We start from the raw sequence: 57,540 nt of genomic DNA on the forward strand, positions 1-57,540 counted from the left end.
GCCAAAAAGAATGTCTCCAAGAACATTATTTTCTTTAGGGTCGAGTTTTCAGAAAAACATTGGTTTAGATAGGCAAACTTTTACAATTTTATCTGATTATAAGTGGCAATACAACAGTAAAAAAACCATTCAGTTAGAGATTTTTAATACACAATACATTCAAAATTTAAATGTAAATCGCTTTTTCGATATTTATGGATCAGAATTTACAAACTTAAATAATGTAGCAGAAATTTACGATCAAGAAAACAATACGTCATTTTTTCCATTGGCTACAGATTTAGAAAATCAAGCATCAGAATCTTTAAGATTTATAAGAAGTGTTGCTTCTAATGCTGGTTTTAGAAATACGAATCCAAACGATTTTAATACCGTTTTAAACATTCAAAACAGGTATAATATAGTTACTTCAGATTTTTTAATTCCCACATTAGCATATTCATTTACGTATAATAGTCAATCAGATTTTAAAGACAATAATTTTTCATTTTTTAAATTAAGGGTTTCAAATTCGGGTAATATTTTAGGTTTATTTTCTAAGGATTATAATGCCAATGGAAAAAAAACATTTTTAAAGATTCCTTTAGCTCAATATTTTAAAACAGATTTAGAGTATAAGAAGTTTTGGGATGTTGGATTAAATTCTGTGTTTGGATTCAGAACTTTTTTAGGTGCCATTTTAACCTACGATAATTCTGATATTCCATTTACAAGAAGTTATTTTGCAGGTGGTTCTAATGATATTAGAGCGTGGCAAACCTATGAGTTAGGTCCTGGAAGTAGAAATAGTGGTTTAGAATTTAATGTTGGTAGTTTAAAGTTTTTATCGAGTGCAGAATATCGATTTAATTTAATTGGAAGTTTTAAAGGAGCCTTATTTGTAGATGCTGGTAATATTTGGGATATTTCTAATGCAGAGTTTATAGACGAAGACGCTAAATTTAATAGTTTATCTTCTTTAAAAGATATCGCAATAGGTTCTGGTATGGGAGTTAGATACGATTTAAATTTCTTTGTATTAAGATTTGATGTTGGTTTTAAAACGTACGAACCTTATTTAGAGGGTGATAAGTGGTTTAAGAATTACAATTTTGCAAGTGCAGTTTACAATATTGGTATTAATTATCCTTTTTAAAAAAATCACAAAAAGTCTATAACGTTTTCGTTATTTTATACTCTGATTAAACATAAAAGTGTCTATTTTTAGTATTTTTGAAGAAATAAAAGAATCAACAAATTAAAATATCATAACTATGAGTCACAACATAAAACCTGGAGTTGCTACAGGTAAAGAAGTTCAAGAAATTTTTAAACTTGCAAAAGAAAAAGGTTTTGCATTACCAGCTGTAAATGTTGTTGGTTCTAATACAATTAATGGTGTTTTAGAAACTGCAAGAGATTTAAATGCACCTGTTATTATTCAGTTTTCTAACGGAGGAGCACAATTTCAAGCAGGAAAAGGATTGTCTAATGAAGGGCAAAAAGCTGCAATTGCTGGTGGTATTGCAGGAGCAAAGCATGTACATGAATTAGCTGTTGCTTACGGTGTACCGGTTATTTTACATACAGATCACTGTGCAAAGAAATTATTACCTTGGATAGATGGATTATTAGATGCTTCTGAAAAACATTTCGAAGAAACTGGTAAACCTCTTTACAGTTCTCATATGATAGATTTATCTGAAGAGCCATTAGAAGAGAATATCGAAATTTGTAAAACTTATTTAGCTCGTATGAGTAAAATGGGTATGACTTTAGAGATAGAGTTAGGTATTACAGGAGGTGAAGAAGATGGTGTAGATAATTCTGATGTTGATGTTTCTAAATTATATACGCAACCAGAAGAAGTTGCTTATGCTTACGAAGAATTATTAAAAGTATCGCCACAATTTACAATTGCCGCTGCATTTGGAAATGTACATGGTGTTTATAAGCCTGGTAACGTAAAATTAACTCCAAAGATTTTAAAGAATTCTCAAGAATTTATTTCAGAAAAGTACAATGTAGGTCATAATCATATCGATTTTGTATTTCATGGTGGTTCTGGTTCTACTTTAGAAGAAATTAGAGAATCTATTGGTTATGGTGTTATCAAAATGAACATTGATACAGATCTACAATTTGCTTTTACAGAGGGTATTAGAGATTATATGCAAGGTAAAGCAGCGTACGTTGCAACACAAATTGGTAACCCAGAAGGAGATGATCAACCAAATAAAAAATATTACGACCCAAGAAAATGGTTACGTGAAGGAGAAATTACTTTTACAAACCGTTTAAAGCAGGCATTTCAAGATTTAAATAATGTAGATACTTTATAGTATTTATTACTAAATAAATTAAAAAGCATTTTGAATTATTTCAAAATGCTTTTTTTTATGAAAATTTCTAACTCAAATAGAATAATCACATAAAGAAGAAACTAGAATTAGAAAAAATCTTTTACATTTGTACTTCATATTTATTTTAAAATAGATATTTTATTTTAAGATATTAAATTAAAACAAACACATAACATGGCTTGGTTTAAAAGAACAGATAAAGGAATACAAACTTCTACAGAAGATAAAAAAGACACTCCGAAAGGTTTATGGTATAAAACACCTAGCGGAAAAATTATAGATACAGAAGAATTAAAAAGAAACCTATACGTTAGTCCAGAAGATGGTTATCATGTAAGAATAGGTAGTAAAGAATACTTCGAGTTGTTTTTTGATAACAATGAATTTAAAGAATTAAATGAAGGTTTAACTTCTAAAGATCCTTTAAAATTTGAAGACACAAAAAAATATCCAGAAAGATTAAAAGCTGCGCAAGCAAAAACAAAACTAAACGATGCTGTAAGAACAGCGGTAGGTAAGTCTTTGGGTAAAGATTTAGTTATTGCTGCCATGGATTTTGCTTTTATTGGAGGTTCTATGGGATCTGTTGTAGGAGAAAAAATTGCAAGAGCTATCGATTATTCAATTAAGAACAACATTCCGTTTTTAATGGTTTCTAAATCTGGTGGAGCAAGAATGATGGAAGCATCTTTGTCTTTAATGCAATTGGTTAAAACTTCATCTAAGTTAGCGCAATTGGCTAAAGCAAAAATACCTTATATATCTTTATGTACAGATCCAACTACAGGTGGTACAACAGCTTCTTATGCAATGTTAGGTGATATTAATATTGCAGAACCAAATGCTTTAATTGCTTTTGCAGGACCAAGAGTTGTAAGAGATACAACTGGTAAAGATTTACCAGAAGGTTTTCAAAAATCTGAATTTGTTTTAGAACACGGTTTCTTAGATGCTATTTACGAGCGTAAAGACCTTAAAAAAGAAGTGAATTTATATATAGATTTAATACAGAATTTGCCAATTAGAAAAGAGGCAGTTGTTTAAAAAGAAAAACTTATTATAAAATAAAAAAACCAGCATTTGCTGGTTTTTTTATTTTGTAATGGTTTGTTGTTTCTGTTAGAATCTCCACCCAACATTTACACCAAGCCTAGGTACAAGTATTGGCGAATCTGTGCCAAAAAGGTTTCTACCTAAACCACCATAAATATCTATAACCAAACCTCCTTCAGAAGAATATTTAGTTCCTATTGCTACACCTAAGGCTGCATCTGTATATTTTAAATCATAAACACCAGAATCTTTAACTGTTTCTGTTTTTCCGGAATTTATACCTACAAACCCTTCACCAAAAAAGTTCCATTGTGCATCTGCTGTAAAATAATGACGAAAATAAGGTGTAATCATTGTGTTTTCGTTATACCTAAAATCAATATCTTGTTTAGCTAAATTAAACAAAGCAGAAACCCCGAAAGAATTTTCTACACTAATGTAATTTTCATAAGAAAATTCTAAACTTCTTATAACTAAAGCATCGGCAACATCTAGCTTAATTTCTTGTTGAGAATATCCTAAGGAACTTACTAGAAGTCCCAGTATTAAAACTATTTTTTTCATGTTATTAATTTTTACAAATTTACTAAAAATATGATTGGTTAAAATCTGTAGCCTAAAGAAATACCACCTCTTGTAATTAAATCATTATTTAAACCTTCTTCGTTGTTACTATTATTAAATAAGTTTCTACCAACACCTAAATAAACCTCTGTAATAAAACCAGATTTGGTAACAAATTTCCCTCCTACAGAAATACCTAACGCAAAATCTGTCTCTACAATTGTATCATTATCATAAAAAAAAGAATAATCATCTTCATAAGTATTTAGCATACCAAAACCTTCTACAAAGAATCCTCTAGCGTATCTTGTTTCAGAAAAAAACCATCTATAATATGGTGTTAAAGAAAACTTCTTCGGAAAATACAAATCATCAGATACGTCGTTAAAATTGTAAAATAGATCGATACCAAAAGAAGAATCTTTGTTCAATAAATTTTCATAACTAAGGTTTAAAGAAGAGAATGCAATTAAACTAAAAGCATTCAGTTTAAATTCGTGTTTTTTATCATTGTCTTGCGGATACTTGAATTTCTCTTTTTCTTGAGCTGTTAATTGAATGCTTGTGCATACTAACAATACAAATAGAATGATTTTTTTCATATAATTTTTGGTTGATTTTTTTTCAAATGTATTAAAAAATTGCACGTAATTGCACACTTCCGGTATGTATGGTTTTAGAAGTTTCACTTTTTCGACCTAAATAGCTTAAATTTAAATTTAAAAAAGAATTTAATTTCCTATTTAAAAGTAGATTCCAAGTATAGTTCTTTCCTTCTTGTAAACCTTCTAACATTTGATAAGCTACAGGTGTATTTGCATCGCCTTTATAATCGTTTAAAAAGACGTTTAAACCTGCCGATATTTGATTTTTTTTAGAGCCTAAGTAAAAGTATTCAATTCCGAATTTATGTTGTTGTAAGGTTTCGAAATCTTCTAATGTGTTTTCTTTATTTTTATAATGATAAAAAGCAGACAGTCGATTGTTTTGATTTTGTAAAAAACTTATTTTGGGTTGAAACTCATATGCATCTATAATGTAGTTTCTATTATCAAAATTTTCTGTAAGTAAATTATTTGTAGATTTTTTTCCTAATAAATTAAAAACCCAAAATGTTGCAAATTTATGAGTAAAATCTACTTGATGCATCTTAATTATATTTTCTTGTGTTCCTATAAAATATAATTGCTTGTTTCTTTGATTACCATAAGTGTAACTTGTACTGTACTTTTGTAGATTTTTGTTGAAATGTAAGCTGTTTCTTATACTATAATTAAGACCTATTAAATTGTTTTCATCAAAATTAAAAGGATTAAAATTAAAAGAGTTTCCATTTCTAGCTTGTTCATTTTCGATGCTTAATAAACTTTCATTTTTGAAATTAGAAACTAATTTTTTAAATCCTTTTTGGATTTTCCATTGATTAAAATTTAGGTTGATAGCTTGTCTAAATTTTGCTTTTTGTGTAGCAATAAAACGAATATTTGGTTTTAAAATTCTTAAATAATTTGCTTGATCTTTAAATTCGGCAATTTCAAATTCATCAAAATCTTGTACGCCATCATTGTTGTAATCTATCCAAGTATAAAAACCAAAACCTGGCTCTGTCTTAATGTAAATATATTCTTGCCTTGCAACATTACCAGAAGAGGTTTCGTAAAGCGTGCTTAGATTTACAAAGTTTTTAAATAATTTTTGATTGAAAAGAACTCTTGAGTTTAAAGATTTTTCATCGTTAGTAAAAGCATTATTAGTAAGTCTGTAATTTGCATAAATAGCTAAATTTGTACTTTTATTTTTGATTAGTTTGCTGTTTATATAAAAAGATTTTCTATTGTTAATTTCTGTGAAAGCATTCGATTTAATACTATCATTGTTTCTGTAGTTAAAACCAATTTTAGCAAATACTTTTGTGGTATCTCCAAAGCCAAAATAGGTTTCAAACTCTTTAAACCTGTGACTTGTATTTGTGTAGACATTAGTCTCGGTAAGTTTTCTGTTGTTGGTTTCGATATTTGTAAAAGCACCTAACCAGCTTTTTTTAAACGAATGCTCTACAATAGCTTTAGCTCTTAAAAAGGTGTTATTTTCTATTGTCGATGTGTTGTTAAGTAAACTAGCGTTTACAAAAAAAGAAGTTTTTTTATGGTTTATTTTTGATGCAAGAACATGCTTATTACCATTATAAGTGTTTAAGTAATTTAGGTTTTTAAAACTGTATAAAATATAATCGTTGTTTTTATTTTGAAGATTAATTTCGGATTGAAAATAGTTTTTAGTGGCGTTGTTTGTTAGTAAATTCCAATCTCTATTAAATTCTATAGATTCCCAACGTTGTAACGTTTTAAAGTTTTGGTGTGCATATTCGTGATTAAATTTACTTGTTAATTGCCAATTACGATCTATTAAAACTTGTTCCCAACCAATTTTTGCAGCCAAACCTGTATTCTCGCCATTATCTAAATTAGAAAATAAATTAGCGTCATTATTACTAACAGCAATTTCTGAAGTTATTTTGGTTTTATTAGAAGAATCATAATCCGATTTTAAGACAAATATTTGCGATTTTGTTGGCGGAATTAATCTTGTTATCGGTGCATAATCACCTTGATTTACACCTACATAATTATATATTGTACCAATTGCTGTTGTGTTGTCTATAGCATAATCACCATTATTAGCACCAACATTTGTAAATGTAACAAAATACAATTCTTCATTTTCATCTTCAGAATATTCAAAATTTTCTACAGCACCATTTATAACTTTTCGGTATAAAATCTTATTTTCATCATAAGTATCTAAATAGGCACTTTCTGCTAACATTAAATCTTTATTATTACCTGCATTTGCTAATATTTCTTTTTGAGTATCTGTTAATACTTGTTGTACTGGTTGATTTTTAGCGTCGTTTTCGCTGTAAAAAAAACTATTAATTTTTAATTTTTCGGTTTTATAATCAATAGATTCATAGGTAATAAAACGGGTGTAATTTCTATCAGAATATTGAAAATCGATTGTAATTCTCATATCATTAGTAATAGGGTAGGTGGTATTAAAAGTTATTTCACCTAAATTGTAATCAATTTCATAATCTTTATTTTCTCCTCTTTCAATTTTAATTCCGTTAACATATACTCTTTCACTACCCGCAATTATAAGAATATTCGATTCGTTGTTTGTTCCAATAATTTTATAAGGTCCTTGGTTTCCTTCATTACCAACAATAGAAAATGTTGTGAATTTTCCTCGTACAATTGCACCAGAAGCACCAACTTTTAAATTATCAGAAATTTTGGCTTCTACCTCTAAACCAGATACTTGTTTTGTAAAAGGAGCAAAGAAACTTTGAGTATTGCTTAAGGATAAATCACCAGCTTTTACTCGCCAATCATCAGTAAACATTTCTATAAATATTCTATCGAAATCACTTATTTTTTGTGAGTATCCGTTTTCTTGAATCGGAATGTTAGTATCCCAAATATTAGCTCTTAAAGTTACTTTTTCTGATAATTTACCAGAAATTTCTAAATCTAATGCTGCGTTGGTAACCGTATTTTGGTTGTTCCCAGAGGTAATTCCTCTAGAGATGAAACCTTTGGTTTGTAAACCATCGAACAGTTTAATTTCTGATGATTCTTTATTAGTTGTTAAACTATATAATTTGCTAGTATTACTTCTATTAGGTACAATTAAGCTATCGTTGTAATTCGAATAAACTCTTGTTAAAAATTCTGGGTATCGAAAGTATTGTATGGTAATTTCTGAATATATTTTTGAATTTAAGATTAAAAGAGCCTTATTAAAATTAACTTGATAGTTGGTAGTATCTATAGCTTTAAAATCTTTGTTTAAAACTTTAAATTTTTGTGGATTTATGGCAATCGAATCAAATTTTATAGAATCTTTTTTAACAGTAAGTTTAATAGATCTATAATTTGAAGAACCCGTTTGTGCTTGGGTAAAATACCCAATTAACAAAAAGAAAAAAAAGAGATTTTTTTTAAACATTTACAAACTATACGTTGTTAACGTAAAAATAAGATTTTTAATATCTTGTAAAGAAATTAAAATAACGATTGCTGTTTTACTGGGTTTTCGTGTGCTAACAACCACTTTTTTCTCCAGATTCCGCCAGCATAACCTGTTAAAGAACCATCAGAACCAATTACACGATGACAAGGAATTACAATCCATAATGGGTTTTTGCCATTTGCAGCAGCAACAGCTCTAATTGCTTTTACATCGCCTAAAAACTTGCTTTGTTGTAAATAAGTTCTGGTTTTACCATACGGAATGTCTAACAAACTTTTCCATACTTTTTTCTGAAAATTGGTTCCTCTTGGGTTAACAGTTAAATTAAAACTAGCTCTTTTGCCATTAAAATATTCTTCTAACTGTAAAACACATTCTTGTAAACATTTTGGTGTTTTTTGTTGTAATATTTCTAGTGAAATTTCATCATCATTTAAGACAGAAACAGATTGTATTCCGTTTGTATCGCCCATAATTTTTGCAATACCAATTGGTGTTTTGTAATATGTAATTTCAGTTTTTAACATTAGACGCCAAATACGGCTTTAGAGTTTTGAGTTGTTATTTCAGATATTTCTTTAAATGAAATTCCGTAGATGTCTACTAATTTATCAATAACATTTGTAATATAAGCACTTTCGTTTCTTTTTCCTCTGTAAGGAGTTGGTGCTAAATATGGCGAATCTGTTTCTAAAACGATGTGTTGTAAATCTATTTCATTTAAAAATTTATCAATTTTACCGTTTTTAAAAGTAGCAACACCGCCAATACCTAATTTCATGTTGTAAGAAATTGCTTTTTCTGCTTGTTCTTTTGTGCCTGTAAAACAATGAAAAATACCTCTTAAATCTTCGCCTTTTTCTTCCTCTAAAATTTCGAAAATTTCATCAAAAGCATCTCTACAATGAATAACAATAGGCAATTTTTTTTCTTTTGCCCACTTAATTTGAGTTCTAAAAGCCTCTTGTTGTTGTTTTAAAAAGCTTTTATCCCAATATAAATCGATACCAATTTCTCCTATTGCATAGAAATCTTTTTTATCAATCCATTCTTTAACATGTAATAATTCATCTAAATAATTTTCTTTTACAGAAGTAGGATGAAGGCCCATCATTAAATAAACATCTAAAGGATATTCTTCTTCTAACTTTAACATACTTTCTGTATAACTAGAGTCTATTGCAGGTATAAAAAACCTAGAAACACCAGCGTCTTTTGCGCGTTGAATCATTTCTTTTTGATCTTCGTTAAACTGGCTAGAATATAAATGCGTGTGCGTATCTGTAATCATTATTATTTCTGATAATTTTTAGCAAAATTACAAATTAATACAACGTTTAAGACTTGTTGTAAAACATTTTATAAAACGTACCTTTGCATAAAATTTTATAAGATGACTTTTGAAGATTTAGATTTATCAAATCAATTACAATATGCAATAGACGATTTGGGGTTTACAACACCAACGCCAATTCAAGAACAAGCATTTTCTGTGGTAAGATCTGGTAAAGATGTTGTAGGAATTGCGCAAACTGGTACAGGTAAAACCTTTGCTTATATGTTGCCGATTCTTAGAGATTTAAAATTTTCGAAACAACAACATCCTAGAATCCTAGTTTTAGTACCAACAAGAGAATTGGTTTTACAAGTTGTAGAAGAAATAGAAAAACTATCTAAATACATAAATACGCGTGTTTTAGGGGTTTATGGTGGTACAAATATCAACACACAAAAACAAGCAATCTTGCAAGGTCAAGACATTATTGTGGCAACACCAGGTAGATTGTACGATTTGGCTTTAAGTAATGCTTTAAAGTTAAAATCAATACAGAAATTGGTAATTGATGAGGTAGATGTAATGTTAGATTTAGGTTTTCGTTTTCAATTGATGAACATTTTTGATGTAATACCAGAAAGAAGACAAAACATATTGTTTTCTGCTACTATGACAGAAGATGTAGATGCTTTAATCTACGATTTCTTTAAAAATCCTACCAAAATATCTGTTGCAGTAAGCGGAACTCCGTTAGACAATATTGAACAAGTTTCTTACAATATACCTAACTTTTTTACTAAAGTTAATTTATTACATCATCTTTTAAGAGACAAAGAAACGTATAATAAAGTATTAATATTTGTAGGTTTCAAAAGAACTGCAGATTTACTTTTTAAACATTTAGAAGAGGTTTTTAACGACGAAATGTGTGTTATTCACTCTAATAAAACACAGAATTATAGAATACGTTCTATTAGACAATTCGACGAAGGAAATAATAGAATTTTGTTAGCCACAGATGTAATGGCTCGTGGTTTAGATTTTGACAATGTTTCTCATGTAATTAATTTTGATACGCCAGATTTTCCAGAAAATTACATGCACAGAATTGGTAGAACTGGTCGTGCAGAAAAAGCGGGTAAAACATTATTATTTTCTACGGAAAAAGAGCAGGAAGCCAAAGAGCAAATAGAAACTTTAATGGATTATACCATTCCGGTTTTAGAATTGCCAGAAGAAGTAGAAATTTCTAAATTATTAACAGAAGACGAGCGCCCAAGAGAAGATCAAGGTATTTCAAAAAATAGAACAGGTTTAGAATATGTACCAGGACCTGCTTTTCATGAAAAAAGTGAGAAGAACAGTAAAGTGAATTTAGGCGGTTCTTACAGAAGAGAAATTGCAAAAAAATATAAAAAGCCTAAAACAAGAGGAGATAAAAATTACAACAAACGCAATAAGAAAAAATAATGCAAGTTTTAACAGCACAAGAATTGCACAATTTGGCCATGAATATTGTTGGCGAAAAATTACAAGAAATGGGCTATGAGTTTCAAGCTATAAATAGTCAATTAAAAAGGCATCCTCAATTTGTATTATTTAAAAAAGGAGAACCAACAATTTTTGTATTGGTAAAAGCTACTAAAAATCTTCAAAATCCAAACGAATATGATGTTTTATGGATGGAAACTTTTAAAAACCATGCAAGAAAACAAAACGCTAAAGTTTGGTATGCTGGTGTGGGAATAGCAAATGCAGAAAGTGTAGATAGTCCTGTTTTTAAAGATCAACCTTACTATGTTGCTTTTGATGATTTTGTAAAGATATTAGAATAGAAAATATTAGTCATAAAAAACGCCACAATTAATGTGGCGTTTTTTATGACTAATATTTAGTTTTTAAGGATTAGTGGACCATAAAGCAGCGCTTTTTAGCATTGCTCTTCTTGGTAGCTTTAACCCGCTAACAATTAATTCTGCAAAGTCTTCTGGTTGCAAAACGCTATCTTCAGAGTCTTTATTTGCAATTCCTAATTCTACAGACATATCCGAAGCAATAGTACTTGGTGTTAATGTACAAACTCTTATGTTGTTTTTTCTTACTTCTTTCATTAAAGATTCTGACATACCAATTACCGCAAATTTAGACGCAGAATATGCAGAAACATTTGCATTACCATTTAATCCGGCAGTAGAAGCAACATTTATAATATCTCCTTTATTTTTTTCTATTAGATAAGGCAAAACTTCTTTAGTAACATAATACATGCCCATAACGTTGGTTTGTATTATCTGTTCCCAAGTTTGTACATCCATTTCGGTAAAAGAACCAAAAGCAGCAATACCAGCATTATTTACTAAAATGTCTACACCATTTAATTTTTCGATAAGTAGTTTTATTCCTTCTTGCACTTCAGTATAATTACCAACATCAAAAGCTGCGTAAGTTGCTTTTACACCAATTTTTTCAATTTCTTTTACAGCTTCTTTTAATGCCGATTCGTTTCTACCTGTAATTGCAATATCTACGCCTTCTTTAGCTAAAGCTAATGCTGTTGCTTTACCTAAACCTCTGCTTCCGCCAGTAATAATTGCTTTTTTGCTTGATAAATTTTCCATTTTTCTATTTTTTAAAATTTGATAAAATAAAAAACCACTCAGAAGTTGAGTGGTTTTAGTATGTTAAAAGAACGATGTATTATTTAGCATCTTGCTCTAATAAATCAAAAAATTGATTTAATTTAGGCATGATAATAATTTTTGTTCTTCTGTTTTTTGATTTGTTTTCTGCAGAATCGTTAGGAGCTAAAGGAATGTATTGACTTCTACCTGCAGCAATTAATCTTTGTGGTTTTACACCATACTTATATTGTAAAATTCTAGTAATAGATGTTGCTCTTAAAGCAGATAAATCCCAGTTATCTTGAATTAAATCCCTTTTTATTGGTGTAGAATCTGTATGACCTTCAATCATCACTTCCATTTGAGGTTGATCGTTTACAACTTTAGCAATTTTTTCTAAAACAGTGTAAGCACCATCAGTTACATTATAACTACCGCTCTTAAATAATAATTTATCAGAAATAGAAATAAATACAACTGTTTTTTCTACGTTAACTTCAATGTCTTTATCTTGAATACCTTCTGTTAAGTTTCTAGTTAAGTGGTATTTAATTGCTAGGTTTAACGAGTCTTTTTGAGTCATCGCTTTTCTAACACCGTTAATGTATTTATCTTTTTCACTTAATTGAGAAATTACACTTTTAATATTATCTGAAGAAGATTGTGTTAAAACCGTTAAGTTTTCTACTTGCTTTAAAGCAGTTTTCTTATCGTCTTTTAAATATTTAACTTGTTCAGTTAAAGCAAAAATTTTCCCTTCTTCTTTTTCCTTTTCAATTAGACATTTTTGTAAATTTGTCTTAACTGCTAATAATTCCTCTTCTGCTTTCGTTTTCTCTGCCTGTAATGCTACAAATTCCTTCTTAGAAACACAAGAACTAACTAAAATTGTAGATAATAAGATTAAAGATATTTTCTTCATTTTTTCTGCTTAATAATTTATTATTCGAACAAATTTAATAAAATCAAAGAACAAAAAGTGCGATTAACAATTTTTTGTGAAAAATTATAGACTATTTTTGTTTTTGTTAAACTTTTATTATGAAAAATTACTCATTAATTATACTACTAATTTGCGCTTTATGCATTTCTTCTTGCTCTAAAGAAGCTATAAAGAAAAATTATACATTTAAAGGAGCCGTATTTGGAACAACTTATAAGATTACCTATCTAAATACTGATGAAAATTACCTAGAAGAGATTGATAGTTTATTTCTTAAGATGAACAATTCTTTATCAACGTATATTTCAGATTCAGAAATTTCTAGAGTAAACAGAGATGAGAAAAATGTAGAATTAGATCCTTATTTTATAGAAGTTTTTAAAAAATCTAAAAGAATTTTTAAAGAAACTGATGGTTACTTCGATCCAACAGTAGGTAATTTGGTAAACGCTTGGGGTTTTGGTCCAAAGAAAACAAAAATTGATCTAACAGAGGCAGAGGTTGAAAAGGAAATGCAATTTGTAGGTTTTGATAAATTGCAATTAGAAAACACAATAATAAAGAAAGAAATTCCTGGAATATATTTAGATTTTAATTCAATAGCTAAAGGTTTTGGTATAGATGTAGTTGCTCGTTTTCTAGAAAATAAAAATATAAAGAATTATTTAGTAGAAATAGGTGGAGAGATAAGAACAAAAGGCTTTAAAGAGAATGATGAACCTTGGCTAATAAAATTAGTAGATCCTATAAATACAGATGGCTCTGGTTTTAAAACACTGAACCTTTCTAATAAGTCAATGGCAACTTCTGGTAATTATAGAAAATATAGGATATCAGAATCTGGAAAAAAGTTTGTACATACTGTAAACCCAAAAACCGGTTATGCGCATGAGAGTAATTTGTTAAGTGCATCTGTAATTGCAGATTTAGATTGTGCAGATGTAGACGCTTATGCTACTGCATTTATGGCAATGGGATTAGAAAAAACCAAAGATTTTCTGAGTAAAAACACAAAAATAAAAGCAATTTTATTATATACAAATGAAAACGGAAATTTAGAAGAATATACTAATTATACCTACAAGTAGGTAGTAATTTTTGGCAATAAAATGGCTATTTTTTTTTATATTGCAGCCTAAAGTACTCAATACCCAACATTTACTATGAAAAAACAATTGCTATCTATTTTATTCGCTACATTTTTTTGTAGCTTTTATGCTCAAAACAATTCAGAAATTGCCAACGTATATATAAATAGAGCTAATACTGCTATTGAAGAAAGTATAGACTATAAAGAAGCACTAGATCTTTTTGAAAAAGCTATGAAATACATGGATACCGTAACAAAACCCTCTGTTGCAGATCTAGGAGCAAGAATATACTATGAATTAAAAAATTACAGACAAGCTCAAAAATATTCTAAACAATATTTTTTACTAGCTAAAAATAAAAATTCTGAAACGTATCAACAGCAATTAGAACTATTTGTTACTATTGATGAAGAATTGAAAGAGCAAATAGAAAGAGAAAGAATATTAGAAGAAGAGAGAATAAGAAAATCTAAAGAGCTTAAAAGAATTGATTCCTTAAAATCGATTTGGAAAAACACCTCTATGGATATGGCTTTAAAAGTAGACAGTGTTTATACTTTTAACGCTAACAATTACGCATTGTTTTCTAAAGAAGGAAAGTTTGGTGTTATAAATGATAAAGCAGAAATAATTATAGAAGCTAAAGAATACTCAAATGCTATTAATTTTGGTGGTTATTTTTTATTGTTAAATAAAGTAAAAGAAGCAACTAAAATTTACAGTTTCAATACAAATATTGGTACTGGTTCGTTATTACCAAACCCATCAGATTTTAATGCACTTTCTACTCATTTTGGTAAAGTAATGTTGCCAAGAGAAAATGGTAGGTTAATAACCTATCCTAATAATTCGTATGAGCCATTAGTTTATGATTTAAATCAAGGTAAAATAGTTAGAATTTCTAACAAAGAAGATTTAATGAAAGATTTAAAAAAGAATGATGTTTTAAGAAAATACAATAAAGATGGTGAGGTAAAAGTAGATAAAGATTGGTATTTATTTGGAGGACATTTAGGTGGTGGAATTTATCCGTTATACATAGAAGGTGATTATAGTGTTAAGGCTTTTTTGTGTTCTGTAGATGGCACAATGTTATATGCTAGTTCTAAATACGATTATATTGGTTCTTTTCACGATAACAAAGCACAAGCTGTAAAGGGAGATACTATTTCTTGGGTTAACCAAAACGGAACAAAAGTATCAGATGCAAAAGATAGTAAAGCAACTTACAAAGGAGATTCAAAAGTGGTGAAAATTGAAGATGGTATCTATCAAGTATTTAAGAATGGAGTAATTATTAAAGGAGATAAAAAGTTAGAAAAATTACCAGATTATTTAAGGAAGTTTCAGTAAACTAAATTATTTATAACATACAGGAAGAATTTCATTCTTCATTAAACAAAATCGTTCTAGTTTCTCTGGAGCGATTTTTTTAGTATAATCAACTTCATCAACCTTAAAACCAATTGCACGCAGTTTATCAAAATAATCTCTACCATAAACTCTAACATGGTCATACTGACCAAAAATTTTTGCACGCTCTTTTCTATCTGTTATAGAATCGTCTTCAAAAGTTTTTTCTCTTGATAAATCTTGTGGAATTTGAAAAATACCAAAGCCGCCAGGTTTTAAAACTCGATACAATTCTTGCATTGCTTTAGTATCATCTGGTATGTGTTCTAAAACATGATTGCAAAAAACAACATCGAATTCATTATTTTTAAATGGTAAATCACAAATATCTGCTTTTACATCTGCAATAGGAGATTCTAAATCTGATGTTAAATAATTAAGATTTTCTTGTTTTCTAAAGATGTCTAAAAAACATTGTTCTGGAGCAATATGTAAAACGTTTAGTTTTTTTGTTGAGGTAAAGAAATTAGTTTCATCTTTAAGAAAAAGCCACATTAAACGATGTCTTTCTAAAGAAAGTGTAGAAGGAGAAAGAGCATTCTCTCTTTGATTTCCATACCCGTAAGGTAGAAATTTTTTAAAACTTCTACCATCTATTGGATCTGTAAAGTTATCTCCTTTTAAATACCAAGCTATTGTTGGTCTAACTAAGTAACTTGCTTTTATAAGCCAAGGTCTTGGTATGGTATTTAATATGGTTTTAAATATAGACATTAACTGTTATTTACTGTCTAAATTCGTCTTCTTCTGTCGTTTCAATTCCAAGAGCTTCGTGCACATATTTAAATGTTGAAAGCAATTCTGGTTTTCCGTTTAAAATTGCAACATCGTGCTCAAAATGAGCAGATGGTTTACCGTCTAAAGTTGTTATTGTCCAACCATCAGAATGTTGTCTTATTTTTTGAGTTCCTAAATTTGTCATTGGTTCTATTGCTACAACCATTCCTTCAACAAACTTTTTTCCTCTTCCTCTTTTTCCGTAGTTTGGCATTTCTGGGTCTTCGTGCATTTCTCTACCCAAACCATGACCTACAAGTTCTCTAACAACTCCGTAACCATGGTCTTCTGTAAATTTCTGAATTGCATAACCTACATCGCCAACTCTGTTACCAACTTTAAATTCTCTTATACCAACATACAAACTTTCTCTAGTTACATCTAAAAGTTTTTTTGTTGCTGGTTCTATTTCGCCTACAGCAAAAGTATATGCATGATCGCCATAAAAACCATTTTTTATTGCACCACAATCAATAGAAATTATATCGCCTTCTTTTAAAAGATCTTTATTAGGAATACCATGAACAACTTGTGAGTTCGGACTCATACAAAGCGTGTTCGGAAAATCATATAATCCTAAAAAACCAGGAATAGCACCTTCTGCTCTAATAAATTCTTCTGCTAATTTATCTAAATATAAAGTTGAAACACCAGGTTTAACTTCTTTAGCAAGCATACCTAATGTTTTAGAAACTACCAATGCACTTTCACGCATAATTTCTATTTCTTCTTTGGTTTTAATCTTTATCATGTTAAAAAAATTGAACCACAAAGTTAGTATAATTTAAGTAATTTGTAGATAGATTTTGTTATTTGAAAAAGGAGAAAAAACCTTTTTTCTTTTTAGGTTCTGGTTCGTGGTTAAAAATTTGCTTGTAAACTTCTGTCCAACCAATAAAACCCCCAACATTTCTATCATCAATAAAAATATCGGCGCTAATTTTTCTACTGTATTTTTCGTCGTAAATTTCTTCTGGATAACTTTTGTTTACTGCATAAAATTCGATTCCGTTTTCTTTGCAAAAAGCGACAGCTTCATCTAATCTAGAACCACTTCTATACGTCCATAAGATTAATCTAAAGCCTTCCGCTTGTAGCTTTCTTAAGGTTTCGAAAGCAAAAAGTTGTGTTTTGCCTATTTTAGGATAACCGTCTTCAACAATAGTACCGTCAAAATCTACAGCAATAAGTAAATTGTTATTTTTCATTTATTTACTTCTGTCGTAAGAATGTTTATATGGTTTATTTGTAACTATTTTAAGTATATCTTTTTCTAAAGATTCTCTTGCGTATTCTACATATCGCCCTACTTCTTCATTGTTTTTGTAAAAAATAAATGTTGGAACCCTTTTAATATTTAAACCTTCTTGTAAATTATCTGGTGTTCTTTTAGATCGATTTACAGTAATAAGCTCTATATTTTTAAGGTTGAAATTTGCCATTTCTAGAATTTTATAAAAACGCGGTGTTTCTCTTTTGCTATCACCACACCAAGTTCCCATAAAACCTTTAATTTTATAACCTTTCAAAGCTTTTTTTAAAGCTTCTATTGTTGCAGCGTCTGGTTTGTAAGATTCATAATTTTTTGTAAACCAAGCATTATATGGTGCTTGATTAAAAGATTCTTTATTAGCAAAACCAATTAAATCACCTCTCTTATTTTTTTCGGCTGTAATTTCTTGTTGTGAGCTGCAAGAGTTTAATACAGCGATAAAAATTAATAATATAATTTTTTTCATTGAGTTTTTTTAGATTTTACAATAAAGAATGTTGTGTCATTTCTTCTGGTTGTTCTACTCCCATTAATTCTAAAATTGTTGGTGCTATATCACCCAAGATACCACTTTTTATAGACTTAATATCTTTATCTATTAAAACAAAAGGTACAGGGTTAGTTGTGTGTGCTGTATGAGGTGAACCATCTGGATTCATCATTGTTTCACAATTACCATGATCTGCAATTAATAAAATAGAATAATCATTGTCTAGACCAGTTTCTATAACCTCTTTTGCACAAGCGTCTACAGCTTCACAAGCTTTTATTGCAGCTTCCATAATACCAGTATGACCAACCATATCTCCGTTTGCAAAATTTAAACAAACAAAATCAACTTCGCCTTTTTCTAAATCTTCACACAAAGCATCTTTTAATTCATAAGCAGACATTTCTGGTTTTAAATCGTATGTAGCTACTTTTGGAGAGTTTCTTAGAATTCTAGATTCTCCCTCAAAAGGAGCTTCTTGTCCTCCTGAAAAGAAAAAAGTTACGTGCGGATATTTTTCTGTTTCTGCAATTCTAATTTGTTTTTTACCAGCTTTAGATAAAACTTCTCCTAAGGTATTTTTAATATTATCGTTGTTGTAAATTACATTAACTCCTTTAAAACTCTCGTCATATAAGGTAATAGTTGTGTAATATAAATCTAATTTTTTCATTCCAAATTCCGGAAAATCATTCTGTGACAAAGCATTTGTTAATTCTCTTCCTCTGTCTGTTCTGTAATTGAAAAATAAGACAACGTCTCCTTCTTTAATTTGTGCTTTCGGATTGCCATTATTATCTGTAACAATTATTGGTGTATGAAATTCATCTGTAATACCAGCCTCATAATTTGCATTCATTTCGGCAAGAACATCTGTTGTTTTTTTACCAATTCCGTTAACAACGCCATCATAAGCTTCTTTTACACGTTCCCATCTGTTATCTCTATCCATTGCATAATAGCGCCCAGTTACAGAAGCTAATTCCCCTGTACTTTCTTGCATGTATTCTTGAATATCATTAATAAAAAACGTACCCGACTTTGGGTCGCAATCTCTACCATCTGTAAAAGCATGTAGGTAAACATTTTCTAATTGATTTTCTTTGGCCACATCTAAAATTCCTTTTAAATGGTTAATGTGTGCATGAATGCCACCATTAGAAACCAAACCAAGTAAATGTATGTCTTTATTGTTTTCTTTTGCATAATTAAAAGTGTCTAAAAGCACTTTTTCTTTACCTAACGTTTTTTCGTCTACAGCTTTATTAATTCTAGCTAAATTTTGATACACAATTCTACCCGCACCCAAATTCATATGTCCAACTTCAGAATTACCCATTTGACCTTCTGGCAAACCAACATGCAAACCATCTGTTCTTAATTCTGCATGCGGATATTTGTCATACAAACTATTAATAAAAGGTGTTTTTGCGTTGTATATTGCAGATACTTTTGGGTCTTGAGTTATTCCCCAACCATCTAAAATCATTAAGATTACTTTCTTGTCCATTTTTCTAAAATTATACAGTAAAAATAAGAAAGTTTTTTGTCTTCTTATTAAGTTTTTACGAAACCGATAGCGTAAAATTACTAGTCATATTGTTGCTTTTATTGAAATGTAACATTATTCGCATCAAAAAAATAAACTTTCATGAATTAGAAATAAAGAATTATTATTTTAATCCGTAATTTTGTAAGAATAATTCAATAAATAGAAGAATATGCAGTTTCAATTGAATGATGTCACAAAAAAGTTACCAAAACACTTACATAAGTTTGTAGTTAAACAACCTTATGACGAATATACAGCGCAAAACCAAGCAGTTTGGCGTTATGTAATGAGAATTAATGTTGATTATTTAAGCAAAGTTGCGCATAATTCTTATATAAAAGGATTGGATAAAACAGGAATTTCTACAGAGGTTATACCACACATGGAAGGTATGAATCGTATTCTAAAAGACATAGGTTGGGCTGCAGTTTCCGTAGACGGATTTATACCACCAAATGCTTTTATGGAATTTCAAGCATATAATGTTTTGGTAATTGCATCAGACATGAGAACTATAAATCATATAGAATATACGCCTGCACCAGACATTATTCATGAAGCTGCTGGTCATGCGCCAATAATTGCAAACCCAGAATATGCTGAGTATTTAAGAAGATTTGGTGAAATAGGATGTAAAGCAATTTCTTCTGCCAAAGATTATGAAATGTATGAAGCAATTCGACTATTATCTATTTTAAAGGAAGATCCAAATTCTTCTGAAAAAGAGATTACAGAGGCGCAAGAAAGAGTAGAATATTTGCAAGAAAATATGGGTGAATTATCTGAAATGGCACAGATAAGAAACTTACATTGGTGGACTGTTGAGTACGGATTGATAGGAACTCTAGAAAACCCTAACATTTATGGAGCTGGTTTGCTTTCTTCTATAGGTGAAAGTGCATGGTGTATGAAAGATGAGGTTGTTAAAAAGCCATATTCTATCGAAGCTGCAAATATTAATTTTGATATTACAAAACCACAACCACAATTATTTGTAACTCCAGATTTTGCTCATTTGAGTTTAGTTTTAGAACAATTTGCCAATAAAATGGCAATTAGAAAAGGAGGTTTATCTGGTTTAAGAAAACTGATAGAATCTAAAAACCTTGGTACGATTGAACTTAGTACGGGTATTCAAATTTCTGGTGTTTTTACAAATGTTATTGCTGATGAAAATAGCAAACCAATTTACTTTCAAACAACAGGGCCAACAGCTTTGTCTAATAGAGATAAAGAGTTAATTGGTCATGGTATAGAAAAACACGCAGATGGTTTTGGTAGCCCAATTGGTAAGTTAAAAGGAATTAATATTCCTATAGAAAACATGAGTCCGAGAGATTTAGAAGCTTACCAAATTTATGAAGGCAAAACAATTACTTTAGAGTTTGAAGGTGGTTTAAAAGTGGTTGGAAATGTAATTACTGGTACAAGAGATTTAAAAGGAAAAATATTAATAATTTCTTTTGAAAACTGTACAGTTACTCACAACGATAAGGTTTTGTTTCAACCAGAATGGGGAATTTATGATATGGCTGTTGGTAAAGATGTTGTTTCGGCTTATGCTGGTGCAGCAGATATCAATTCTTTTGAAGATACAACTGAAGTATCAAAAACAAAAACACATAAAATTAAGTATTCTGATGATCAAAAGAGATTGTATAGTCTATACAGTAAAGTAAGAGAAATTAGAACTACAAAAAAGGTATCAGAAAAAGAAATTGAATCTATTTATAATGACCTTTTAAATAATTACAAAAATGATTGGTTGTTGCTTTTAGAGTTGTATGAATTAGCAATAGCATATAATTTAAGCATTCAAAAAAATATTCTAAATTCTTTAGAGGTTTTAAAAAGTAATAATAGTTACACAAAATTGATAGAAAATGGTTTAGCTTTGTGTCATTAATCAAAATAACAACATAACATGGGCTTATTTAGCATGTTTAAAAGAAATGATATGAGTGCAGAAATTAAAGAATATTTACAAAAAGATGCTGTAATTTTAGATGTTAGAACTTTAGAAGAATGGAATGAAGGACATATAGAATCTTCTAAACACATTGTTTTAAATTTAATTCCGTTAGAAATAGAGCAAATAAAATCTTGGAACAAACCTGTAATTGCAGTTTGTAGAAGTGGAGGTAGAAGTGGGCAAGCAGCTCAGTTTTTAGCTCAAAATGGTGTTGATGTCATCAATGGAGGTCCTTGGCAAAATGTGGCAAAAGAGCTATAATTATTTATTTACCAAATCCTTTTCTTCTACGCTTACGTAATTTCATGTAAATTATGTAAGTGTGTTTTATTTTTCTAATTATTGCAAAAATGCCACCGAGCATTGCACCTACAAATGCTCCCATAGTTAAAGCATCTAAGTTTTGGCCTGTAATTATACGCTTTAAATAAAAGGTAATTATACCAATAATTATAAGTACAAAAAATACTTGTAATTTAGATTTAGATAAATGCGCGTAAACGCCGCCTAAACCACCAGTAATTATTGCAGTAGCAGTAATTTTAGTTAAAAATAATTCTATTAATTCGGTTGTAGTTGGTTGTATAATTGCAGAAACAAAAATACCAACCAATGCACCAGAAATTAAACCTATAAAAATTTTTCTAATCATACTTTAGCAATAAGTTTTACTAGATTTAAAGGTACAAAATATTAATGTACTAAATTAAGTTTCTTTTCTGAGCTTTTAAAACAGCTTCTACTTTGCTGTGTACTTGTAGTTTCTTATAGATATTTTCGATGTGTTTTCTTACTGTGGCTGGAGAAATAATTAAATTGTCTGCTATTAAATTATAATTTAATCCTTTACTAAGTTGCACCAAAATTTCTATTTCTCTTTTAGATAATTTATAATTATTGTTAGAAATATTTTTAGTTTCCGGTAAATTTGTATTTCTTAATAAATTTAAGGTTTTTAAAGCAATACTTGGTGTCATTGGTGCGCCACCTTTAATTACCTCTACAATACTTTTGTATAAGGTTTCTGGGTTTGTTTCTTTTAATAAGTAGCCGTTTGCACCCGATTTTATAGCTTTAAAAATGTAATTATCATCATCTAAAACGGTTAACATAATTATTTTAATGTGCGGATATTTGTTTTTAATTAATTCAGTGGCTTTTATACCATCCATTACTGGCATTTGAATATCCATTAAAATAACATCAATATTGTGGTTTTCTTCTAACTTACCAATTAATTCAGCACCATTTTTAGCATCAAATTTTACAATAATTTCATCAAAAAAAGATAGTTTTTCTTTAATTGCTTTTAATAGAAAGTAATTGTCTTCTGCAATAGAGATTTTTAAGCCCATTTAGTTATTATTTATAAAATTGCTGGTAATTAGAATTTTTATTTCTGTACCTTTTTCTTTTTTAGAGATTATCTGAACCTTACCGTTGATTTCACTTATTCTTTTTTCTATATTAGATAAACCGTTACCTAAATTAACAGTTTTTATATCGAAACCTATTCCGTTATCAATTATAGAAATCTCAAAAGTATTTTGTTTTTTATTGAGATTAATTTCAATTTTAGATGCGTTTGCATATTTTATAGTGTTGTTAATAGCTTCTTGTATAACTCTAAACAAATTCATGCCTTCTAAAGAAGTAAAAGTTTCACTTTTATTGATATTAAAATCAACCAAAAACTCTATGTTTTGAGTGGCAATTTTAGCTTTTTCTATAAATGATAAAATTCTGGCATGTAAGTCTTCTGCAGTAATTTCACTTTTATTCATTGCCCAAATAGTATCTCTTAATTGATGAATAGTATCTCCTGTAAAAGAACTAATAGTTGATAATTTATCTTTTAATTTTTGATTTGCATCTTTAGATATGTATTTTAAATTATCTATTGATGAAATAATAAATGTTAGTTGAGAGCCAATATTGTCGTGCAAATCTCTAGAGATTCTTAAACGCTGTTCTTGTAACCTATTTTGTGTTTTTATTTTAGAAAGTGCATCTTTTAAATCTATTTCTTTTTGTAACTGTTTCTTTTTTAATTCATCTCTTTGGTAAACAGAGAAAAAGATAATTGCTAAAATTAACAAAGCAGATGCCAAAAGAATGGCATATAGATTTCTATTTTTGATAGTAAGTTGTTGTTCAATAATTTTTTTTTCTTTGTTAGAAGTATCAAATTTAATTTGTAACTCATTAATCTTATTAATTTTAGAAACATTATTGATCGAATCTTTCATTTTAGAAAATTCTTTAAAATATTTTAAAGAATTTCTATAATCATTTAAAGAATCATAAGACTTGTAAAGTAATTCTAAAGCATATTTTTTAAGAGGAAAATAATTGTTGTTTTTTGATAGTATTAAAGCTTTTTTATAGTCTGTTATTGCTTTTTGAAACTCTTTTTTATGATAAAATAAATCACCATAGTACAAGTAAGAATCAGTAATGCCATAAAAGTCTTTTCTTTTTTTTCTGATATGAAATGCAGAATCTAAATATTTTTTAGCATTTGTATATTCACTTTGTTTTAAGTAGATATTCGCAATGTTCGAATAAGCAAAGGGTATACCTATTTGATCATTAATTGATTTAGCCAATTTTAAAGACTTGTTATGGAAATATAAAGCACTATCTTTTTCATTATTTAATAATTTTAATGTTCCGTAATTATTGTAGCCTTCTACTAGATTTTTTGCTTTAGGATTATTAACTTCCAAAGTTAAAATGCCTTTATTCATGTATTCTAAAGCTTTAATTATGTCTATATATTTCAATCTCCAACCAAGTTCTATGTAAGAAAAAGCATAATTGTCTATATCATTATTATTTTCAAATATTTTGGCTGCTTTTATTGTATTTTCTATAGATAACTCATAACTAGAAGTATAATGATAGGCTAATGATTGTAAGCGATAAGATTTGGCAATTAAAGAATCATTTTTAATTAATACAGCTATATCTGTTGCTTTTTTAGATAATTTTAAAAGTTTTTTAGGATTTAATACGGCTTGTTCAAAATTTAAACTAAAAACTAATTCTAAAAATTTTTCGTTTGAAATCTTATTTTCTAATTGTAAAATGCTGTCTAATTTGTGTTGACAAAAAGTAATATTGTAACTAAAGAATATTAATAGAATGTAAAACTTTTGCATTTATGTATTATTTTAAGACTTCAGATATAGAAAAGCTAATATTTAATAATTGTACCTTAATTGTATTTAACTTAATCTGAGTATTGTTTTTTACTTTTATTAATGAAGGTTTTACTTTTTCTAAATCTTCTGAAATTATCTTTTCTTTTTCAATTTCTAAAAATAAATAATTTAATTGACTTGTATGTAATGCTTTAGCTGCTATAATGTATTTGTATAACACCAATATCAAGAAAACTATTAGTGTAATATTTATGAGCAGTAAGAGTTTAGTAATAATTATCATACATGGTTTTTTTTAATTTAAAAAAAGGAGATGACTGCAGTTTTAAAAACTACAGCCATCTGTAACCCTAAAATACAATTGTTTATATTTTGTATGAGTTACGGGAGGATTCTCCTAATTATTAATTTTTTTAAAAAAAAAATTAATTGTTTAATTGTTTAATTGTGAGTTTATTACAATGGTTGTGTAAACACGTTGTAATTTATTTATAGTTTTTTAACACTTCATTTAGATGATAAAAGATAAATTCTTTACCTGCCATGTAAAATCCTTCAGAAAATTTATTTGAATCCACATTAATTATGTTTACGTTTTTACTTGTTTTGTCTTCTGCTATTGCAAAGTTCTTAAAAGATGTAATCCTATCAGTATCTTGTCTTTGGTATGCAACTATTTTTTCTTTTTTCATTACTCCGCTTATTTCTAAATCGTTTTTTAGTATTCCAGAATAAAAACTTAAAGCACTTCCTCCAATATTATTTTTTCCTTGAGTAAAATCTACTCTACTATTTACACGATCTGTTGTTTTACTACCCACTGAAAATAGGCCTTTATTTTTTTTAATATTAGTAATAGCAGTAGCATTTATTAATCTATAGTTTACATTAATTTTTACCTTGGCAGCGTTTCCTTTTAACCAGTCTTTAGCACCATCTTCTGTAAAAAGAAAGTATAACTCAATATCACTTACCAATGCATTATCTAATTCTTTAGAGATTGTAGAAGAAATATTTGCGTTTACTCTTAATTTCTTAAATAGTTTATTTTTAAATTTACTTTGTTCTTTGTAGTAATAGCTATAATTTTCAGGAACTATTTTAACAACACCAGGAATTTCAGATTCTTTTACAAACGGACCTTCTGCTTTTGTCCATCCATCATAGCTACTAGTTTTTCCAGCAACTTCAGATGAGATAACCTCAAAACCATTATTTTTTAATTCTGTTAAATAATCATTATAAAGCTGGTTTACTTTTCGTTGAACTAGTTTTTTATCTAAAGTACCCAAACCAACTGCAGCAACAGCTTTTGCATCACCCACTACTTTTCCCTTTCTATAATCTTTACTTCCTACTTTTTTATCTTGTGCATCTTTATAAACTTGTATGTTCACGTTAAAATTTGCTATATATATTTTTTTAGGATTTTTTCTAAGATTTTTTAATCCGTAGGTATAGTTTTTCGGTTTAAAATTTTGTAATTCTTGAGCAGTAAAAGTAAAGCTAAGGCAAATTGCGATTGATAAAAGAATAATTTTTTTCATTTCATAATATTTTAAAGTTACGTAGCAAAACTCATAAAAAGGCTTAGTTTTTACAATACGGCAAATGACGTATTTCTAAAATTTGAAATTATAACAACCTTTGTATCAACTAATTTTAAAAATATTATTATGAAAGTAATTACTAAAAGTGTATTGATTTTTTCTGTGTTAATTTGTCTATGTTCATGCGAATCTTTGTTTGACGATGGAGAAGATGATTTTTCTTGTGATAAAAATGCTACTGTTATATTAAATGGAGATGAAAAATGTGCGCATGCAAAATCTCAAATAAAAGCAGGTCGATTACAAATAGGTTTTGGTTATGCTACAGGTGCTGTAGATTTATTAATTAATGAAGAAAATCTTAAAGAGAACGTTACTTATTCTTACGCAAACGGAGAAGTAACTGTTTGGTTTAACAATTTAAACAAAGTAAAGTCTGGCCTCTTTATGATAACTAAATTAGATGAAGAAAATAGAAAAATGTCTGGCCATTTTGATTTTAATGCCGAAAGCAATAATAATAGTCAGGCGTTTGATTATACTATAAGTGCTAGATTTACAGATGTAAGCTATTAAAGTTTCTGTAAAGGTAGGGTAAATTAAGTTTAAGTTGTTTTACTAATAGATAATAGAAATTATGTATTAGAATTTATAAATTTTTAAATTATGAAAACAATCAAATTAATAGCAACAATTACCGCTTTTTTTACCTTCGGATTATTGAATGCTCAAGAACAAAAAGAGGAGTCATCAGAAAATAAAGAATTGTCTAAAACGGCTTACTATCAAAAAAGAGCTAAAGAAGATGCCAAATTCGAACAACAATATGAGGCTAAATCTAAAAAAGAGGAAAAAAAATTCTGGAAAGAACAAAAAGCCTACGAAAAAGAGTTAAAGAAAAAAGACAAAGAAGCATACGAAGCCTATATGCAAGGTAAAAGAGATGCTTATGCAGAACATCACAATCATTGCGATTTACATTGTCATCATGGTTATTATTACCACAATCACACAAGATATTATTACAGTTACGAGTATAGAAGTCAACCTAGATATAGAACACGAACAAGTGTAAGAGTTGGTGTGCCAAGAGTAAGAATTGGATTATTTTAATTAATTAAAAGCTTATCGAGAATATTTTTCGGTAAGCTTTTTTAAAATTTAATAAAAGGAAACTTTGAAGATAGCTGCTTCATTTTTAGTTGCAGATTTTTTAAAAATTTTTGATGTTGTTCAGAAGCTTCATTAAAAGGTCTGTGTGCAATTCCTCGCTGAATTGTTTCAACAACTTTCATAACGGGTTCGGTGTCTTCCGAAAACCAAGTTGCTGTAAATTTATTCCAAATATGATTTATTGCCATATTGTTGGGATGAATCATATCTTCATTGTAAAAACGATAATCTCTCAATTCATCTACTACAATTTCAAAAGATGGAAAATAATGTGAATTCATTTCAGAATTTACAGTAGCATGTACCGCACTAATTAAATGAGCTTTACTTCTGTTATTTTCGATAAAACCATCTTTTAAATGCCTAACAGGAGAAACTGTAAAAATGATGTTAGCCTTCTTGTTAATTGAACTTATAAGAGCAGTTATATTCTTTAAAGTTGAAGTTATTTCATCAATAGAAAGCAAATCTTTAGAGAACTTTTTCTGCGGAATTTTATGACAATTTGCTACAATACAATCATTTTCTAGATAACGATACACCCAAGAAGTGCCTAGTGTCATAATAATGTGAGATGCGTTTTCTAAATAAGTTTTAGTGTTTTCTAAAGCTGAATTTAAATTGTGTAGTAGTGTGTTTTTATCCGCAGCACTTAAACTAGAGTGTGCATCTAAACAATGCCATCTTTCGTTGTTAAAAACCAAATCTTTTTCGATATAATATTCACTTTTGATAGCTCTAGAAATTAAATTCTCTATTGCCTTCGGATGAAATAAAATACCAAATGGATTTTGATGTGTTTGAAACTTATAGAAAGCAAGCTTATTACCAATGTTTTCTGAAAAACAAGAACCAATTAAAAGGGTTTTAGAATAATAAGAAATAAGATTATTCTCTTCTCTTTTAATTGGTATTTGCGTCTGAAAAATCATTTATACTAAATAATCTTTTGCTTTGTCTAATGCTTTCGGAATTCCACCAGGATTTTTACCACCAGCAGTTGCAAAAAAGTTTTGGCCACCACCGCCACCTTGAATTAATTTACCTAATTCTCTAACAACTTTACCAGCATCGTAACCACGTTCTTTTGCTAATTCTTTAGAAATATAACACGTTAACATTGCTTTGTCTTTAGAAGGAGCAGTTGCAAACAATAAAAATAAATTATCTGCTTCTTTACCTAAGCTAAAAGCTAAGTTTTTAATGCCGTTAGCATCTAAATCTACTTTAGTAGCTAAAAATTGCACTCCGTTAATCTCTTTAAGATTATTCTTAATTTCTCCGGATAAATTTTGTGCTTTTTCTTTTAGAAGTTGCTCTATTTGTTTTTGTAGCGACGCATTATCTTCTTGCAATTTTAAAACTGCTTTTACAGGTTCTTTAGCGTTGTTAAGTAAATCTTTAATTTCGAATAATGTTCTATTGTTTTCGAAATAGAAATCCTTTACAGCATCATTTGTTATGGCTTCTATTCTTCTTATTCCAGAGGCAACAGCACCTTCAGATTTAATTTTGAAATGCCAAATGTCTCCTGTGTTTTTTACGTGTGTACCACCACATAATTCTACAGATTTACCAAATTTAATTGCTCTAACAGTATCGCCATATTTTTCTCCAAATAAAGCCATTGCACCATCATCTAAAGCTTGTTGCATTGGTATATTTCTTTTTTCTACTAAAGGTAGTTTTCCAGAAATTCGAGCATTCACAAAGTCTTCTACATCACGTAACTCATCCGCAGTTAATTTAGAGAAGTGAGAAAAATCGAAACGTAAATATTTTGAATGTACAGCAGAGCCTTTTTGCTCTACATGAGTTCCTAATACTTCTCTTAATGCTTGATGCAATAAATGTGTTGCCGTATGATTACATTCTGTTCTGTAACGTTGTTTTTTATCTACAACAGCTTTAAAACTCTCGTTTAAATGCTTTGGTAAATTCTTGGTAAAATGTATAATTAAGTTGTTTTCTTTTTTAGTATCTAAAATATAAACTACATCACCGTGAGTATCTTCTAAATAACCTTTGTCGCCAACTTGTCCACCACCTTCAGGGTAAAAAGGTGTTAAATTAAAGGCTAATTGAAACATTTCGCCGTTTTTCTTCGAAGTTACTTTTCTATACTTGGTAATTTTTACATCAGCCTCTAAATAATCGTAACCAATAAATTCTTCTTCTTTGTCATCAATTAAAACTACCCAATCTTCTGTAGAGCTTTCACTTGCAGCTCTAGATCTATTTTTTTGTTTTTGAAGTTCTTCTTTAAAGCCGTTTTCATCTAAAGTATATCCTTTTTCAGATAAAATTAAAGCTGTTAAATCAATAGGAAAACCAAAAGTATCATACAATTCGAATACTTTTTCTCCAGAAATTTCTTTGGTTTTAGAAGCATCGATAATTCCGTCTAATAAAAGCAATCCTTTGTCTAGAGTTTTTAAGAAAGAAGCTTCTTCTTCTCTAATTACATTTTCTATGAGTTGTTTTTGGGCTTTAATCTCCGGAAAAGCTTCTCCCATTTTATTGCTTAAAACTTCTACAAGTCTATAAATAAAAGGGTCTTTTTTGTTCAAAAATGTAAATCCGTACCTAATAGCTCTTCTTAGAATTCTACGAATAACGTAACCTGCACCTGTATTACTTGGTAATTGTCCATCGGCAATAGAAAAAGCAACTGCTCTAACATGATCTGAAATTACACGTGTTGCAATGTCTTGTTTTTCGTTTTTGCCGTAAGATGTATTTGTAATGGTACCAATTTCGCTAATAATTGGTTTAAACACATCTGTATCGTAATTAGATTGTACGTTTTGTAAAACCATACATAAACGTTCAAACCCCATACCAGTGTCTATATGTTTGTTTGGTAATTCTTCTAAAGTTCCGTTTGCTTTTCTATTGAACTGCATAAAAACTAAGTTCCAGATTTCTACAACATGCGGATGATCTTCATTAATTAAAGTTCTACCATCAACTTTTGCTTTCTCTTCTGCAGAACGAATATCTACATGAATCTCAGAGCAAGGTCCGCAAGGTCCTTGTTCTCCCATTTCCCAGAAGTTATCTTTTTTATTTCCTTTTAAAATTCTGTCTTCATCAATATACTGTTTCCAGATATCATAAGCTTCTGTATCTAATTTTAAATTGTCTTTATCATCAGAGCCTTCAAAAACGGTAACGTATAAAATGTCTTTGTCAATTTTATAAACTTCGGTTAACAATTCCCAAGCCCAAGCGATAGCATCTTTCTTAAAATAATCTCCAAAAGACCAATTACCCAACATTTCAAATAATGTATGATGGTAGGTATCGTAACCAACTTCTTCTAAATCGTTGTGCTTACCAGAAACACGCAAGCATTTTTGCGAATCTGTAATTCTGTTGTTTTTTGGAGTTCCATTACCTAGAAAAAATTCTTTAAAAGGTGCCATTCCAGAATTTACAAACATTAATGTTGGGTCGTCTTTGGTAACCATTGGTGCAGACGGCACAATAAGGTGAGATTTTTCCTTAAAAAAGTTTAAAAATGTAGCACGAATATCTTGAGATTTCATAAAGAAAGAAGTTTCTAGATTGTTTATAATATGTTAATATATCTATAAAACAACTGTTTTAAAAAGCAGTTGTAAAACATTTTGTAAATTAGCGAGTTCTTAAAAATGAAATTTTCACTAAAATCAAATTTAAGAAAACAAAAATAGTACATTTACAATTATGGCAAAAGTAAAATATTATTACGATGCAGATACACTTTCTTACAGAAAAATTGCTGTTAAGAAAAGTGATTACTACAAGAAAACAATTTTTGTTTTTTTGGCTATTTTATTAAACGGATTTATTGGATTTATAGTTTTTAGCCAATTTATTATGTCGCCTAATGAAAGAGCGTTAAACAGAGAAAATGAAAATTTACAGTTAAATTTAGATTTATTATCGAAAAGAGTAGAAGAAAGTTCTGCAATTTTAGCACAGTTGCAAGAAAGAGACAACAATATTTACAGAGTTTATTTTGAAGCAAACCCAATACCAGAAGAGCAAAGAAAAGCAGGTTTTGGTGGTGTTAACAGATACAAAAGTCTACAAGGTTATGACAACTCTAAACTAATAACAGATTTAACTAAAAATGTAGATATTTTATCGAAGCAACTTGTGGTGCAATCTAAATCCTTAGACGAAATTGTTGTTTTAGCAAAAGAAAAAGAGAAAATGCTGGCAGCTATACCAGCAATTTTACCTGTAAAGTTAGTAGATTTAACAAGAATGGCGTCTGGTTATAAATGGAGAATGCATCCTATTTTAAAGATTCGTAAATTTCATAAAGGTATGGATTTTACCGCACCAGTTGGTACACCTATATACGCTTCTGGTAACGGTAAAGTTATTAGAGCAGAAAGAAGTGCTACTTTTGGTAAAGTTATTTACATAGATCATGGTTATGGTTATAAAACCATTTATGCTCACATGAGTAAAATGAAAGCAAGAAAAGGACAAAAAGTAAAGCGTGGCGATTTAATTGGTTATGTTGGTAATACAGGTAGATCTGTTTCTGCTCACTTGCATTACGAAGTTCATAAGAATGATAGAGCTGTAAATCCTATTAATTTTTACTACGGAGATTTAACGCCAGAAGAGTTTGCTGCAATGCAAAAAGCGGCAGAAGAAGAAGGACAATCTTACGATTAAAATCGCTATAAAATGCATATAGATTTACCAGAAAAGCGTTACTACAAAATAGGTGAAGTTGCCAAAGCATTTGATGTAAATACGTCTTTAATTCGTTTTTGGGAAAAAGAATTCGATATTATTAAACCAAAAAAAAACGCAAAAGGTAACCGACTTTTTACTGCGGATGATATTCGTAATTTTAAACTAATTTTTAATTTAGTAAAAGAAAGAGGATTTACTTTAGAGGGTGCAAAACAAAAATTAAAGAAGAATCCAGATTCTACAATTCACAATCACGAAATTATTAGCAGATTAGAATGTGTAAAAGCAGAATTGATTAAAATTAAAAATCAGTTGTAACACTTTTAAATTTTACGTGTCTAACAATTAGATAAAGTAAATAACTACTTTATATTCTTAAGAATATTAGGTAAATTTGTGAAAATCGATTAAAAATCAACTAAAAAACTTTAAAAACAGAAATTATGAAAAAATGGTTAGTACCAGTAATTGTTATATTAGTAATAGTATTTGGTGTTTATAAATGGGCTGTAGGTTTTAATAATACGGCAATAGAATTAAATGAAAGTGTTTCAGAATCTTGGGCAAACGTAGAAACGTCTTATCAAAGAAGAAACGATTTAATTGGTAACTTAGTAAATACTGTGCAAGGTGCAGCAGATTATGAAAGAGGTACATTGGTAGAAGTAATAGAAGCAAGAGCAAAAGCAACTTCTGTAAATATCGATCCTTCTAACATAACCCCAGAGCAATTGGCACAATTTAATAAAGTACAAGGAGGTTTAAGTGGTGCTTTAAAAAGTTTATTGGTAACAGTAGAGAGATATCCAGAGTTAAAAGCAAACGAGAACTTTTTAAAGTTACAAGATGAATTGGCAAGTACAGAAAACCAAATTTTAACTGCAAGAACTCGTTTTAATGAGAAAATAAAACCTTATAACAATCACGTTAAGAAATTTCCTAATTCAATTTTAGCAGGTTGGTTTAATTTTGAAGGGAAACCATATTTTCAAGCAGAAGCAGGCGCAGAAAAACCAGTTAAAGTAGATTTTAGTAAAAAATAAAAGATGTCTAAAGTAGAAGAATTTCTTACACCAGCAGAAGAAAAAGAAATTATTTCTGCAATTAGAACAGCAGAGACAAATACTTCTGGCGAAATACGTGTTCATATCGAAGCAACTTCAGATAAAGAACATTACAAAAGAGCGTTAGAAGTGTTTCATCTCTTAAAAATGGATAATACTAAAGATGCCAATGCTGTATTAATTTATGTAGCTGTTAAAGATCATAAATTTGTTATTTATGGTGATAAAGGCATTAATGATGTTGTGCCTAAAAACTTTTGGGATACTACAAAAGATGTAATTCAAAATCAATTTGTAAAAGGAAACTTTAAGCAAGGTCTTATAGATGGTATTTTAAAAGCTGGGTTAGAATTAAAAACTCATTTTCCTTGGCAAACTGATGATATTAATGAATTATCCAATGAAATTTCTAAATAATCAATTTCTTGAAAGCAATTAAAAGCATAAGTTTTCTTCTTTTATTTTTTCTAACTCAAATTTCATTTGGGCAATTTACCATACCCGAAATTCCGAAAGAACAAACAAGTGTTTACGATTATGTAAACTTATTAACTGCAAGCCAAAAAACAAATTTAGAAAACAAATTAGTTCGTTATTCAGATTCTACATCAACACAAATTGTTGTAATTGTAATAGAATCAACAAATAATGAAAGTATCGGTATTCTTGCTCCTAAATGGGCTCAGAAATGGGGGATTGGTCAAGAAAAAGAAGACAACGGAATATTAATTTTACTTGCTGAAAAAGACAAAAAAATCTGGATTGCACCTGGTTATGGTATCGAGCCAATTTTAACAGCAGGTATTGTTGGTGAGATTACAAGAAATGTAATAATACCAGAGTTTAAAAGAGGAAATTTTTACGAAGGTTTAGACAAGGGCTCTGATACTATTTTTCAGTTATTAAACGGAGAATACAAAGGAACTCGTAAAAACAAATCGAAAGGTTTTGATCCAGGAATTATTTTCTTTATTCTAATCATTATCATTTTTTTTATTATAATTTCAAGAGGTAATAAAAATAATAGAGGTGGTGGCAACAGGCATAGAAGAGGTTCTTTAGCCGATACAATTTTTGATACTATAATTTTAAGTAACGCCGGTAGAGGTGGCGGAAGCTTTGGTGGCGGTTTTGGCGGTTCTTCTGGAGGCGGAAGTTTCGGCGGAGGTGGCTTTGGCGGAGGTTTTGGTGGTGGCGGCTTTAGCGGTGGTGGAGCAGGAGGAAGTTGGTAACCAACTATTACAGACCTTCTTTGAAGATTTAGTTTAAACATAAATAGAACACTTAATATTTTATTTTAAAATTTTAAGTGTTTTATTCTTTTCAATAATATAATAAGCATAAATAAATGAAGAAAATAGTTTCGATATTTAGTTTTTTAATTTTGATTAGTTGTCAGAATTTTGGGCAATTAAATATAATTACAGACTTACCAAAAACGTTAAGTGAAGTTTCTGGTACAGAAATAGTACCTAAATCAGATTTAATTTGGATGATAAATGATGGTGGAAATAAACCAACTTTATTTGGCTTAAACTCGAAAGGTAAGATTAAAAAAGAAATTTATATTAAAGCTAAAAATCACGATTGGGAAGATTTAACTTCGGATGAAAACGGGACTATTTACATTGGAGATTTTGGAAACAATTTAAATAGAAGAAAAAATTTATCGATTATTATTGTTGAGCAAAATGAATTGGATGAGAAAAATGCAGAAGTAGATGAAATAGAATTTGAATATCCAGATCAAAATAAATTTCCACCTAAAAAGAAAGACCGTTATTTTGATACAGAAGCATTTTTTTACTTTAATAAGAACTTATATATTCTAACAAAAAGTAGAGTAAAAGGTAATTATGGTAAAACAACTCTATATAAAATACCTGCTAAAAAAGGAACTTACACTGCAGAAATTGTAGATGATTATGAAAACTGTAAAGATTTAGAATGTTGGATAACTTCTGCAGATATTTCTCCCAATGGAAAGAAAGTAGCACTACTATCTCAAAGAAATGTTTTAATTTTTTCTGATTTTAAAGGAGATAAATTTCTATCGGGAAAAGTTAGAAAAATAGATTTATCTCATAGGTCTCAAAAAGAAAGTATAACTTTTAAGAATAATAATACCATACTTATTTCAGACGAAAAAGCCCATGGTAAAGGTGGTAATTTGTACGAATTAAAGCTTTAGATAAAATATAGTAAACTAAACTTGTATAATATTAAAGCCCAACCTAAGCATAAAAACAAACCGCCTAAAGGAGTCACAGGACCTAAAAACTTTAATTTTTTATTTTTTGCTGATGAAATTACCAAGTCATAAATAAAAAATAAAAATAAAATTACACCGATTATAAAAGCATATACTATATAATTATCAATATTTAATTCGCTATTAAGTTTAAAGCCTAAAAAGAGCAAAACAATTGCGTGATACATTTGATATTTTACACCCGTTTCAAAGCTTTGTAATTGTTCTTCGGATAATTTCCTTTTTATTAAATGCGCTCCAAAAGCTCCAAATATTATCGCTAAAAATCCAAATAAACTTCCAAATAAAATTGCTGTATATATCATAATTTAAAAATCGAAACCTAAGCTAAAAGTTATTCTTGCGCCTTCATTACCATCAAATACTCCTACACTTGTTGTTAACATATCTGCAGCGTTTAAGAATATACCACCACCATAAGAGGTATTTGGTTTAGAAGATTTATTTATCTGTACTGTTAAAGAAGTTGGTGTACCCCATACTTTACCGTAATCAAAACCAGAGTAAATACCAATGTTTATAGGTAAAATAGCAGTTCTTAAATTACTTATATTATATCTAATATCTGTAGTGTGATAAAAAGCATTTTTACCAGTAAATCGTTCGTTTCTATAGGCTCTCATACCTTCGTTACCACCAATAGAAGCTCCTTGGTAAAATTGAAAATCGTTGCCAAAAATAAAGTGTCCATCTACTTTTGATGCCAACACAAGTTTTCCGTTAGGAATTAATTTATGTGTAATGCCTAGAGATGTGGTTGCATAAGAGAAATTACTTTTGTTACTTAAACTACTTGTAAAACCTACTAACGCATTAAATTCTACACCCAATGTTGGAAATGCAGGATTGTCTGAATGTTGATAATAATAACTAACTTCTGTGTTTAGAAAGTTTTGAGCTTTAAATAAATCGTTACTGGCAGCATATTGTGTTTCTAGAAATCTACCTTCAGTCCTTTCTATATCGTAGCTTTGAAAATTAGCAGAAGCAGTAAATCTTGCACCTAAATCACCTCTCCATTTTAAGAAAGTTCCTACTTCAAGTTTTCTAATTTTAACTCGGTTGTAATCTCTATTTACCGTTCCGCTAGGTTCTAAGTTTATAGAGTTGTTACCAAAACCAAAGAAGTTAGTTGCGTAATTTGGACTATTAAATTGTGCGTTAAAACCTAAATTAAAGCGGTCTAATATATTTGCGAATTCGCCATTATATTTTATCTCTATACCATTAGTAGCAAATACGTAATAACCTTCTATTATATGTCTTCTTGTAAAAGGGTTTCTTTCAAAACCATTTACCAAACGTGTATTTTTAATACCTAATTTAATTCCGTCATCTGGGTTGTAGCCAATTGCAGGAGAAACTAGATTACTTTTACTTCTTAATTTTTTATAATCGTACGTATTGGTTTTATAATCGTCTGTTATTTTTTTATTTACATTTTTAGTGATAAAGGTGTTTTTTTTAGTTTTGTAATCATAAACCTTTACATGTTTTTTTGATTTTATATCATAAATATCATTGTTTAACCCTCCAATTAATTTAATTTTTATTGGGTCAATTCCCGAAGAACCACTCACTACAAACCTATCATCATCATCTAAACCATATACCCAAATATCTTTGGTAACATTTTTTTTGTATCTTCTTTTGTGAAAAATATCTGCTTTTTTACCGTCTTTTATTCTGTAACCTATAATTTCTGTATCTCCGTTAACGAATCTGTTTATTTCAAACCAATCATCTTTATGAGTACCTGTTATTACTTGAAATTTATTTAAGTGACTAAAATATTTATCAGATATTTTTTGTAAGTTCTTTCTTCTACCTTTTAATTTTCTTTTGATGTCATCTATAGCGTTACCTCTAACTTCTTTGGGGAATTTAGAAAAAGCACTTTCTATAACTTCATCTGTAATTTGATTTTGAATAATTTTGACTTCTTTATCCCAATCGGCTTTGTTAGATTCTCTAATTAGCCTCATGTCTAAAGGATATGCTGATAAACTAAAATGGGCAGGATTTTTAATATCTTCTTCATAAGATCGCATACCTTTTAAAGCAGGAATGATACTTGTAATTGTATTCATTAAAAAACCATCACTAAAAACAGAAAAAGCTTGATCACGATCTCTAGGTACAGGTCTGTAGATTATTTTGCCATCTTTTTCAAAAGTTGCCCATCTCCATTGATCCTGATGTCTGTCCCAATCTCCAATTAACATATCAAATAAACGAGCTCTTATGTACGAGCCTTCATCAAGAACATATTTCTCATCTTTAGCTAAATTTTTTCTTAAATCGTCGGTACTTATTATTTCATCAGAAAAACCAAAGTATTCTTTATCTCCGTGACCGTCTGCAGTTCTTGCTTCAATCATGTATAATTCATCTCCAAAGTCAGTATTAAATTCTTTTAAAGTTTTTTGTTTGGGTACGTAAAATAAAATTGGTTTCGTATGATATACATTAATTGCTTTTGCTAATTTATCAATAGTAAAAGGCGCGTACGGATGTGATCCTGTAAAAACATCTAATAATAAATCTTCTGTGTAGGTGTTGTTAAATTGCCCTTCTACATATTGGTTTTTAAAAGCAACCGCTTGTAAATATTGCACAGCATTTTTTCTTAATGCTCGCATTACATACTCTTTACCGTCTTTATCTTCTAAACGTAAAGATTTAGATTGATGCCCGCCACCTTTTCTAACTGGTTTTAAACCGCCATACAAAGTGTCTAAGCTTACAGTAGGAGCAATTATTTTCTGACCAAAGTATTTTCGGTATCTCTTTCCCCATAAAAAATTATAGAATTTACCTTTATTTGTTTCTTTATCGGTATAAATTCCTGCTTTTTTTTCTGAAACACCCATGTTAGGAAAATTTGTAAATTCTACAATACTATCCTTTTTAAAAACATTTGCTTCAAAAACAATTTTACGTTCTTTTGCTGTATAAAAATGAACCGTAGATGCGCCGTCCTCATAAACATCTAATCTGGCAAAACCTTGTGTTCCGTAAGAAAAAATACCACCATTTACGTTTTTTGTTGCTGTTAATTTAGAACCAGAACCACTTACAATTTGTGGTATGTTGTCTTGCACAATGTATTGTATACTGTGTTCATGACCAGAAATAAACATTACTTTTTCATTCTGTTGCGCTAAACTAATAATACGTTTTCTTAATAAATTGTATTTTTCATTTTGTTGATCTGTATTTGTGACTCCAGATGTTTTTCTTAGAATATTTAAAGCAGAACCAAAAATAGGCAGAGGTTTCATGTGGCTTTTAAAAGAGTAATAACCACCATGAGGACCGTTTGTAAACATTGGATGGTGCAAAGCAACAATTGTAGTTTTACCTTGCGATTTTTTTAACATACCTTCAAATTCTTCGAAGAATTTTTCTCTAGTTTTAATTTCACAATTATCGTTAATTCCTGGGTGATTATCCCAGTTTGTAACAAACCAGTGCGTATCTACAACAATAATATTTATATCATCATTTATTTCAACCTTTTCTAGAGGACAACCTTTTTCAGGTAAAAAAGAATTTTTTCCAAGTGCTTTTTCAACTAACTTTTCTTGTCTTTTTAAGCCGTCTAAACCGCTATACCAATCATGATTACCCGGAATAAAAAAGGTTTTTCCAGGAAATTTTTTACCAATATCTGTTTGAACTTTTAAACGGTGTTTAGCTAACTCATAATTCTTAGAGTTTTCTTTTGGTATTCCTCTTTGATAAACATTATCACCTAAAAATATTAATGTAGAATTTTCCTTGGCACGTTTAATTTCTTGTTCTAAATAAGAGAGTGCAGAATCTTTTTTATTTAAATCAGAATTACCTGCGTCTCCAATCAAATAAAAAGAGTGTATTACCTTAGAGGTATCTTTTCTAGAAACATAAGTGTGATTTTCTGCTACTTGCATTTTAATGGTTGCGCAAGCAGAAATTAATACGGATAAGATTAGTAAAGTAAGTATTTGTTTGATGAAGTTCATCTTACAAAAATAACTAATTTAAAATAGAATTTTTAAAGTCTTGATAGTCTTTTTCTGTATCTATATCTAAGAATTCGGTTTTCATAATTGGAGAAATTACATTAAGATTTTCATTCAAAATCTTTTGAGCACCTGTGTCGCCAGAAATATTTTTTAAATCTTGAAAATATTTTTTATGAAATAAAGCAGGTACTCCTAATTTTTTACCATAATTAGAAGCAACAATTTTGTTTTTATTTTTATTAAATAACATAATCATGTTATTTAGATATTCTTTTTCAATTGTAGGTTGATCTCCTAAAAGAACTAAAATCCCGTCGTAATTTTGATATTGTTTTTCTATTTCAGATACTCCGTAAGAAAGACTTTCGCTTAGACCTTTTTCAAAATCTTTATTCTTAAAAAAATGTACATCAGGGCTCGATATTTCTTTTAAAATTATTTCTGAATTTGCGCCTAAAACACAATAAACCTCATCTGCTTCTATAGATTTTGCTTTGGATAAAATGTATTCAATCAAGAAATTGGTGCCTATGGTAACTAATTGTTTCGGACTCTTCATTCTTGATGATTTTCCTGCTGCTAAAACTAAGACTGCAATTTTCATTATTTCTAGTTGTTAATATTACCAAATAATTTTTTCAATGAAAAAGGTTCTTTTTTTCTAGTGACCGCTAAAATTTCTGCAATTATAGAAATTGCAATTTCTTCTGGTGTAGTTGCACCAATGTGTAAACCTGCAGGAGTGTATATTTTTTCTAGAAATTCTTCATCTAAATCTGGTACATAATCAAAAAGCTGATTAAAAAGTTTTTCTCTTCTTTTAGGGGCGCCAATTATACCAATATATTTAGGTTTAAATTTACTAAGCTTTACAAGATATTTTAAATCTTGAACAAAACTATGATTCATTAACACAATTGCGGTGTTGTCTTCAATAGAACTTAAAGTTATCGTTTCTGGTGTTGCGCCCTTTACAGAATATGCTCCTATAAAATCTAATTTCGATTTCGGATCTTTAATTGATGTTAATACTTCTACTTGCCAACCCAAATTAGCAGCAATTTCACAGAGTTTTACCGCATCGTGTTCTCCGCCAATAATTATTAATTTGAATAGCGGTTTTAATTCTTGTGAAAAAACTTTCTTGTTTTCTATTTTCTTAATATCAAAAAAACTAGAAATAGTAGCCTGTTGTAGATTTTTATATGTTATCACAGAACCAAAATTTCCTTTAACTTTATCTTCCGATATAAAATAAGAATCGATAATTATTGGTTCTCTTTTTTCAATAGCACTAAGAAACAAATTAGCAGCATTTTTGGTTATGTTAAAAGGTTCTATTAAAATGTATAAAATACCTTCGCAACCTAGTCTATACCTTCCGTCATAAGTAATTATTTTTGCAACATTGTCTTTAAAAACACTTTGCGCCCTTCTAATAATTTCTTTTTCTACACAACCACCACTTACTGCGCCAACAGAAGTATCATCGCTAGAAATTAACATTCGAACTCCAGGTTTTCTATAAGAAGACCCGTTTAAATCGACTACAGTAACCAAAACATTCTGAATGTTATTTTCTTGATTTACTAAGGCTTGTTGAAATATATTTTTAAGTTCGTGTAGCATTTAAATACTTTAATATTTTAGTTTAAATATAAAGGTTTTTTATAAAATATATTTTTTAAAAAAAATAAAGGATTGTTTCTTTTAAGAACTACAAGATAACATAGAGCAACCTACTTTATTATTGGCCCAATCGGGTCTTTTTGCAAACCATTTATTGTATTTTGGTTGATCAGCATATGGTTGTTTAAGTAATGTGTATAATTCGTCGATCAAGCTATAATCTTCATTATCTGCGGCTTCAATAGCTAATTGAGCCATATAGTTTCTTAATACATATTTCGGATTTACAGCATTCATTGCTTTTTTTCTTTCAGATGAAGAGGTAGTTTCCAAAGAAAGTCTTTTTTCGTAATCATTAAACCAAATGTCCCATTTGTCTTTGATATCTTTAGAAAGGTTGTCCAAATTATAAAATGCATCTTTAATCAAATCTATACCTGTGGTTTTATCAGAAAAATCACTTAAATTTCTAAAGAAAATAGTCATATCTGTTTCGCTAAGTTGTAAATTATCTTCTAAATTCTGAATTAATTTTAAATCCGAGTCATGTTCTAGAAAGAAACCTAACTTATTGCGCATCATTTTTAATGATTTCTTTTCAAAGTCAATTTTATATTTTTCTAAAATTTCTTCTAAAGGTTTAACTTCTTCTATGATAGGATACAAAGCATTGGCCAATTGATATAAATTCCACAAGCCAATATTTGGCTGATTACCAAAGCGGTAACGTCTATTTTCTCTGTCTGTAGTATTTGGTGTCCAGCTAAAATCGAAACCCTCTAACCAGCCATAAGGCCCATAATCTATTGTTAAACCAAGAATAGACATATTGTCTGTATTCATAACACCATGTACAAAACCAACTCTTTGCCAATTTATAATCATTTCTAAAGTTCTATTCGAAACTTCTTCGAAAAACGTAATGTAAATTTCTTTGGAAGGCTTTCCTAAGTGAGAAAAATGATGAGTTATAGTGTAATCTACAAGTTTTTTTAGGTTTTTTAAATCGTTTCTAGCGGCAAAAATTTCAAAACTACCAAACCTTAAAAACGAAGGTGAAACTCTAGTAACAATAGCTCCTTTTTCGTAAGCCGCATTACCATTGTACATAATATCTCTTAAAACAGCATCTCCAGAAACACTTAACGAGAGTGCTCTTGTGGTTGCAATACCTAAATGATACATTGCTTCGCTGCATAAATACTCTCTAATAGAAGATCTTAGTACAGCTAAACCATCTGCAGTTCTAGAGTATGGTGTTTCTCCGGCGCCTTTTAATTGTATTTTCCAATTTTTATTTTGATGTTCAATTTCAAATAAATTGATAGCTCTACCGTCGCCTAATTGTCCTGCCCAATTACCAAATTGATGTCCGGCATAACACATTGCATAAGGTTTTGTCTTCGGATAAATTTGATTACCCGTAACAATATCTCTAAAAAAATCTGTATTTAAATCTTCTTCTAAAATCCCCAGTTCAGATGCCATTTCTTTTGATGTATGCACAACTTTTGGATTTGAAGTTTTTTTAGGATTCACAAAAGAATAAGCTGCGTCTTCTACTTGTCTTCTTGTGTTTTCTAAAATCGTATCCGCTGGTAGATTATCAGTAAATTCACTTTTTATAGTAAGATTTTTCATCTAGAGATAATTATAGTTTTATACTAGTTTGTCTGCGTGTAACTGTCTTAATTTAGCTAGTTTTGGTTCTATTACAAAACTACAATAACCTTGTGTAGTATTGTTTCTATAATAATTTTGATGTTCTTCTGTAGCTTTGTAAAAAATTGGTAAAGCACTTAGTTCGGTAACAATTTTATCATCATAATAAGGCTGAATTTGTTTAAGAACTTCAGAAGCTAATGCTTTTTGTTTTTCATCATGATAAAAAATAACAGATCTGTATTGTGTGCCTCTATCGGCTCCTTGTCTATTTAAGGTTGTAGGATTGTGCGTTGTCATAAAAATAACCAAAATATCATGGTAAGTAATAATTTCTGAATTGTAAGTAATTTGAATTACTTCTGCATGACCTGTTAATCCAGAACAAATTTCTCTGTAAGTTGGTTCTCCTGGTACATTACCGCCAGCATAACCAGATACTACTTTTTCTACACCTTTTACTTCTTGAAACACAGCTTCTGTGCACCAAAAACATCCGCCACCAACGGTTGCTGTTTGTAAATTTGTACTCATTTCTAAGAATTTTCTTTTTCTAATTGCATAGATTCAGAATTAATACAATAGCGTAAACCGCTTGGTTCTGGGCCGTCAGGAAAAATATGTCCCAAATGTGCATCACAAGTATTGCATAAAACTTCTACTCTTACCATACCAAAAGAAACATCTTTATGGTATTTTATAGCGTTTACTTTAATAGGTTGTGTAAAACTTGGCCATCCAGAACTCGATTCAAATTTTATTGTAGAATCGAAAAGTGGTGTATTGCAACAAATACAATTGTATTTTCCTTCTTCATATGTAGAGCATAAATCGCCTGTATGCGGTCTTTCAGTTCCTTTTAATCTTGTAATTCTAAATTGTTCAGGAGTTAGAATTTCTTTCCACTCTAATTCAGATTTTTCCACTCTATTATCCGGACTCGGATTTCCTTTTACTGTAAAACTAATTATATCTTTCCAAGTAAGCATGTAAATGTTTCTTTCTTTTAATTGTTAAACGTCTTTTTTTAGACGAAAAATACTGCTATAGCTTACAAAACAAGAATTTTTGTTAATGCTAAAAGCAATACTTAAATTTACGACAAAAATCAATTAAAGAAAACCATTTTTAATTGTTTATTTTTGTTTAAAATTTTACCATGAGCGCATTAATTATAGAAGTAGAAAAATTTGTTTTTAGTTTTTTAAGTAAAAAAATTCACTCTAACTATGTGTACCATAACTTGGCACATACCCAAAGAGTGGTAGAAAGCGCAAAAGAAATTGCAACAAGTTTAAATGTAGAAGCAAATGCTTTAGAAAACTTAGTAATTGCTGCTTGGTTTCATGATGTTGGCTATGTAGAAGGATCTAACAATCATGAGGAAAAAAGTGTAGAAATTGCTGCAAACTTTTTAAAAGAGCATAATTTTGATAAAGACAGAATTCAAAAAGTTTCTAAAATAATTTTAGCAACAGAAATGAATTATGTTCCTAAAAATAATTTAGAAGAAATAATTAGAGATGCAGATTGTGGGCATTTAGCTTCTAAAGACTTTTTAGATTATACATCTTTGTTAAGACGAGAATGGGAATTGTCTTTGGATAAAAAATATTCTAATATAGAATGGATTGATCTTAACTTGTCATTTTTAACCCAAAAGCATAGATATTATACCGATTTTGCTTTACGAAATTGGAGTGAAGGCAAAGAGAAGAATATAGCTAAGTTATTAAAGAATAAAAAGAAAATAAAAAAAGAAAGTAAAAAATTTAAACAAAAGAAGGTAGCTTTAGATTTAAAGAAAAATAAAAGTGAAGTACCAGAAAGAGGTGTAGAAACCATGTTTCGAGTTGCACTTAGAAATCATATTACATTAAGTGATATTGCAGATACTAAGGCCAATATATTATTATCTGTAAATGCAATTATAGTTTCGTTAGCCTTGTCCAGCTTGTTGCCAAAGTTAGATAATCCATCTAATTCGCACTTGTTAATACCAACAATAATATTTATAGCTTTTACGGTTGCATCTATTGTTTTATCTATAATAGCAACTAGACCAAATGTAACAGAAGGTAAATTTACCAAACAAGATGTTGCCAATAAAAAAGTTAATTTACTTTTCTTTGGAAACTTTCATCAAATGAAATTGGAAGATTTCGAATGGGGAATTTCTGAAATGATGACAGATAGAGATTATCTTTATGGTAGTTTAACTAAAGATTTATACTTTTTAGGCTTGGTTTTAAATAGAAAATATAAAATTCTAAGATTAACTTATACCGTTTTTATGGTTGGTATTATTGTAAGTGTATTTGCTTTTGCTATTTCATTTAAATACCAATCGACAACTGTTTAAGACTCTATTTGCCTTATTAAATCGTTAAGAGTAATGGTTTTCTTTTCATCAAAATCTTTTTGATAAATTACCTCTACTCTTAATGCTTTTAGCCCAGAAACACCCTGTAAATCTTCTAACTCTAAAAACTCAATTTTACCCAATTGTTTTCTAGATTGCAAGAAGTTTATGTATTTAATATATTCTAAGGCATCTTTATCTTGAGAATATATAATTGCAATTTTACCAGGTTGTGTTACTCTTTCTTCTGTATTTTTAATATTAGCTTTATCTATTCTTTTCTTAATAATTTCATATCTAATATTGTAAGCACCGTCAACATCAAACTGCTTTTCGTCCATTCTAAATTTAATAGCCATAGGATTACTATGCACTAAAATTAAAGACGCAACTCTTAAGTTATGTGGCATTGTATCTACTAACGTATATGCAATGTTTTCCATTTCGCACATTGTTTGTAATTGCCACAAGCGTAAATTGTAAAGGTATATATTGTCGAAAGAATTCTTTTTAGTGATAGATTCACCGATATACATATTAAACTCTACACCATCAGTTTTGTATCTTTCAAAATAATGAGGATACATTTTTTGTGCATCCTTTTGCTTTTTATCGATGTATTTAGCTAGTTTTTCGTTGATAAGATTTACGCTCTTTTCGTAGTCTTTTCTTTTTTCATAAACAACGTTTAAATCTTTATCTAAGCGATTCATATAGATATCAACTTTTTTAGCTAATTTCTTATCAATTTCTTTGATATGATTAAAAACAGGATAAATTTCTCGCTGTAAAAAGTCTAAAATATTAATTTCATCACCAGCATTTAAATCTTGCTTAACATCTCTTAAAAATGTTGATACACGATACATTAACTCGTTATAAATTGGCAATTTTTCTGTTTTGCAAGCATCTTTTAAAACAGAAATTGCTAAAGTTAATTGCGTTATCAAATCTTCTTTTATTGCTACGTTTCTTGCGTCAGAAGAACCTTTAATATCACTTTGACCAAATAATGGATACACATCTTTAAACACAATTTCGTCTAACTTTGCATTGTCATTAGTTTGAAATTCTGTGTGATACTTCTCTGCAGCTTCATAAAAACGCCACTTTACAGATTCGTGAATAGAAGTATAGTTTTCTTGAATTGTTGCTTCTAAAACATTTTGTCTTTCTTCTGAAGTTCTTTTTACGGCAGCTTCAAAAACAGGAATAATGTCTTTTAGCTTATTAATGTTTACCGAGTTTAAATCATAAGCATTAGGAGACGCAATTTCTAATAATGCCAAATCGCCACTTTTAGTAGCTTTAATTGGTATTAAAATAATACTTTGAATTCCGCCATCATATAAATTATGATAAAAAGGGTTTTTATCTGTAGCTTTACCATATTCTTCGATATCAGAAATGATAAAAGTCTCATGATTTACAAAAACTTTTTGCATTACTTCTTCACAAAAGTAATTTGAAGAACAATTAATTTCTTCTTTATTATTTAAAATAATACTATTCGATTTGTTTACGATTGTTTCACACAACTTATCGTTTAAATTATCGAATATAGAATAACCTAATTTTAAATCTTTAATAGCGTAAAAATCTCTTAAATTATTTTGAAGTTTAAAAATTAAACTATCATCACTAGCCAATAAATTTGCCTTTATAGAAGACAACATCTCTTCTGATGTAACATCGAAAAGGTTGATAAGTCCAAATCCTTTAAAAATATAACTATTTGGAGGAAACTTCTCTTTCCAAAGGTCTATATTATCAAAGTTATTTAATAATTCTCTATAATCTTCATTAGTGATTTTAGGTGCAGTTTCTGTGGGTGTAATCTCAGAAAAGTCACCGTTAAAAGCGGCTCTATAATATTTCATGGTACCAGTAGTTTTATCTGGTATATCAAAATAAAAAGGTCTTTTTAAATCTATTTTATAACCGTAGACAAATCCTAAAATAAATGTACAAGCTAAGATATACATGCTTTCATCTTGAAAGTTTCTTACTGTAAGCTCATAATCTTCGCCTGCGTTGTTTAAGATATTTTGAAAACGATCTGTAAATTTAAATGAAGTAAAAGAAAAAGGGATACTTGCTGCTTTAATTTCATTTAAAAGTAAAGGTTCTGGAAATAAAGGGTTTAAAAGTAACTCTATTTCCTCTTCATATTTGTCTAAAAGTGAATAATCTGAAAAACCATCGTTTAGTTCTGGATGCTGTTTAAATAGTTTTACCATTTCTAAAGCAGAACTATAAAACGGATGCCCCTTATAAGATTTGTGGGTGTATTTTTCATAAAGATGATAAACCTTTCTAAAAGAAATGTTTAGTTGTAGAGGTAGTTCTACGCCGGTTTCTATATTAGATTTTATGATTTTCATCTTTTAAATTTAGGGTGTAAATTTACAAAATTGTACTTATATGGTCGTTTAGAACAACAATAACTTTCTATGTTTACTCTTAAAGATATAAAAAAATAGCTAAGTTGTCTTTAATAATTTATTGTTAAATTATTATAATAAGCTTTAAAGTAAGTGTTTAATTATTTTTGTCTAAAATAAATTGTAATAGGGACACCAGAAAAATCATATAAATCTCTTAATTTATTTTCTAAGAATCTTTTATACGGATCTCTTACATATTGTGGCAAATTACAAAAGAATGCAAATTGCGGAGTAGGAGTTGGCAACTGCATGCAGTACTTTATTTTTACAAATTTTCCTTTAATTGCAGGTGGCGGATAACTTTTAACAATGTCTAACATGGCATCGTTTAGTTTACTTGTAGGAATTTTAAATTTACGTTTTTCGAAAACTTCTACAGCCGTTTCAATTGCTTTAAATAAACGTTGTTTTGTTAGTGCAGAAATAAATACAATTGGTACATCTGTAAATGGTTCGATTTGTTTTCTAACCATTGCTTCAAAATCTCGCATCGTATTAGTTTCCTTCTCAATTAAATCCCATTTATTAATTAAGATAACCACACCTTTTCTGTTTTTTTCTGCTAACCAAAAAATATTTTGATCTTGACCTTCAAAACCACGAGTAGCATCTACTACTAAAACAATAACATCAGAATATTCTATAGATCTTACAGCTCTCATTACAGAATAAAACTCTAAGTCTTCTTTAACTTTAGATTTTTTTCTGATTCCGGCAGTATCTACAAGATTAAAATCGAAACCAAATCTATTATATTTTGTATCAATAGAGTCTCTAGTTGTACCTGCAATGTTGGTAACTATATTTCTGTCTTTACCAATTAATGCGTTTATAAATGATGATTTACCTGCATTTGGTCTACCAACTACGGCAAATCTTGGTAATTCTTCTTTTTCTAAATCAACTTCTTCTGGTTCTGGCATTTTTTCTGTAATGGCATCTAAAATATCTCCGGTACCACTACCATTAATAGAAGAAATTGTATGATAATCTCCTAAACCTAAGTTATAAAACTCTACAGCATCTGCATCTCGCATTGCATTGTCTACCTTGTTAACTGTTAAGAAAATAGGTTTTTTAACTTTACGTAAAAGCTTTGCAACTTCAGCATCCATAGGTGTTATACCTTCTTCTACATCTACAACAAATACAATAATATCTGCTTCTTCTATGGCTAAAGCAACTTGTTTTCTAATTTCTTCTTCAAAAATATCATCAGAACCAATAGTGTAACCACCTGTATCTATAACAGAAAATTCTTTTCCGTTCCAGTCAGATTTTCCATAATGTCTATCACGTGTAACTCCACTTACAGAATCTACAATTGCTTCTCTTCTTTGTACAAGTCTATTAAAAAGCGTCGACTTTCCTACATTTGGTCTTCCTACAATGGCAACAATACTATTCATTTTGAATTCTAATTTTTTGCAAAGATACAATTTAAGGTTGTAAGAAAGATACTAAAAAAAGAAGTCTTTAAAAAACAAAAAACCAGCAAGTTAAATTGCTGGTTTTATTTTAATTAAAAGTTGTAATTAGTTGTTTTGATAAATAGTAACAGTTCCGCTGTCTTCATTAGAAACTACTAATAAATCTTTACCGTTTGGGCTATCTTCTGATTTTATGACTAATAACCCTTCCGGAGCTTCATCACCAGCATTAGAAAGTATCTGTAAAAACTCTGGAGCATTTGGGTTTGTAATATCATACACCATAACTTGATCGTTTCTTTCTAAACCAACAAATAAAATATAACGTTGATTGCCTATGTTTAAAACTTCTACACTTTCTGGTTCTGCACCTTTATCATCACTTCTTTTATCATCATCGTTAAATCTATCTGTAGTTAATGCTAAAGTTTGAGTTGCGATGTTGTTGCCCGAATCATATACAAGATTTCCGTTGTCAGACCAAATACTAAAAGATCTTGCGCCATAACTATATAATTCTTCAACCTTACCATCGTTATTTATGTCACCCAAAGTTGTAGTAGTTTTTAAGCGACCAAGATTAATTTCATTTAAATAATCTTTATCTGCGTCAAACACAGTTTCGTCTAAAGTTAAATCATCCATTCTAACTTCTTCGCTAAATCCGTCGTAATCTCTTGCATCACCTTCATTTGCAGAAATAATGTATTCTATTCCGTTAATTTTAATATATACAATTGCATCAGGCATATAAATACCTTTAACTGGCCAAGATTTTAATTCTTTTACATCATCTTTATCACTTGCATCGAAAGAGTTGTTTGCTAAAGAGTAATCTTTAAAACCTAAAGGATAAATGGCTTCGATAGTTTTTGTTTGCAAATTAATTTTTGCAATTCCGTTATTTTCTTGTAAAGAAACCCAAGCAGTTTTAGAATCTTCTGAAATTGCTACATATTCTGGTTCTACATCTTTAGCCAAATCTGCATTTGGTCCAAAAACTCTAAAACCTTCACTTTCTAAAGCCGCTTCTTGAGCGTTAAAAGCAGTAAAATTTAAAGTTGTAACGACATCATTTTCTAGGTTGATGATACTTACACTTCCTTCTGGGTCTACAGTATAATCATCATTTGGTTCGCCTTCATTTGCAGAAACAAGTATTTTTCCGTCTGGAGAAAAAGTAACCATATCTGGCAAAGAGCCTACAGTATATTGCTTTAATAAAGAATTATCTGCAGTATTGTAAAGTAAAATTTTACCAGGATTTTGTTTAACGTTATCTTCTACTGCAATTGCTAATTGTCCTTCAAAAATGGCAACACTGTTAGGTGCGCCGTAAGCATTTAAATCTATAGAGTTTTCTTTAACAGGAGCGTCTAAATCTGAAATATCATGAATAGAAATCTCATTTAAATCTACATTTACGGTAAAAAGTTTTTTCGATATTTTATCATACGCTGTAATTTCTGACGCACCTTCACCACCAACTTTAATAGTTGTTTTTTGTGTAAAGTTAACCGAAGTATTTATAGGTGTTTCAACGGGTTCTGCATCATCTTGACAGCTAAATGTAAATGCCAATAATGAGAATAAAGTAATTTTTTGTAAAGTTTTCATTGTTTGATTTTTAGTTTTTGCAAAAATCAACTCAAAAACTAAAAATTGTGTTAAATGAAATATAAGTAAATATTAGATTTTACAGCGGTTTGTAAATTAATTGTTTTCTAATTTTAGAAAACAGGTTTTTATTGTTAAGTAAACGTAATCTTATTTTTGATTGTATCCGAACCGTTTTAGTTGTGTTTTATCGCTACGCCAGTTTTTATTAACCTTAACGTATAGTTCTATAAAAACTTTTTTCATAAAAAATTTTTCTAGATCTTTTCTGGCTTCTGCGCCAACTCTTTTAATTGCAGAGCCTTTGTGTCCTATAATTATTCCTTTTTGAGTTTCTCTCTCTACCATAATTACAGATCTAATTCTAACAATATTTTCTTCTTCTATAAACTCTTCTGTTTCTACTTCTACAGAATACGGAATTTCTTTTTTGTAATGAATTAATATCTTTTCCCTAATTTTTTCATTTACAAAAAAACGTTCTGGTTTATCGGTTAATTGATCTTTCGGATAAAATGGAGGACCTTCTGGTAAAAGCTCTTTAATTTTATTAAAAACTGCAGCAACATTAAACTTTTCTAAAGCAGAAATTACAAAAACTTCTGCATTGGGTACTTTTTCTCGCCAATATTTTATTTTTTCTTCGACATCCTCTTGAGATGATTTATCAATTTTATTTAATAAAAGAAAGACAGGTATTTCACTATTGATTATTTTATTGAAGAAAGCTTCATTCTTTAATTCTTTTTCTCCAATTTCTACCATATAAATTAAAATATCGGCATCTTCAAAAGCAGATTTTACAAAATCCATCATCGAAGATTGAAGCTCATAAGCTGGTTTTAAGATTCCTGGCGTATCAGAGAACACAATTTGATGCTCTTCATCATTAACAATACCCAAAATACGATGCCTAGTAGTTTGAGCCTTCGGGGTTATTATTGATAGTTTTTCTCCTACCAAAGCATTCATTAATGTTGATTTTCCTACGTTAGGATTTCCTATGATGTTTACAAAACCTGCTTTATGTGTCATAATGCAAAGATAAATAGATTTTATATTGGATTAGAATTTAGAGGATTAAAAAAAGATTAAAATTTTTTTAATAAAAGTTTGGTCAGAACTTTAAATATGTTGTATATTTGCAACCCGGAAATAACGTGTCGAGTTTATGAGTCGAAAGTTTAAAGCTAAGTCGTTTTTCTGAAATCACAACGCGGGATAGAGCAGTAGGTAGCTCGTCGGGCTCATAACCCGAAGGTCACTGGTTCGAGTCCAGTTCCCGCTACTAGGTTAACACCAATGAAATCAACGGTTCGTGTCTCACGAACCGTTTTTTTATGTCCTTAAATTTCTTACTTTTACTTGCCGTACACGAAAACGTACACGGTTTGCCTATGAAATTGAATAAATTGTAATTCAACGAAAAGATTTCATAGATATTGAAGAAAGGTTTAGTCAGGATTTTAAGAGAAAGTTAGAACAACTTTAAAAACAAGCAAGTTTATTATTAAATCAATTTGAGTTTTCAATATCTGTATAATTTTTAAAACCTAAATTTTTCCAATTCTTTTCCAATTAAAATAGGTTATATTGATATGAAAAAAGTTTTTTTACATCTTGTAAAGGTTTAGATGAAAATTTAAAAAATAGTTTGACAGAGTATGAGGTTTTATCAACTGGAGGTGAAGATGAGAATGATCCAAGTGAAGAAGAAAACCCAACTAATGGTGGTTAGAGATTTTAAATATTTATAGTACATTAGAGGGATGAAACAAGTAAAAGTAGCATTCCTCTTTTTTGTTTTATTTTCATTTTTATCATGTGAAAATCAAGGTGGTAAATTAGAGAATGATTTAAAACAAAAATCCTTAGCAAAAGAATTCTTTAAAAGTGTAGATTATAAAAATTCAAGTAATGCCAAAAGATTAGAAAAGTTAAAAATATTTATTTCTGATAATAAGTTAAATTCAGCTGATAAGTATTTGATGTATAATAATATCAGCTATTTATTGGGTAAATTAAACAAAATAGACAGTGCAATATTTTATTCAAAAAAAATGTTGAGACTGCCTAATGTAGAAAATGATGCAAATCTAAAAGGTAAAGTTTATTTTAAGCTAGGGATTTATCAATATAAAAAAAACGCACAGGATAGTTCTTATTTTTTCTATACTAAATCTAAAAATGAGTTTTTAAAATTAAAGGATAGCATATCTGTAGGTAAAAGCTTATCTAATTTAGCAATAATAGAATCAGATTTTGGAAGCTATTCTTTAAGCGACTCTTTGGCTGTAGAATCTTTAAAGTTTTTTAATGGGAAAGAACTAATCACAATGGCTTCTAGTTTAAATTGTTTAGCCATTAATGCAAAAAAAAGATCATTATATAACGAAGCTATTGCTTATTATATTTCTGCTTTGAAAATTACCACAAGAAAAAGCTCTAAAATTAGGTTTAGAAATAATTTAGCGATTGCATACAAAGAGTTAAAGAATTATAAAAAAGCGATTTTAATTTTTGAAGAGTTGTTGAAAGATACTATTAAAAGTCAAAAAACAAAGACAAGAGTTATAGATAATTTAGCACATGTAAAGTGGTTAGAAAATTCAGATGTAAATGTATTAAAAGAATTGTTGTTGGCTAATTCTAAAAAACTACAACTTAAAGATAATTATGGTTTAATAGCAAGTTACAGTCATTTATCCGATTATTTTCAAGAAAAAAATAGAAAAAAATCATTACAATATGCTATTGAAATGTATAAAATTTCAAGAAAAGTAAAAAGCATTCAAGATGTTTTAGAGGCTATAGATAAGATTGTAGATAGACAGCCGCCTGAAAAAGCTATTAAATATTATAAAGAAAGTATTTATTTAAGAGATAGTTTACAAGAAGCAGAGACTAAAAGACAGTTTAGGTTTGCTAAAATTAAATATAATTACGAAGATGAAGAAAAGCAAAAAGAAAAGTTTAGAAATCTAGCGATTAAAAATGAATTAAAAGTAGAAAAAGAGAATAACCAAAAGAAAAACAGTATAATTATCGGAATTCTTTTAATTTCTGGTCTGTTGTTTTTAATATATAGACGAAAACAATTACATAAAAAAAGAGTTTTACAAGAGAGTTATAATACTGAAACAAGAATAGCTAAGAGATTACATGATGAATTGGGTAATGATGTTTTTAATACGCTTGTAAAAGTACAAAACCCAAAGATCGATACAGCAGAGATTATAGATGATTTAGATAAAATCTACCATCAAACACGATCTATTTCACATGAAAATAACGCTATTAAAACTGGAGATAAATTTGAAAGTTATTTTAGACATTTAGTAGCAAGTTATAATACAAATGATTGTAAGATTATTATAAAAGGATTATCTGATATTCATCTAAACAACCTAGCTGCTGAAAAGCAAATTGTGGTTTACAGAATATTTAATGAACTTTTTGTAAATATGAAGAAGCATAGTAAAGCTAGCTTGGTAATGTTGACTTTTACAAAAAAGAATACTCGCATAGAAATGAGTTATTTTGATAACGGAATTGGTTTTGAAAAAGATAGTATTGTTCAAAAAAATGGACTTAAAAATATGGAAACCCGTATAAAAACTATTAATGGAACTATTAATTTTGAAAACAAACCAAATAAAGGATTAAAAGTTAGTATTCGTTTTAAAAGTTAAAAATGTTTGAGAAAGTTTTAGTTGTAGAAGATTTTGATGTTATAAATAGCGGTATTAAAATAGCTTTAGATGAAATAGGGATAACTAATGTAGATTATATTTCTTATTGTGATGAAGCTTTTTTAAAAATTAAAAACGCTTTTTTAAAAGGAGAACCTTACGAATTAATTATTTCAGATTTATCTTTTGAAAACGATGGTACACCTCAAAAATTAAAATCCGGAGAAGAATTGATAACCAAAATTAGAGAAGAATTTATTGATTTAAAAATTATAGTTTTTTCTGTAGAAGATAAACCTTATACAATACAAAATTTATATAAAAATTTAAAGATCCAAAGTTACATCTGGAAAAATAGAAACGGATTAAAAGAATTAAAAAAAGCAATTTATAACACTTCTATTTCTAATGAATTCTACATCTCTCCTGAGTTACAAACTACAATTCATCCTAAAAAAGCTGTAGAAATTACAAATTATGATATTTCTTTGATTAAATACCTTTCGCAAGGTTTTTTACAAGAAGTGATTAGTAAAAAATTAAAAGAAAAAGGAATAACGCCTTCAAGCACAAGTGCTATAGAAAAAAGATTAAAGTTTTTAAAAGAACATTTTAATGCCAATAACCCTGCACATTTAGTTGCAATAGCTAAAGATTTTGGATTGATATAAAATTTTTTATAAATAAACTGCTAAGACTACGGGGTTCCAGAGTCTTCTTTTTGGGGAGGAACATATTTTGGAATAATTAATTCAATTTGAAACTATTGAAAATGAAAAGGTGCTAGTTAAAAGCCTTACGGAATTTCATAAGGCTTTATTAAAAAATTATAATTAATAAATAGAGATAGCAATAATCTCTAATAGGTTTTATTAAATTATATTCAAATAATTTTCTTAGATAAAAAAGACTATAATACTTTGTTTAGCAATGTTATTATAATAATCACCTTTTTTAAAAGACATTCCACAATTTTGTTTAATTGTTAAAGTTAGGGGGTGTATATTTTTTGTTTTGATATAAGTGATTTCATTAACCCAGAGTTGCTTTAGTCAAGTAGGAACGTGGTCTTTTACCAGATTCTTATATTTCTAGCACATTTGATTAGAGTTTGTTATTGTGATATAATTTTTAGTTTATGGAATGTAAAAATTATTTTGTCTAAGGAAGCGACAGAACTTGTCCGCTCCTGTGATTAGTATAATATTCACAATAATTAATATCCTGTAGAAAGTCTTATTGAAACTAAAGTTCTTCAATCTTCTCTTTTAGCTTTCTTTTAGCCAGTGTTCATTTTTTTGTATCATAAGTGACTATAATCAATTGCTTAATTTTAGCTACCTTATTACAGGTAAGTTGTCGATTATATGTGACCTAACAGTCTCCTTTTTTCTTAGTGGTACGTAGTTTCATGCTTAACTTTGTGGGCACATACCAAACTGAAAATACTTAAGGATTTTCATAATTAAGCTAGAACAAGAAATTATTTCTATATTTCCAATGTGTTTTTATACAGCCAAATCATCATGTTTAATTTTTTTATAATTATTTTCTTTTTGTTTTAACAAAGCAAATCCAAAAGTTAGAACTCCAACTCTTCCAATAAACATTAAAATAATTATTAATATTTTTCCAATGTTAGATAATTCTCCTGTAATTCCTGTGCTTAATCCAACAGTTCCCAAAGCGGATGCTACTTCAAATAATATGCTGTCAAATGAAAAGTTTTCAAAGTAAGAAAGTAAAAATGAAAACAAGAAAATTAAACTCGTGTAAAGCATAAAAGTAGATGTCGCAACATATATTCTCTCAAATGGAATGAGACGGTTTAAAAATGTAATTTTTTTCTGACCTAACAGTCGGCTTTTCAATATCGACAGCATTGCCGTTAATGTCGTTATTTTCATTCCTCCAGCTGTTCCAGAAGGAGAAGCTCCTATATACATTAAAAAGGTTACTAGTAGTAATATTGGCAAGGATAATTCACCGATAGGTATTGTGTTAAACCCAACTGTTGTCATAGCTGACATTGCTTGGAAGAATGAGATCATAAGTGAACTATTCGAACCGGTAATAGAGGATGATTCTGTTGTGTAAATGAGTAAAGTTCCTAAAAAAAGTAAAAACAAAAACCCATAGATAATGATTTTCGTTGTGAACGAAATTTCTTTTGATTTACCTCTAATTCGATACCACAAATCTGTAATTACAATAAAACCCAAAGAGCCAGAAATTGCTAATACAGAAATAATTGTGTTTATAAAAGTATTGTCTTGATAGCTTTCGAAACCAGTATTAAACAATCCAAAACCAGCTGTACAAAACGATGAAATACTATGAAAAATTGAAAACCAAATTGCTTTTAAATTCCCCATTCCAGAATTGGTAAAGGCAAAGTAGAAAAGTATAGCTCCAATAGTTTCCATTATTAAGGTAAAAACAATAACGCTTTTGATAAAATCTTTTACCTGAATTGTATTTGGTAAAGTAAATTCTGCACCTATTAATTTACTATGCCAATGCGTTATTTTATTGGTAGTAAATAATAAATAGTATGTAGTTAGCGTCATATATCCAATTCCGCCAATTTGTATTAAAGCCATAATAACAAATTGACCGAAAAAATTATAGGAATCGAAAACGCTTATTGTAACGAGTCCAGTAGTTGAAATGGCTGAAGTCGAAATAAACAAATTATCTAAAAAGTATATGTCGGTTTTGTGAAATAAAGGAATAGATAGTAAAATAAATCCAATTAGCGTGTATAAAAAGAATCCCCACACTAAATTCATTTGAGGCGATTTACTAATCTGGAATTTTCGGTACCAATTAGATATTTTCTTGTATGTTTTACTTTCCATCCTTTATATTCAATTTCTTGTTTTTAAATGACACACAACGTATTTATGTTATGCAACTGACTTTTTTAAATTAAAAATAAACAATATTTTGTACAACGTATTGTAATAAGCGTTTTAAATTTTCAAATTTCTCTTACATTGATTGAAATGTGATTTTTTTTAAATTATTTAGATTTTTTTATTTTGGTTTTAAGCAAGATTATTCCATTTTAGTTTTTCATAATTAGAATCAGTTCAGAACACATAGTAAATTCAGAGTTTGTTTAAAAATTCCGCAAAGAACTTAATTCGACAAACTGGCTAAATTCCCATAAAGAATTTTCACGAGCGAGAGAGGGTTCCAGTTTTTCTTTTTAATATTTACTCAAAAAAATCATTGTTTTAAACGACTTTTTTTATAGAGTCTGAGTGGCTTCCGCTATGTCTTGTCCTGAAATATGGCTACAGGTTAAAATTGAATTAAGCTGATAATTTATATACCATATTTGGTGTTTTATA

Annotated in this window: 51 protein-coding genes and 1 tRNA gene (1 of these 52 running past the window's edge); 21 read left to right on the forward strand and 31 right to left on the reverse strand. The window is 29.1% G+C overall.

Annotation, left to right across the window (positions count from 1 at the left end):
- From tamL to accD, 3 genes are all read left to right on the forward strand, one after another.
- Positions 1–1,135: the 3' portion of a translocation and assembly module lipoprotein TamL gene (gene tamL / locus ACYPV9_RS03410; RefSeq protein WP_299061975.1), read on the forward strand. 1,370 nt of this gene lie to the left of the window's left edge; 1,135 of the gene's 2,505 nt are visible here — the last part of the coding sequence; the start codon falls outside the window, past its left edge; it ends in the stop codon at positions 1,133–1,135.
- Between the two features lie 118 nt (positions 1,136–1,253).
- Entirely contained in the window at positions 1,254–2,321 is a 1,068-nt protein-coding gene (gene fbaA, locus ACYPV9_RS03415) for a class II fructose-bisphosphate aldolase (protein WP_459741596.1), read from the forward strand.
- 195 nt (positions 2,322–2,516) lie between these two features.
- Positions 2,517–3,386, forward strand: a complete 870-nt coding sequence (accD, locus tag ACYPV9_RS03420; RefSeq protein ID WP_299061969.1) for an acetyl-CoA carboxylase, carboxyltransferase subunit beta — start codon at positions 2,517–2,519, stop codon at positions 3,384–3,386.
- Between the two features lie 75 nt (positions 3,387–3,461).
- On the opposite strand, the gene ACYPV9_RS03425 is transcribed toward accD, so the two are convergent.
- From ACYPV9_RS03425 to ACYPV9_RS03445, 5 genes are read right to left on the reverse strand one after another with little or no spacing between them, the layout of a single operon-like run.
- Positions 3,462–3,959: a hypothetical protein gene (locus ACYPV9_RS03425; RefSeq protein WP_459741597.1), complete on the reverse strand. Its 498-nt coding sequence runs from the start codon at positions 3,957–3,959 to the stop codon at positions 3,462–3,464.
- A gap of 38 nt (positions 3,960–3,997) precedes the next feature.
- Positions 3,998–4,561: a DUF3575 domain-containing protein gene (locus ACYPV9_RS03430; protein WP_459741598.1), complete on the reverse strand. Its 564-nt coding sequence runs from the start codon at positions 4,559–4,561 to the stop codon at positions 3,998–4,000.
- Between the two features lie 31 nt (positions 4,562–4,592).
- Entirely contained in the window at positions 4,593–7,970 is a 3,378-nt protein-coding gene (locus tag ACYPV9_RS03435; RefSeq protein ID WP_459741599.1) for a hypothetical protein, read from the reverse strand.
- A 56-nt stretch (positions 7,971–8,026) separates the two neighbouring features.
- Positions 8,027–8,521, reverse strand: a complete 495-nt coding sequence (locus ACYPV9_RS03440) for a methylated-DNA--[protein]-cysteine S-methyltransferase (protein WP_299061953.1) — start codon at positions 8,519–8,521, stop codon at positions 8,027–8,029.
- On the reverse strand, positions 8,521–9,285 hold the full coding sequence (locus ACYPV9_RS03445; protein ID WP_299061951.1) for a TatD family hydrolase: 765 nt from the start codon (positions 9,283–9,285) through the stop codon (positions 8,521–8,523). The genes ACYPV9_RS03440 and ACYPV9_RS03445 overlap by 1 nt, the downstream gene beginning before the upstream one ends.
- 102 nt (positions 9,286–9,387) lie before the next feature.
- Between ACYPV9_RS03445 and ACYPV9_RS03450 the strand changes: the two genes are divergently transcribed.
- Together ACYPV9_RS03450 and ACYPV9_RS03455 are read left to right on the forward strand one after the other, a co-directional pair.
- A complete protein-coding gene (locus ACYPV9_RS03450; RefSeq protein WP_299061949.1) occupies positions 9,388–10,740 on the forward strand; it encodes a DEAD/DEAH box helicase in 1,353 nt (450 codons plus the stop codon).
- Positions 10,740–11,105: a Na(+)-translocating NADH-quinone reductase subunit F gene (locus ACYPV9_RS03455; RefSeq protein WP_299061947.1), complete on the forward strand. Its 366-nt coding sequence runs from the start codon at positions 10,740–10,742 to the stop codon at positions 11,103–11,105. The genes ACYPV9_RS03450 and ACYPV9_RS03455 overlap by 1 nt, the downstream gene beginning before the upstream one ends.
- 63 nt (positions 11,106–11,168) lie before the next feature.
- On the opposite strand, the gene ACYPV9_RS03460 is transcribed toward ACYPV9_RS03455, so the two are convergent.
- Positions 11,169–11,888: a 3-ketoacyl-ACP reductase gene (locus ACYPV9_RS03460; protein ID WP_299061945.1), complete on the reverse strand. Its 720-nt coding sequence runs from the start codon at positions 11,886–11,888 to the stop codon at positions 11,169–11,171.
- A 79-nt stretch (positions 11,889–11,967) separates the two neighbouring features.
- Positions 11,968–12,813, reverse strand: a complete 846-nt coding sequence (locus ACYPV9_RS03465; RefSeq protein ID WP_299061943.1) for an OmpA/MotB family protein — start codon at positions 12,811–12,813, stop codon at positions 11,968–11,970.
- A 119-nt stretch (positions 12,814–12,932) separates the two neighbouring features.
- Between ACYPV9_RS03465 and ACYPV9_RS03470 the strand changes: the two genes are divergently transcribed.
- Both ACYPV9_RS03470 and ACYPV9_RS03475 read left to right on the forward strand, forming a co-directional pair.
- Positions 12,933–13,922 (forward strand): FAD:protein FMN transferase, encoded by a 990-nt coding sequence (locus ACYPV9_RS03470; protein WP_459741600.1) that lies wholly within the window; start codon positions 12,933–12,935, stop codon positions 13,920–13,922.
- Positions 13,923–13,997: 75 nt separating this feature from the next.
- The gene (locus tag ACYPV9_RS03475; RefSeq protein WP_459741601.1) at positions 13,998–15,278 is read left to right on the forward strand and encodes a tetratricopeptide repeat protein; all 1,281 of its coding nucleotides are present in this window, start codon (positions 13,998–14,000) and stop codon (positions 15,276–15,278) included.
- Positions 15,279–15,284: 6 nt separating this feature from the next.
- On the opposite strand, the gene ACYPV9_RS03480 is transcribed toward ACYPV9_RS03475, so the two are convergent.
- Genes ACYPV9_RS03480 through gpmI form a run of 5 tightly spaced genes read right to left on the reverse strand, consistent with a single transcriptional unit; the run spans position 15,285 to position 19,388 of the window.
- A complete protein-coding gene (locus tag ACYPV9_RS03480) occupies positions 15,285–16,052 on the reverse strand; it encodes a class I SAM-dependent methyltransferase (protein ID WP_459741602.1) in 768 nt (255 codons plus the stop codon).
- Between the two features lie 10 nt (positions 16,053–16,062).
- A complete protein-coding gene (map, locus tag ACYPV9_RS03485; protein ID WP_299061933.1) occupies positions 16,063–16,866 on the reverse strand; it encodes a type I methionyl aminopeptidase in 804 nt (267 codons plus the stop codon).
- 58 nt (positions 16,867–16,924) lie between these two features.
- Positions 16,925–17,323 (reverse strand): BT0820 family HAD-type phosphatase, encoded by a 399-nt coding sequence (locus ACYPV9_RS03490; RefSeq protein ID WP_299061931.1) that lies wholly within the window; start codon positions 17,321–17,323, stop codon positions 16,925–16,927.
- Entirely contained in the window at positions 17,324–17,854 is a 531-nt protein-coding gene (locus ACYPV9_RS03495) for a thioredoxin family protein (RefSeq protein WP_459741603.1), read from the reverse strand.
- A 16-nt stretch (positions 17,855–17,870) separates the two neighbouring features.
- A complete protein-coding gene (gpmI, locus tag ACYPV9_RS03500; RefSeq protein ID WP_459741604.1) occupies positions 17,871–19,388 on the reverse strand; it encodes a 2,3-bisphosphoglycerate-independent phosphoglycerate mutase in 1,518 nt (505 codons plus the stop codon).
- A gap of 211 nt (positions 19,389–19,599) precedes the next feature.
- On the opposite strand from gpmI, the gene ACYPV9_RS03505 reads away from it, so the two are divergent.
- Positions 19,600–21,336, forward strand: coding sequence for an aromatic amino acid hydroxylase (locus ACYPV9_RS03505; protein ID WP_459741606.1), 1,737 nt, complete (start codon positions 19,600–19,602; stop codon positions 21,334–21,336).
- A gap of 18 nt (positions 21,337–21,354) precedes the next feature.
- Complete coding sequence (locus tag ACYPV9_RS03510) at positions 21,355–21,663, forward strand: rhodanese-like domain-containing protein (RefSeq protein ID WP_299061906.1); 309 nt, start codon at positions 21,355–21,357, stop codon at positions 21,661–21,663.
- Positions 21,664–21,667: 4 nt separating this feature from the next.
- Here the strand turns inward: ACYPV9_RS03510 and ACYPV9_RS03515 are convergent, their stop codons facing one another.
- From ACYPV9_RS03515 to ACYPV9_RS03535, 5 genes are all read right to left on the reverse strand, one after another.
- Entirely contained in the window at positions 21,668–22,054 is a 387-nt protein-coding gene (locus ACYPV9_RS03515; protein WP_299061903.1) for a hypothetical protein, read from the reverse strand.
- A gap of 49 nt (positions 22,055–22,103) precedes the next feature.
- Complete coding sequence (locus tag ACYPV9_RS03520; protein WP_299061900.1) at positions 22,104–22,757, reverse strand: response regulator transcription factor; 654 nt, start codon at positions 22,755–22,757, stop codon at positions 22,104–22,106.
- The gene (locus tag ACYPV9_RS03525; protein ID WP_459741610.1) at positions 22,758–24,566 is read right to left on the reverse strand and encodes a tetratricopeptide repeat-containing sensor histidine kinase; all 1,809 of its coding nucleotides are present in this window, start codon (positions 24,564–24,566) and stop codon (positions 22,758–22,760) included.
- Positions 24,567–24,573: 7 nt separating this feature from the next.
- Positions 24,574–24,852 (reverse strand): hypothetical protein, encoded by a 279-nt coding sequence (locus ACYPV9_RS03530; RefSeq protein ID WP_299061894.1) that lies wholly within the window; start codon positions 24,850–24,852, stop codon positions 24,574–24,576.
- A gap of 202 nt (positions 24,853–25,054) precedes the next feature.
- Complete coding sequence (locus ACYPV9_RS03535; protein WP_459741612.1) at positions 25,055–26,116, reverse strand: hypothetical protein; 1,062 nt, start codon at positions 26,114–26,116, stop codon at positions 25,055–25,057.
- 129 nt (positions 26,117–26,245) lie between these two features.
- Between ACYPV9_RS03535 and ACYPV9_RS03540 the strand changes: the two genes are divergently transcribed.
- Both ACYPV9_RS03540 and ACYPV9_RS03545 read left to right on the forward strand, forming a co-directional pair.
- Complete coding sequence (locus ACYPV9_RS03540) at positions 26,246–26,695, forward strand: hypothetical protein (RefSeq protein ID WP_459741614.1); 450 nt, start codon at positions 26,246–26,248, stop codon at positions 26,693–26,695.
- Positions 26,696–26,785: 90 nt separating this feature from the next.
- On the forward strand, positions 26,786–27,232 hold the full coding sequence (locus ACYPV9_RS03545) for a hypothetical protein (RefSeq protein WP_459741616.1): 447 nt from the start codon (positions 26,786–26,788) through the stop codon (positions 27,230–27,232).
- A 41-nt stretch (positions 27,233–27,273) separates the two neighbouring features.
- On the opposite strand, the gene ACYPV9_RS03550 is transcribed toward ACYPV9_RS03545, so the two are convergent.
- Positions 27,274–28,224, reverse strand: coding sequence for a GSCFA domain-containing protein (locus ACYPV9_RS03550; RefSeq protein ID WP_459741618.1), 951 nt, complete (start codon positions 28,222–28,224; stop codon positions 27,274–27,276).
- Positions 28,225–30,843: an alanine--tRNA ligase gene (alaS, locus tag ACYPV9_RS03555; RefSeq protein ID WP_299061881.1), complete on the reverse strand. Its 2,619-nt coding sequence runs from the start codon at positions 30,841–30,843 to the stop codon at positions 28,225–28,227.
- A gap of 160 nt (positions 30,844–31,003) precedes the next feature.
- On the opposite strand from alaS, the gene ACYPV9_RS03560 reads away from it, so the two are divergent.
- The 6 genes from ACYPV9_RS03560 (at position 31,004) to ACYPV9_RS03585 (ending at position 35,251) form a co-directional block, all read left to right on the forward strand.
- Entirely contained in the window at positions 31,004–31,972 is a 969-nt protein-coding gene (locus tag ACYPV9_RS03560) for a M23 family metallopeptidase (RefSeq protein ID WP_299061878.1), read from the forward strand.
- Between the two features lie 12 nt (positions 31,973–31,984).
- Positions 31,985–32,314, forward strand: a complete 330-nt coding sequence (locus ACYPV9_RS03565; protein WP_459741620.1) for a MerR family transcriptional regulator — start codon at positions 31,985–31,987, stop codon at positions 32,312–32,314.
- Positions 32,315–32,439: 125 nt separating this feature from the next.
- On the forward strand, positions 32,440–33,039 hold the full coding sequence (locus ACYPV9_RS03570) for a LemA family protein (RefSeq protein WP_299061874.1): 600 nt from the start codon (positions 32,440–32,442) through the stop codon (positions 33,037–33,039).
- Between the two features lie 3 nt (positions 33,040–33,042).
- Entirely contained in the window at positions 33,043–33,477 is a 435-nt protein-coding gene (locus ACYPV9_RS03575; protein ID WP_459741623.1) for a TPM domain-containing protein, read from the forward strand.
- 17 nt (positions 33,478–33,494) lie between these two features.
- Positions 33,495–34,292, forward strand: coding sequence for a TPM domain-containing protein (locus ACYPV9_RS03580; RefSeq protein WP_459741664.1), 798 nt, complete (start codon positions 33,495–33,497; stop codon positions 34,290–34,292).
- A gap of 116 nt (positions 34,293–34,408) precedes the next feature.
- Positions 34,409–35,251 carry a hypothetical protein gene (locus tag ACYPV9_RS03585; protein WP_299061866.1) on the forward strand — a complete coding sequence of 281 codons (843 nt, stop codon included), beginning with the start codon at positions 34,409–34,411 and terminating at the stop codon, positions 35,249–35,251.
- Here ACYPV9_RS03585 and ACYPV9_RS03590 read toward each other — a convergent pair.
- The 7 genes from ACYPV9_RS03590 to msrB form a co-directional block, all read right to left on the reverse strand.
- Complete coding sequence (locus tag ACYPV9_RS03590) at positions 35,248–35,637, reverse strand: DUF423 domain-containing protein (RefSeq protein ID WP_459741625.1); 390 nt, start codon at positions 35,635–35,637, stop codon at positions 35,248–35,250. The two genes, ACYPV9_RS03585 and ACYPV9_RS03590, sit on opposite strands and share 4 nt — an antisense overlap.
- A gap of 3 nt (positions 35,638–35,640) precedes the next feature.
- Positions 35,641–39,339 carry a metallophosphoesterase gene (locus tag ACYPV9_RS03595; protein ID WP_459741627.1) on the reverse strand — a complete coding sequence of 1,233 codons (3,699 nt, stop codon included), beginning with the start codon at positions 39,337–39,339 and terminating at the stop codon, positions 35,641–35,643.
- Positions 39,340–39,352: 13 nt separating this feature from the next.
- A complete protein-coding gene (locus tag ACYPV9_RS03600; protein ID WP_459741629.1) occupies positions 39,353–39,946 on the reverse strand; it encodes a nucleotidyltransferase family protein in 594 nt (197 codons plus the stop codon).
- A 5-nt stretch (positions 39,947–39,951) separates the two neighbouring features.
- A complete protein-coding gene (locus ACYPV9_RS03605) occupies positions 39,952–40,971 on the reverse strand; it encodes an XdhC family protein (protein WP_459741632.1) in 1,020 nt (339 codons plus the stop codon).
- Positions 40,972–41,052: 81 nt separating this feature from the next.
- Positions 41,053–42,612: a protein adenylyltransferase SelO gene (locus tag ACYPV9_RS03610; RefSeq protein WP_459741634.1), complete on the reverse strand. Its 1,560-nt coding sequence runs from the start codon at positions 42,610–42,612 to the stop codon at positions 41,053–41,055.
- Between the two features lie 18 nt (positions 42,613–42,630).
- Complete coding sequence (msrA, locus tag ACYPV9_RS03615) at positions 42,631–43,167, reverse strand: peptide-methionine (S)-S-oxide reductase MsrA (RefSeq protein WP_459741636.1); 537 nt, start codon at positions 43,165–43,167, stop codon at positions 42,631–42,633.
- A gap of 2 nt (positions 43,168–43,169) precedes the next feature.
- Entirely contained in the window at positions 43,170–43,622 is a 453-nt protein-coding gene (msrB, locus tag ACYPV9_RS03620; RefSeq protein WP_299061846.1) for a peptide-methionine (R)-S-oxide reductase MsrB, read from the reverse strand.
- A gap of 170 nt (positions 43,623–43,792) precedes the next feature.
- On the opposite strand from msrB, the gene ACYPV9_RS03625 reads away from it, so the two are divergent.
- Complete coding sequence (locus ACYPV9_RS03625; RefSeq protein ID WP_459741639.1) at positions 43,793–44,995, forward strand: Pycsar system effector family protein; 1,203 nt, start codon at positions 43,793–43,795, stop codon at positions 44,993–44,995.
- Here ACYPV9_RS03625 and ACYPV9_RS03630 read toward each other — a convergent pair.
- From ACYPV9_RS03630 to era, 4 genes are all read right to left on the reverse strand, one after another.
- Positions 44,992–47,379 carry a GAF domain-containing protein gene (locus ACYPV9_RS03630; protein WP_459741641.1) on the reverse strand — a complete coding sequence of 796 codons (2,388 nt, stop codon included), beginning with the start codon at positions 47,377–47,379 and terminating at the stop codon, positions 44,992–44,994. The genes ACYPV9_RS03625 and ACYPV9_RS03630 overlap by 4 nt on opposite strands.
- 161 nt (positions 47,380–47,540) lie before the next feature.
- The gene (gene der / locus ACYPV9_RS03635; protein ID WP_079737345.1) at positions 47,541–48,851 is read right to left on the reverse strand and encodes a ribosome biogenesis GTPase Der; all 1,311 of its coding nucleotides are present in this window, start codon (positions 48,849–48,851) and stop codon (positions 47,541–47,543) included.
- Between the two features lie 126 nt (positions 48,852–48,977).
- Entirely contained in the window at positions 48,978–50,489 is a 1,512-nt protein-coding gene (locus tag ACYPV9_RS03640; protein WP_459741644.1) for a choice-of-anchor I family protein, read from the reverse strand.
- A 150-nt stretch (positions 50,490–50,639) separates the two neighbouring features.
- Positions 50,640–51,524, reverse strand: coding sequence for a GTPase Era (era, locus tag ACYPV9_RS03645; RefSeq protein ID WP_459741645.1), 885 nt, complete (start codon positions 51,522–51,524; stop codon positions 50,640–50,642).
- Between the two features lie 180 nt (positions 51,525–51,704).
- Here era and ACYPV9_RS03650 point away from each other — a divergent pair.
- The 3 genes from ACYPV9_RS03650 (at position 51,705) to ACYPV9_RS03660 (ending at position 54,852) form a co-directional block, all read left to right on the forward strand.
- Positions 51,705–51,777: transfer RNA gene (locus ACYPV9_RS03650), tRNA-Met, on the forward strand.
- 481 nt (positions 51,778–52,258) lie between these two features.
- Entirely contained in the window at positions 52,259–54,181 is a 1,923-nt protein-coding gene (locus ACYPV9_RS03655; RefSeq protein WP_459741646.1) for a hypothetical protein, read from the forward strand.
- A 2-nt stretch (positions 54,182–54,183) separates the two neighbouring features.
- Positions 54,184–54,852, forward strand: a complete 669-nt coding sequence (locus ACYPV9_RS03660; RefSeq protein ID WP_299061818.1) for a response regulator transcription factor — start codon at positions 54,184–54,186, stop codon at positions 54,850–54,852.
- An 837-nt stretch (positions 54,853–55,689) separates the two neighbouring features.
- Here ACYPV9_RS03660 and ACYPV9_RS03665 read toward each other — a convergent pair.
- The gene (locus tag ACYPV9_RS03665) at positions 55,690–57,042 is read right to left on the reverse strand and encodes a TrkH family potassium uptake protein (RefSeq protein ID WP_459741649.1); all 1,353 of its coding nucleotides are present in this window, start codon (positions 57,040–57,042) and stop codon (positions 55,690–55,692) included.
- Positions 57,043–57,540: the final 498 nt, after the last annotated feature.

Source organism: Polaribacter sp. OB-PA-B3, assembly GCF_054589375.1.

Bases quoted from the DNA above. Each gene is read 5' to 3' on its own strand.
- fbaA (WP_459741596.1), top strand. From the start codon at position 1,254: ATGAGTCACAACATAAAACCTGGAGTTGCTACAGGTAAAGAAGTTCAA.
- accD (WP_299061969.1), top strand. From the start codon at position 2,517: ATGGCTTGGTTTAAAAGAACAGATAAAGGAATACAAACTTCTACAGAA.
- ACYPV9_RS03425 (WP_459741597.1), bottom strand. From the start codon at position 3,959: ATGAAAAAAATAGTTTTAATACTGGGACTTCTAGTAAGTTCCTTAGGA.
- ACYPV9_RS03430 (WP_459741598.1), bottom strand. From the start codon at position 4,561: ATGAAAAAAATCATTCTATTTGTATTGTTAGTATGCACAAGCATTCAA.
- ACYPV9_RS03435 (WP_459741599.1), bottom strand. From the start codon at position 7,970: ATGTTTAAAAAAAATCTCTTTTTTTTCTTTTTGTTAATTGGGTATTTT.
- ACYPV9_RS03440 (WP_299061953.1), bottom strand. From the start codon at position 8,521: ATGTTAAAAACTGAAATTACATATTACAAAACACCAATTGGTATTGCA.
- ACYPV9_RS03445 (WP_299061951.1), bottom strand. From the start codon at position 9,285: ATGATTACAGATACGCACACGCATTTATATTCTAGCCAGTTTAACGAA.
- ACYPV9_RS03450 (WP_299061949.1), top strand. From the start codon at position 9,388: ATGACTTTTGAAGATTTAGATTTATCAAATCAATTACAATATGCAATA.
- ACYPV9_RS03455 (WP_299061947.1), top strand. From the start codon at position 10,740: ATGCAAGTTTTAACAGCACAAGAATTGCACAATTTGGCCATGAATATT.
- ACYPV9_RS03460 (WP_299061945.1), bottom strand. From the start codon at position 11,888: ATGGAAAATTTATCAAGCAAAAAAGCAATTATTACTGGCGGAAGCAGA.
- ACYPV9_RS03465 (WP_299061943.1), bottom strand. From the start codon at position 12,813: ATGAAGAAAATATCTTTAATCTTATTATCTACAATTTTAGTTAGTTCT.
- ACYPV9_RS03470 (WP_459741600.1), top strand. From the start codon at position 12,933: ATGAAAAATTACTCATTAATTATACTACTAATTTGCGCTTTATGCATT.
- ACYPV9_RS03475 (WP_459741601.1), top strand. From the start codon at position 13,998: ATGAAAAAACAATTGCTATCTATTTTATTCGCTACATTTTTTTGTAGC.
- ACYPV9_RS03480 (WP_459741602.1), bottom strand. From the start codon at position 16,052: ATGTCTATATTTAAAACCATATTAAATACCATACCAAGACCTTGGCTT.
- map (WP_299061933.1), bottom strand. From the start codon at position 16,866: ATGATAAAGATTAAAACCAAAGAAGAAATAGAAATTATGCGTGAAAGT.
- ACYPV9_RS03490 (WP_299061931.1), bottom strand. From the start codon at position 17,323: ATGAAAAATAACAATTTACTTATTGCTGTAGATTTTGACGGTACTATT.
- ACYPV9_RS03495 (WP_459741603.1), bottom strand. From the start codon at position 17,854: ATGAAAAAAATTATATTATTAATTTTTATCGCTGTATTAAACTCTTGC.
- gpmI (WP_459741604.1), bottom strand. From the start codon at position 19,388: ATGGACAAGAAAGTAATCTTAATGATTTTAGATGGTTGGGGAATAACT.
- ACYPV9_RS03505 (WP_459741606.1), top strand. From the start codon at position 19,600: ATGCAGTTTCAATTGAATGATGTCACAAAAAAGTTACCAAAACACTTA.
- ACYPV9_RS03510 (WP_299061906.1), top strand. From the start codon at position 21,355: ATGGGCTTATTTAGCATGTTTAAAAGAAATGATATGAGTGCAGAAATT.
- ACYPV9_RS03515 (WP_299061903.1), bottom strand. From the start codon at position 22,054: ATGATTAGAAAAATTTTTATAGGTTTAATTTCTGGTGCATTGGTTGGT.
- ACYPV9_RS03520 (WP_299061900.1), bottom strand. From the start codon at position 22,757: ATGGGCTTAAAAATCTCTATTGCAGAAGACAATTACTTTCTATTAAAA.
- ACYPV9_RS03525 (WP_459741610.1), bottom strand. From the start codon at position 24,566: ATGCAAAAGTTTTACATTCTATTAATATTCTTTAGTTACAATATTACT.
- ACYPV9_RS03530 (WP_299061894.1), bottom strand. From the start codon at position 24,852: ATGATAATTATTACTAAACTCTTACTGCTCATAAATATTACACTAATA.
- ACYPV9_RS03535 (WP_459741612.1), bottom strand. From the start codon at position 26,116: ATGAAAAAAATTATTCTTTTATCAATCGCAATTTGCCTTAGCTTTACT.
- ACYPV9_RS03540 (WP_459741614.1), top strand. From the start codon at position 26,246: ATGAAAGTAATTACTAAAAGTGTATTGATTTTTTCTGTGTTAATTTGT.
- ACYPV9_RS03545 (WP_459741616.1), top strand. From the start codon at position 26,786: ATGAAAACAATCAAATTAATAGCAACAATTACCGCTTTTTTTACCTTC.
- ACYPV9_RS03550 (WP_459741618.1), bottom strand. From the start codon at position 28,224: ATGATTTTTCAGACGCAAATACCAATTAAAAGAGAAGAGAATAATCTT.
- alaS (WP_299061881.1), bottom strand. From the start codon at position 30,843: ATGAAATCTCAAGATATTCGTGCTACATTTTTAAACTTTTTTAAGGAA.
- ACYPV9_RS03560 (WP_299061878.1), top strand. From the start codon at position 31,004: ATGGCAAAAGTAAAATATTATTACGATGCAGATACACTTTCTTACAGA.
- ACYPV9_RS03565 (WP_459741620.1), top strand. From the start codon at position 31,985: ATGCATATAGATTTACCAGAAAAGCGTTACTACAAAATAGGTGAAGTT.
- ACYPV9_RS03570 (WP_299061874.1), top strand. From the start codon at position 32,440: ATGAAAAAATGGTTAGTACCAGTAATTGTTATATTAGTAATAGTATTT.
- ACYPV9_RS03575 (WP_459741623.1), top strand. From the start codon at position 33,043: ATGTCTAAAGTAGAAGAATTTCTTACACCAGCAGAAGAAAAAGAAATT.
- ACYPV9_RS03585 (WP_299061866.1), top strand. From the start codon at position 34,409: ATGAAGAAAATAGTTTCGATATTTAGTTTTTTAATTTTGATTAGTTGT.
- ACYPV9_RS03590 (WP_459741625.1), bottom strand. From the start codon at position 35,637: ATGATATATACAGCAATTTTATTTGGAAGTTTATTTGGATTTTTAGCG.
- ACYPV9_RS03595 (WP_459741627.1), bottom strand. From the start codon at position 39,339: ATGAACTTCATCAAACAAATACTTACTTTACTAATCTTATCCGTATTA.
- ACYPV9_RS03600 (WP_459741629.1), bottom strand. From the start codon at position 39,946: ATGAAAATTGCAGTCTTAGTTTTAGCAGCAGGAAAATCATCAAGAATG.
- ACYPV9_RS03605 (WP_459741632.1), bottom strand. From the start codon at position 40,971: ATGCTACACGAACTTAAAAATATATTTCAACAAGCCTTAGTAAATCAA.
- ACYPV9_RS03610 (WP_459741634.1), bottom strand. From the start codon at position 42,612: ATGAAAAATCTTACTATAAAAAGTGAATTTACTGATAATCTACCAGCG.
- msrA (WP_459741636.1), bottom strand. From the start codon at position 43,167: ATGAGTACAAATTTACAAACAGCAACCGTTGGTGGCGGATGTTTTTGG.
- msrB (WP_299061846.1), bottom strand. From the start codon at position 43,622: ATGCTTACTTGGAAAGATATAATTAGTTTTACAGTAAAAGGAAATCCG.
- ACYPV9_RS03625 (WP_459741639.1), top strand. From the start codon at position 43,793: ATGAGCGCATTAATTATAGAAGTAGAAAAATTTGTTTTTAGTTTTTTA.
- ACYPV9_RS03630 (WP_459741641.1), bottom strand. From the start codon at position 47,379: ATGAAAATCATAAAATCTAATATAGAAACCGGCGTAGAACTACCTCTA.
- der (WP_079737345.1), bottom strand. From the start codon at position 48,851: ATGAATAGTATTGTTGCCATTGTAGGAAGACCAAATGTAGGAAAGTCG.
- ACYPV9_RS03640 (WP_459741644.1), bottom strand. From the start codon at position 50,489: ATGAAAACTTTACAAAAAATTACTTTATTCTCATTATTGGCATTTACA.
- era (WP_459741645.1), bottom strand. From the start codon at position 51,524: ATGACACATAAAGCAGGTTTTGTAAACATCATAGGAAATCCTAACGTA.
- ACYPV9_RS03655 (WP_459741646.1), top strand. From the start codon at position 52,259: ATGAAACAAGTAAAAGTAGCATTCCTCTTTTTTGTTTTATTTTCATTT.
- ACYPV9_RS03660 (WP_299061818.1), top strand. From the start codon at position 54,184: ATGTTTGAGAAAGTTTTAGTTGTAGAAGATTTTGATGTTATAAATAGC.
- ACYPV9_RS03665 (WP_459741649.1), bottom strand. From the start codon at position 57,042: ATGGAAAGTAAAACATACAAGAAAATATCTAATTGGTACCGAAAATTC.